Source organism: Sphingomonas sp. Marseille-Q8236, from assembly GCF_965112005.1.
Genome location: NZ_CBCOPO010000002.1, coordinates 857,117 through 913,216 on the forward strand (window position 1 = coordinate 857,117; position 56,100 = coordinate 913,216).

The 56,100-nt window shown below is 65.5% G+C and carries 54 protein-coding genes, 1 tRNA gene and 3 pseudogenes (2 of these 58 only partly in view); 36 read left to right on the forward strand and 22 right to left on the reverse strand.

Translation table 11 applies throughout. The annotated features are described in order from the left end of the window. The 3 genes from ACWPWT_RS16440 to ACWPWT_RS16450 all read left to right on the forward strand — a co-directional run. On the forward strand, positions 1-240 hold the 3' portion of the coding sequence (locus ACWPWT_RS16440; protein WP_261270588.1) for a Fur family transcriptional regulator. Its footprint begins 228 nt before the window's first position; only the last 240 of its 468 coding nucleotides appear in the window; its start codon lies off the left edge, out of view; the stop codon is at positions 238-240. Positions 241-524: 284 nt separating this feature from the next. Continuing rightward, positions 525-3,515, forward strand: coding sequence for a TonB-dependent receptor plug domain-containing protein (locus tag ACWPWT_RS16445; RefSeq protein ID WP_454280587.1), 2,991 nt, complete (start codon positions 525-527; stop codon positions 3,513-3,515). 14 nt (positions 3,516-3,529) lie between these two features. Further along, entirely contained in the window at positions 3,530-4,525 is a 996-nt protein-coding gene (locus ACWPWT_RS16450; protein ID WP_454280989.1) for a glycoside hydrolase family 43 protein, read from the forward strand. A gap of 57 nt (positions 4,526-4,582) precedes the next feature. Here the strand turns inward: ACWPWT_RS16450 and ACWPWT_RS16455 are convergent, their stop codons facing one another. Then, entirely contained in the window at positions 4,583-5,623 is a 1,041-nt protein-coding gene (locus ACWPWT_RS16455) for a LacI family DNA-binding transcriptional regulator (RefSeq protein ID WP_454280588.1), read from the reverse strand. A 146-nt stretch (positions 5,624-5,769) separates the two neighbouring features. On the opposite strand from ACWPWT_RS16455, the gene ACWPWT_RS16460 reads away from it, so the two are divergent. The 8 genes from ACWPWT_RS16460 to ACWPWT_RS16495 all read left to right on the forward strand — a co-directional run bounded on the left by ACWPWT_RS16460 (position 5,770) and on the right by ACWPWT_RS16495 (position 10,729). Beyond that, positions 5,770-7,011, forward strand: a complete 1,242-nt coding sequence (locus ACWPWT_RS16460; protein WP_454280589.1) for an MFS transporter — start codon at positions 5,770-5,772, stop codon at positions 7,009-7,011. Continuing rightward, positions 7,008-8,585, forward strand: coding sequence for a glycoside hydrolase family 43 protein (locus ACWPWT_RS16465; RefSeq protein ID WP_454280591.1), 1,578 nt, complete (start codon positions 7,008-7,010; stop codon positions 8,583-8,585). Before ACWPWT_RS16460 ends, ACWPWT_RS16465 begins: the two co-directional genes overlap by 4 nt. Before the next feature lie 88 nt (positions 8,586-8,673). Then, a complete protein-coding gene (locus ACWPWT_RS16470) occupies positions 8,674-9,165 on the forward strand; it encodes a nucleoside deaminase (protein WP_454280592.1) in 492 nt (163 codons plus the stop codon). Positions 9,166-9,223: 58 nt separating this feature from the next. Continuing rightward, a tRNA-Pro gene (locus ACWPWT_RS16475) sits at positions 9,224-9,300 on the forward strand. Between the two features lie 402 nt (positions 9,301-9,702). Beyond that, entirely contained in the window at positions 9,703-9,963 is a 261-nt protein-coding gene (locus ACWPWT_RS16480) for a hypothetical protein (protein ID WP_454280593.1), read from the forward strand. 153 nt (positions 9,964-10,116) lie between these two features. Further along, positions 10,117-10,257 carry a hypothetical protein gene (locus ACWPWT_RS16485; RefSeq protein WP_454280594.1) on the forward strand — a complete coding sequence of 47 codons (141 nt, stop codon included), beginning with the start codon at positions 10,117-10,119 and terminating at the stop codon, positions 10,255-10,257. Then, positions 10,254-10,445, forward strand: coding sequence for a hypothetical protein (locus tag ACWPWT_RS16490; RefSeq protein ID WP_454280595.1), 192 nt, complete (start codon positions 10,254-10,256; stop codon positions 10,443-10,445). The genes ACWPWT_RS16485 and ACWPWT_RS16490 overlap by 4 nt, the downstream gene beginning before the upstream one ends. Next, entirely contained in the window at positions 10,445-10,729 is a 285-nt protein-coding gene (locus ACWPWT_RS16495) for a hypothetical protein (RefSeq protein WP_454280596.1), read from the forward strand. Before ACWPWT_RS16490 ends, ACWPWT_RS16495 begins: the two co-directional genes overlap by 1 nt. Before the next feature lie 394 nt (positions 10,730-11,123). On the opposite strand, the gene ACWPWT_RS16500 is transcribed toward ACWPWT_RS16495, so the two are convergent. Genes ACWPWT_RS16500 through ACWPWT_RS16525 form a run of 6 tightly spaced genes read right to left on the reverse strand, consistent with a single transcriptional unit; the run spans position 11,124 to position 13,106 of the window. Continuing rightward, positions 11,124-11,276 carry a hypothetical protein gene (locus ACWPWT_RS16500; protein WP_454280597.1) on the reverse strand — a complete coding sequence of 51 codons (153 nt, stop codon included), beginning with the start codon at positions 11,274-11,276 and terminating at the stop codon, positions 11,124-11,126. Next, a complete protein-coding gene (locus ACWPWT_RS16505; RefSeq protein WP_454280598.1) occupies positions 11,273-11,497 on the reverse strand; it encodes a hypothetical protein in 225 nt (74 codons plus the stop codon). The genes ACWPWT_RS16500 and ACWPWT_RS16505 overlap by 4 nt, the downstream gene beginning before the upstream one ends. After that, on the reverse strand, positions 11,494-12,063 hold the full coding sequence (locus ACWPWT_RS16510) for a lysozyme (protein ID WP_454280599.1): 570 nt from the start codon (positions 12,061-12,063) through the stop codon (positions 11,494-11,496). The genes ACWPWT_RS16505 and ACWPWT_RS16510 overlap by 4 nt, the downstream gene beginning before the upstream one ends. Next, complete coding sequence (locus ACWPWT_RS16515; protein WP_454280600.1) at positions 12,060-12,533, reverse strand: hypothetical protein; 474 nt, start codon at positions 12,531-12,533, stop codon at positions 12,060-12,062. Before ACWPWT_RS16515 ends, ACWPWT_RS16510 begins: the two co-directional genes overlap by 4 nt. Then, the gene (locus tag ACWPWT_RS16520) at positions 12,526-12,801 is read right to left on the reverse strand and encodes a hypothetical protein (protein WP_454280601.1); all 276 of its coding nucleotides are present in this window, start codon (positions 12,799-12,801) and stop codon (positions 12,526-12,528) included. Before ACWPWT_RS16520 ends, ACWPWT_RS16515 begins: the two co-directional genes overlap by 8 nt. Further along, positions 12,798-13,106 (reverse strand): hypothetical protein, encoded by a 309-nt coding sequence (locus ACWPWT_RS16525; RefSeq protein ID WP_454280602.1) that lies wholly within the window; start codon positions 13,104-13,106, stop codon positions 12,798-12,800. The genes ACWPWT_RS16520 and ACWPWT_RS16525 overlap by 4 nt, the downstream gene beginning before the upstream one ends. 85 nt (positions 13,107-13,191) lie before the next feature. Between ACWPWT_RS16525 and ACWPWT_RS16530 the strand changes: the two genes are divergently transcribed. Continuing rightward, positions 13,192-14,321, forward strand: a protein-coding gene (locus ACWPWT_RS16530; protein ID WP_413243585.1) for an IS3 family transposase whose coding sequence is annotated in 2 segments (ribosomal slippage) — positions 13,192-13,447 and positions 13,447-14,321 — 1,131 coding nt in all. Because the reading frame shifts where the segments join, the coding sequence is not laid out codon by codon here. 37 nt (positions 14,322-14,358) lie between these two features. On the opposite strand, the gene ACWPWT_RS16535 is transcribed toward ACWPWT_RS16530, so the two are convergent. The 3 genes from ACWPWT_RS16535 to ACWPWT_RS16545 form a co-directional block, all read right to left on the reverse strand. After that, positions 14,359-14,538 (reverse strand): hypothetical protein, encoded by a 180-nt coding sequence (locus ACWPWT_RS16535; RefSeq protein WP_454280603.1) that lies wholly within the window; start codon positions 14,536-14,538, stop codon positions 14,359-14,361. A gap of 3 nt (positions 14,539-14,541) precedes the next feature. Continuing rightward, positions 14,542-14,742, reverse strand: coding sequence for a hypothetical protein (locus ACWPWT_RS16540; protein ID WP_454280604.1), 201 nt, complete (start codon positions 14,740-14,742; stop codon positions 14,542-14,544). Between the two features lie 234 nt (positions 14,743-14,976). Then, positions 14,977-15,912, reverse strand: a complete 936-nt coding sequence (locus ACWPWT_RS16545; RefSeq protein ID WP_454280605.1) for a hypothetical protein — start codon at positions 15,910-15,912, stop codon at positions 14,977-14,979. Between the two features lie 77 nt (positions 15,913-15,989). Between ACWPWT_RS16545 and ACWPWT_RS16550 the strand changes: the two are divergent. From ACWPWT_RS16550 to ACWPWT_RS16575, 6 genes and pseudogenes are all read left to right on the forward strand, one after another. Beyond that, positions 15,990-16,130: pseudogene (locus ACWPWT_RS16550) on the forward strand (transposase); the annotation flags it as partial. 86 nt (positions 16,131-16,216) lie between these two features. Continuing rightward, entirely contained in the window at positions 16,217-16,594 is a 378-nt protein-coding gene (gene tnpA, locus ACWPWT_RS16555; protein ID WP_171007704.1) for an IS66-like element accessory protein TnpA, read from the forward strand. Then, positions 16,591-16,938: an IS66 family insertion sequence element accessory protein TnpB gene (gene tnpB / locus ACWPWT_RS16560; protein ID WP_137788475.1), complete on the forward strand. Its 348-nt coding sequence runs from the start codon at positions 16,591-16,593 to the stop codon at positions 16,936-16,938. Before tnpA ends, tnpB begins: the two co-directional genes overlap by 4 nt. Before the next feature lie 111 nt (positions 16,939-17,049). Then, positions 17,050-18,483 carry an IS66 family transposase gene (tnpC, locus tag ACWPWT_RS16565; RefSeq protein ID WP_137788476.1) on the forward strand — a complete coding sequence of 478 codons (1,434 nt, stop codon included), beginning with the start codon at positions 17,050-17,052 and terminating at the stop codon, positions 18,481-18,483. Positions 18,484-18,509: 26 nt separating this feature from the next. Next, positions 18,510-19,546: pseudogene (locus tag ACWPWT_RS16570) on the forward strand (IS3 family transposase); the annotation flags it as partial. Positions 19,547-19,566: 20 nt separating this feature from the next. Next, complete coding sequence (locus ACWPWT_RS16575) at positions 19,567-19,698, forward strand: hypothetical protein (protein WP_454280606.1); 132 nt, start codon at positions 19,567-19,569, stop codon at positions 19,696-19,698. A gap of 72 nt (positions 19,699-19,770) precedes the next feature. Here the strand turns inward: ACWPWT_RS16575 and ACWPWT_RS16580 are convergent, their stop codons facing one another. From ACWPWT_RS16580 to ACWPWT_RS16595, 4 genes are all read right to left on the reverse strand, one after another. After that, complete coding sequence (locus ACWPWT_RS16580) at positions 19,771-20,178, reverse strand: aldo/keto reductase (protein WP_454280607.1); 408 nt, start codon at positions 20,176-20,178, stop codon at positions 19,771-19,773. A 190-nt stretch (positions 20,179-20,368) separates the two neighbouring features. After that, positions 20,369-21,097, reverse strand: coding sequence for an IS21-like element helper ATPase IstB (istB, locus tag ACWPWT_RS16585; RefSeq protein WP_062127353.1), 729 nt, complete (start codon positions 21,095-21,097; stop codon positions 20,369-20,371). Then, on the reverse strand, positions 21,084-22,595 hold the full coding sequence (gene istA, locus ACWPWT_RS16590) for an IS21 family transposase (protein WP_454278192.1): 1,512 nt from the start codon (positions 22,593-22,595) through the stop codon (positions 21,084-21,086). Before istA ends, istB begins: the two co-directional genes overlap by 14 nt. A 38-nt stretch (positions 22,596-22,633) precedes the next feature. Then, a complete protein-coding gene (locus tag ACWPWT_RS16595; protein WP_454280608.1) occupies positions 22,634-23,179 on the reverse strand; it encodes an aldo/keto reductase in 546 nt (181 codons plus the stop codon). Between the two features lie 282 nt (positions 23,180-23,461). Between ACWPWT_RS16595 and ACWPWT_RS16600 the strand changes: the two genes are divergently transcribed. The 5 genes from ACWPWT_RS16600 to ACWPWT_RS16620 all read left to right on the forward strand — a co-directional run bounded on the left by ACWPWT_RS16600 (position 23,462) and on the right by ACWPWT_RS16620 (position 27,274). Next, the gene (locus tag ACWPWT_RS16600) at positions 23,462-24,358 is read left to right on the forward strand and encodes an AraC family transcriptional regulator N-terminal domain-containing protein (RefSeq protein ID WP_454280609.1); all 897 of its coding nucleotides are present in this window, start codon (positions 23,462-23,464) and stop codon (positions 24,356-24,358) included. A gap of 40 nt (positions 24,359-24,398) precedes the next feature. Beyond that, positions 24,399-25,316, forward strand: a complete 918-nt coding sequence (locus ACWPWT_RS16605) for a bifunctional helix-turn-helix transcriptional regulator/GNAT family N-acetyltransferase (RefSeq protein ID WP_454280990.1) — start codon at positions 24,399-24,401, stop codon at positions 25,314-25,316. Next, positions 25,313-25,861 carry a GNAT family N-acetyltransferase gene (locus tag ACWPWT_RS16610; RefSeq protein WP_454280610.1) on the forward strand — a complete coding sequence of 183 codons (549 nt, stop codon included), beginning with the start codon at positions 25,313-25,315 and terminating at the stop codon, positions 25,859-25,861. The genes ACWPWT_RS16605 and ACWPWT_RS16610 overlap by 4 nt, the downstream gene beginning before the upstream one ends. A gap of 86 nt (positions 25,862-25,947) precedes the next feature. Next, on the forward strand, positions 25,948-26,400 hold the full coding sequence (locus tag ACWPWT_RS16615) for a carboxymuconolactone decarboxylase family protein (protein ID WP_454280611.1): 453 nt from the start codon (positions 25,948-25,950) through the stop codon (positions 26,398-26,400). Continuing rightward, a complete protein-coding gene (locus ACWPWT_RS16620; protein WP_454280612.1) occupies positions 26,393-27,274 on the forward strand; it encodes a sigma-70 family RNA polymerase sigma factor in 882 nt (293 codons plus the stop codon). The genes ACWPWT_RS16615 and ACWPWT_RS16620 overlap by 8 nt, the downstream gene beginning before the upstream one ends. Here the strand turns inward: ACWPWT_RS16620 and ACWPWT_RS16625 are convergent. Together ACWPWT_RS16625 and ACWPWT_RS16630 are read right to left on the reverse strand one after the other, a co-directional pair. Next, entirely contained in the window at positions 27,244-28,407 is a 1,164-nt protein-coding gene (locus tag ACWPWT_RS16625) for an MFS transporter (RefSeq protein ID WP_454280613.1), read from the reverse strand. The two genes, ACWPWT_RS16620 and ACWPWT_RS16625, sit on opposite strands and share 31 nt — an antisense overlap. A gap of 13 nt (positions 28,408-28,420) precedes the next feature. Beyond that, positions 28,421-29,455, reverse strand: a complete 1,035-nt coding sequence (locus ACWPWT_RS16630; RefSeq protein WP_454280614.1) for an aldo/keto reductase — start codon at positions 29,453-29,455, stop codon at positions 28,421-28,423. A 91-nt stretch (positions 29,456-29,546) separates the two neighbouring features. On the opposite strand from ACWPWT_RS16630, the gene ACWPWT_RS16635 reads away from it, so the two are divergent. After that, the gene (locus tag ACWPWT_RS16635) at positions 29,547-30,461 is read left to right on the forward strand and encodes a LysR family transcriptional regulator (protein WP_454280615.1); all 915 of its coding nucleotides are present in this window, start codon (positions 29,547-29,549) and stop codon (positions 30,459-30,461) included. On the opposite strand, the gene ACWPWT_RS16640 is transcribed toward ACWPWT_RS16635, so the two are convergent. After that, positions 30,458-31,888: an aminotransferase-like domain-containing protein gene (locus ACWPWT_RS16640; RefSeq protein ID WP_454280616.1), complete on the reverse strand. Its 1,431-nt coding sequence runs from the start codon at positions 31,886-31,888 to the stop codon at positions 30,458-30,460. The two genes, ACWPWT_RS16635 and ACWPWT_RS16640, sit on opposite strands and share 4 nt — an antisense overlap. Before the next feature lie 73 nt (positions 31,889-31,961). On the opposite strand from ACWPWT_RS16640, the gene ACWPWT_RS16645 reads away from it, so the two are divergent. From ACWPWT_RS16645 to ACWPWT_RS16655, 3 genes and pseudogenes are all read left to right on the forward strand, one after another. Continuing rightward, complete coding sequence (locus tag ACWPWT_RS16645) at positions 31,962-32,804, forward strand: PhzF family phenazine biosynthesis protein (protein ID WP_454280617.1); 843 nt, start codon at positions 31,962-31,964, stop codon at positions 32,802-32,804. Continuing rightward, entirely contained in the window at positions 32,804-33,409 is a 606-nt protein-coding gene (locus tag ACWPWT_RS16650; protein ID WP_454280618.1) for a DJ-1/PfpI family protein, read from the forward strand. The genes ACWPWT_RS16645 and ACWPWT_RS16650 overlap by 1 nt, the downstream gene beginning before the upstream one ends. Positions 33,410-33,836: 427 nt before the next feature. Further along, positions 33,837-34,541 (forward strand): annotated as a pseudogene (locus ACWPWT_RS16655) (glycosyltransferase family 87 protein); the annotation flags it as partial. Positions 34,542-34,670: 129 nt separating this feature from the next. Here ACWPWT_RS16655 and ACWPWT_RS16660 read toward each other — a convergent pair. From ACWPWT_RS16660 to ACWPWT_RS16670, 3 genes are all read right to left on the reverse strand, one after another. Continuing rightward, the gene (locus ACWPWT_RS16660; protein WP_454280619.1) at positions 34,671-35,939 is read right to left on the reverse strand and encodes a serine hydrolase domain-containing protein; all 1,269 of its coding nucleotides are present in this window, start codon (positions 35,937-35,939) and stop codon (positions 34,671-34,673) included. Then, entirely contained in the window at positions 35,936-38,185 is a 2,250-nt protein-coding gene (locus ACWPWT_RS16665; RefSeq protein ID WP_454280620.1) for a penicillin acylase family protein, read from the reverse strand. Before ACWPWT_RS16665 ends, ACWPWT_RS16660 begins: the two co-directional genes overlap by 4 nt. A 141-nt stretch (positions 38,186-38,326) precedes the next feature. Continuing rightward, the gene (locus ACWPWT_RS16670) at positions 38,327-41,275 is read right to left on the reverse strand and encodes a TonB-dependent receptor plug domain-containing protein (RefSeq protein ID WP_454280621.1); all 2,949 of its coding nucleotides are present in this window, start codon (positions 41,273-41,275) and stop codon (positions 38,327-38,329) included. Between the two features lie 274 nt (positions 41,276-41,549). On the opposite strand from ACWPWT_RS16670, the gene ACWPWT_RS16675 reads away from it, so the two are divergent. The 7 genes from ACWPWT_RS16675 (at position 41,550) to dacB (ending at position 51,112) form a co-directional block, all read left to right on the forward strand. Next, positions 41,550-43,886: a penicillin acylase family protein gene (locus tag ACWPWT_RS16675; RefSeq protein WP_454280622.1), complete on the forward strand. Its 2,337-nt coding sequence runs from the start codon at positions 41,550-41,552 to the stop codon at positions 43,884-43,886. Beyond that, positions 43,883-45,469 carry an N-acyl-D-amino-acid deacylase family protein gene (locus ACWPWT_RS16680; RefSeq protein WP_454280623.1) on the forward strand — a complete coding sequence of 529 codons (1,587 nt, stop codon included), beginning with the start codon at positions 43,883-43,885 and terminating at the stop codon, positions 45,467-45,469. Before ACWPWT_RS16675 ends, ACWPWT_RS16680 begins: the two co-directional genes overlap by 4 nt. Positions 45,470-45,540: 71 nt before the next feature. Beyond that, entirely contained in the window at positions 45,541-46,587 is a 1,047-nt protein-coding gene (gene dgcN, locus ACWPWT_RS16685) for an N-acetyltransferase DgcN (RefSeq protein ID WP_454280624.1), read from the forward strand. Continuing rightward, positions 46,545-47,543 (forward strand): N-acetyl-D-Glu racemase DgcA, encoded by a 999-nt coding sequence (gene dgcA, locus ACWPWT_RS16690; RefSeq protein WP_454280625.1) that lies wholly within the window; start codon positions 46,545-46,547, stop codon positions 47,541-47,543. The genes dgcN and dgcA overlap by 43 nt, the downstream gene beginning before the upstream one ends. Continuing rightward, positions 47,534-48,784 (forward strand): dicarboxylate/amino acid:cation symporter, encoded by a 1,251-nt coding sequence (locus ACWPWT_RS16695; RefSeq protein WP_454280626.1) that lies wholly within the window; start codon positions 47,534-47,536, stop codon positions 48,782-48,784. The genes dgcA and ACWPWT_RS16695 overlap by 10 nt, the downstream gene beginning before the upstream one ends. 25 nt (positions 48,785-48,809) lie before the next feature. Then, positions 48,810-49,694, forward strand: a complete 885-nt coding sequence (locus ACWPWT_RS16700) for a LysR family transcriptional regulator (RefSeq protein ID WP_454280627.1) — start codon at positions 48,810-48,812, stop codon at positions 49,692-49,694. Further along, positions 49,691-51,112, forward strand: coding sequence for a D-alanyl-D-alanine carboxypeptidase/D-alanyl-D-alanine endopeptidase (gene dacB / locus ACWPWT_RS16705; RefSeq protein ID WP_454280629.1), 1,422 nt, complete (start codon positions 49,691-49,693; stop codon positions 51,110-51,112). Before ACWPWT_RS16700 ends, dacB begins: the two co-directional genes overlap by 4 nt. A 228-nt stretch (positions 51,113-51,340) precedes the next feature. Here the strand turns inward: dacB and ACWPWT_RS16710 are convergent, their stop codons facing one another. After that, positions 51,341-52,405: a beta-N-acetylglucosaminidase domain-containing protein gene (locus tag ACWPWT_RS16710; RefSeq protein ID WP_454280630.1), complete on the reverse strand. Its 1,065-nt coding sequence runs from the start codon at positions 52,403-52,405 to the stop codon at positions 51,341-51,343. A gap of 25 nt (positions 52,406-52,430) precedes the next feature. Then, on the reverse strand, positions 52,431-53,570 hold the full coding sequence (locus ACWPWT_RS16715) for a serine hydrolase domain-containing protein (protein WP_454280631.1): 1,140 nt from the start codon (positions 53,568-53,570) through the stop codon (positions 52,431-52,433). 464 nt (positions 53,571-54,034) lie between these two features. Here ACWPWT_RS16715 and ACWPWT_RS16720 point away from each other — a divergent pair, with 464 nt between their 5' ends. Both ACWPWT_RS16720 and ACWPWT_RS16725 read left to right on the forward strand, forming a co-directional pair. Further along, positions 54,035-54,448 (forward strand): cupin domain-containing protein, encoded by a 414-nt coding sequence (locus tag ACWPWT_RS16720; protein WP_454280632.1) that lies wholly within the window; start codon positions 54,035-54,037, stop codon positions 54,446-54,448. 192 nt (positions 54,449-54,640) lie between these two features. Further along, on the forward strand, positions 54,641-56,100 hold the 5' portion of the coding sequence (locus tag ACWPWT_RS16725) for an AI-2E family transporter (RefSeq protein WP_454280633.1). 439 nt of this gene lie beyond the right edge of the window; 1,460 of the gene's 1,899 nt are visible here — the first part of the coding sequence; the start codon lies at positions 54,641-54,643; the stop codon falls past the right edge of the window.

The window sequence follows — 56,100 nt, forward strand, 5'->3', positions numbered from 1 at the left end:
TTCGTCGGTGCCAATCTTGCGCGCCGGGTCGAGAGCGCCAATGCCTATGTCGCCAATGCGCATCCAGACTGCATGCACGACTGCATCTTCCTGGTCTGCGACAAATGCGGGCAGACCACCCATATCGACGACGACCGGCTGACCGGTGCGGTGCGCGATGCGGCACGCGGGGCGGGGTTCAGCCCCGAGCGTCCGGTGATCGAGGTTCGGGGACGTTGCGCGGATTGCGCCGGAGATTAACCGGTTTTGGGGGACTCCGTCCCTCGGTTGATCGGGCCATATAGACTCTCCGTATTTGCGCACCGGCCTCCCGATGATCGCCGTCATCGTCACGGCGCTATATTTCACCCTTTGACGTAGCGATCGCTGGTCCCGCCCCATAGGCTCGATCCGGCGCATTTCGGCACGCCATCGCCGCGACACAAGTTTTGCAATCGACACAAGGCATTGACTTGCGCGCCGAAACGCGAAATGACGGTGGTAACGTTACCAGATAAAACGGGACGAAAAGGGAGAGGTTTGAGATGATGACGGGATCGCATAGCCGCACCGTGCGTCGGCGCACTCTTGGCGCGGCAAGCTTGGTGGTTCTGGCGGTGGCGACGGTCGCGACGCCGGCCTGGGCTCAGGTGCCACCGAACCAGGCGGCTCAGACCGATCAGGCGGCCACGCCGGGGGCATCGGTCGACACGGTTGCGCCGGACGACCAGGTCGGCGATACCAATGCGCGCGACATCATCGTCACGGGCTCGCGAATCACGACCGGTGGGTTCACTGCGCCGACCCCGACGACCGTGATCGGCGAGGAGCAGATCGCCGCCAATGCGCAACCGAACATCTTCACCACGGTCGCGCAGTTGCCCTCGCTTCAGGGCTCGACCGGCACCGCGACCAACACCTTCAGCACGTCGAGCGGTCAGCAGGGGCTTAGCTCCTTCTCGCTCCGGGGTGTGGGCGCGATCCGAACCCTGACGCTGCTCGATGGCCAGCGGGTGGTCGGCGCGAACGTCACCGGCGTTCCCGACATCAGCCTGTTTCCGCAACTGCTGATCAAGCGGGTCGACGTGGTCAATGGCGGTGCCTCGGCCTCCTATGGTTCGGACGCGGTCGGCGGCGTCGTCAACTTCATCACCGATACCCGGTTCAAGGGGATCAAGGGCAATGTCCAGGGTGGCCTGACCACCTATGGCGATGATGAACAAGTGCTGGTCCAGCTGGCGGGCGGTACCAGCCTGCTCAACGATAGCCTGCATGTGATCGCCAGCACCGAATATGCGCATGAGGAAGGCGTCGGGGGCGGTCAGTTCGGCATCGGCCTGGCGGGCGGGCGCGACTGGTTCCGCCAGTCCACGCTGATCAACCGCAACGTGTTGAACGACGGATCGCCGCAATATCTGTTCCGCGACTATGCGCAGGCGTACAACTACACCAAATATGGCCTGATCACCGCCGGGCCGCTTCAGGGCATCGCCTTTGACCAGTCGGGCAATCCGTTTCAGTTCCAGTATGGATCGAACGGCGTGCCCGTACGGGACGCGGCGGGCAATGTCAGCGGATGTCTCCCCGGTTTTTGCCAGGGTGGTGACCTGTCGGGTAATGTGGATGCGGGCCGCTCGTTGCAATCCAAGATTCAGCGCGTGAACGGCTATGGCCGGATCGGCTATGACTTCGCGCCCAACGGCGAGATTTACGGCACGATCAATATCGGCCAGGTCAAGACCAACAACCAGCCGGTCGGCGGGCAGAACCGCCCCAACCTGACCATCCAGTGCGCCAATCCTTATGTCCCCGCGCTGGTCAAGGCGGCTTGCGCCACGGCGGGCATCACCAATTTCCAATACGGCACCAGCAACGCCGCGCTGGGCAATACCCAGGTCTATACCGACCGTCGCCAGTACCGTTTCGTCGCGGGGGCCAAGGGGCGGGAACCGGTGCTCGGTTCCGACTGGTCCTACGACATGTATTACGAGCACGGCACCAACTATACGGATGTGGACGTCAGCAACATCATGCTGTCGCGCCGCTTCAACCAGGCGATCAACGCGACCACGCTGAACGGGGCGATCGTCTGCGCCGATGCGACTGCGCGCGCCAACGGGTGTCAGCCGCTCAATATCTTCGGCGGTAATCCGTCGGCCGCGGCAATGAGTTATATCATGCCGCAATACGGACCCTATCAGCGGACGCGCCAGACGCAGGACGTGATCAGCCTGAACTTCTCGGGCTCGCCCTTCTCGTCCTGGGCAGGACCGGTGTCGATCGCGTTCGGCGGCGAGTTCCGCCACGAATATTACCGCGTGCGGGCCGACCCATATGGCGCGGGCTTTGCGAATACGCCCGCCAACGCTGCCTATCCCGCCGACCCGGTCCTGCTGGCCGATGGCAACAACTGGTATGCGGGCAACTACAAGAATGGCAGCGGTGCCTATAGCGTGAAGGAGGCCTTTATCGAGGCCGACCTGCCGATCATCAACTCGGAGGCCGGCGGGCGCGCCAACATTAACGGCGCGGTGCGCGTTACCGATTACAGTACGTCGGGCACCGTGTGGGCCTGGAAGATCGGCGGCACCTGGGACCTGCCGGTCGACGGCCTGCGCATTCGCGGCGTGACCTCTCGCGACGTGCGCGCGCCCAATCTGTCGGAACTGTTCGCGGCGCCGGTCACGACCACGCTGCCGGGCTTTTTCGACCCCTTCAACAACGTCAACGTGCTGGCGCTTCAGAATACCATCGGCAACGTCAACCTGACGCCCGAAATCGCGCGCAACACGACGCTGGGCATCGCCTTCTCCAACTCGCAGGCGATCCCGGGGCTCAGCCTGTCGGTCGACTATTACAAGATCAAGATCACCGACGTCATCTCCAGCCTGGGCGCGCAGGACATCGTCAACCTGTGCTATCTGAACATCGCGCCGGAGACCTGCGGTGTGTTCAACCTGAACAACCCCAATGGGCCAAATTATATCAACGTCCAGTCTTTCAACCTGGCGTCGATCCTGACCGATGGTTTCGACATCGAGGCGAGCTATCGCTGGCGCAATCCGCTGGGCCTGCCGGGCAGCCTGACGCTGCGGGCGCTGGCGACCAATATCCGGCGCTTCATCACCGATACCGGCCTGCCCAATACGATCCCCAACGACACGGCGGGCGTGAATATCGGCAGCACGCCGAAGTGGAAGTGGCTGGCGGTGCAGACCTATGCCACCGACGACTGGTCATTGCTGCTGCAGGAGCGCTGGTTCAGCGACGGCAAGCTGGGCAATCAATATATCGAATGCACCACCGGCTGCCCCGCCTCGACCGCCAATCGGCCGACGATCGACAATAATTTCATCCCCGGCGCCTTCTATTTCGACGTGGGCGGCACCTATAACGTGACCAAGGCGGTAACCGCTTATTTCAAGGTCGATAATGTGTTCAATCGCGATCCGGCGCGGTCGCCCTATTTCGTGAACCCGGCGCTCTATGACGTGCTCGGTCGCGTGTATCGGGCCGGCGTGCGGTTCAACTTTTGAGGGGGGATGTGGTGATGATGGAACGGATGATCGGAGCGGTGCTGCTGGCCGCCTTGCCGGTGGTGGGCATGGCGGCGGATACGCCCTCCGCCGTGCCGGGATCGAATCCGATCATCCGCGACGCGTTCACCGCCGACCCCGCGCCCCTGGTCGTGGGGGACCGGCTGTACCTCTATGTCGGGCATGACGAGGCGCAGCGGGACGAGATGTTCAACATGAAGGAATGGCTGGTCTATTCGACCACCGACATGCGGAACTGGACGCGGCACGGGCCCATCATGAACGTGCGTGATTTCAAATGGGCGAAGAAGGACGCCTGGGCCAGCCAGACCATCCACAAGAACGGCAAATACTGGTTCTACGCCGCGGTCGAGCATGACGACAGTCATCCGGGCAAGGCGATCGCGGTCGCCGTGTCCGACACGCCGACAGGCCCCTTTGTCGATGCCAAGGGCTCCGCGCTGATCACCAACGAGATGACGCCCAAGGGGACGCATAGCTGGGAAGACATCGACCCGACCGTATTGACCGATGATGACGGCACGACATGGATCGCCTGGGGCAACCGGCAATGCTATATCGCCAAGCTGAAGCCCAATATGATCGAGATCGACGGCCCGATCACCGAGATCACGCCGCCGCACTTCGAGGAGGGGCCCTGGCTCCACAAGCGGGGGAAGCTTTATTACCTGACCTATGCCTCGCTCGATCGGACGACGCAGCGTGACGAGCATATCTCCTACGCCACCGCGCCATCGCTGAAAGGGCCATGGACCTATCGTGGGCTATTGACCGGATCGGGCAAGTACAGCTTCACCATCCATCCCGGCATCGCCGACTTCAAAGGCAAGTCCTACCTGTTTTTGCATAACGCCAATCTCGCGATCGGCGATCAGAGCGGGGCTATCGGGCGGCGCGCAGTGACGGTGGAACGGCTCCATTATAATCCGGATGGAACGATGAAGCCGGTGGTTCAGAGCGAAGCCGGTGTGACGGCCTCGGCGCGCTAGGTCGTGGACAACATCTTCGCGCTCCGCCCCGGCCCGTGTCGGGGGCGGACTGATCGTTCAAGGCCGGGGCGGGGCGGTGGAGTCGCGTTCGATCAACTGATGGTCCAGCACGGTCACGCGGTGCCGGCCTTCGGAAGCCGGAACGCTGCCGCGAATTTCCTGGATCAGCATATGCAACGCCACCGTCGCCAATTGCCGGACCGGCTGGTGAATGGTGGTAAGCGGCGGCCACAATGTCGTCGCAGCGGTGCTGTCGTCGAATCCAGCCACGGTCAGATCGCCCGGCACGTCCAGGTGGCGGCGGTGCGCGACCGAGACGACCGCCGCCGCCATATCGTCGTTGCTGGCGAAGATGGCGGTCGGCGGCCTTTCGCTGCCCAGCAGTTCCTCGCCCGCGCGCAGACCGGAGGCATAGCTATAATCGCCCTGGACGACCTGCGTCTCCAGCCCGTCCTCCTCGGCGATGGCTCGCCGGAAACCGGTGAGACGCTCGATACTGGCGGTCTGGTCGGGATTGCCATGGACGAAGCCGATGCGCCGGTGTCCCAACCCGATCAGATGGCGTGTCATGTCATAGGCGGCACGGGCATTGTCGATCCACACGCAGATGGCATCAGGCGCGACGCCGCCGACGACGGCCAGCGGCAAACCGGCCTCGCGGATGATCTCGCGCACGAAGCTCGATTCGCCCAGCGGCGGCGCCAGGATCAGCCCGGCGATCCGCTGTGCGATCAGCCCCTGGATTGCTTCGCGCGTCGGCGGACGGCCCTGTTCGCCCTTCAACAGGAAAAGCTGTGCCGCGCGGGTCGAGGCTTCCTCGAACACGCCGACCAGCAACTCGCTCATGAAGGCGGCGCTAGGGTTGGAATAGATGACGCCGATCCGAATTTCGCGCGACGTCACCAGGCTGCGCGCCATCAGATTGGGCGTGTAGTTGAGTTGGGCGATCACGTCGCGGACATGCGCACGAACCTCGTCGCGCACGCCCGCGTCGCCGTTGATGACGCGCGACACGGTCATGGGCGAGACACCGGCCTGTTTGGCCACGTCGATGATCGTCACGCCGCGCGGGCGTCCTTTGCTACGCGTCAAGGGCATCCTGTCCTGTCGTCGGCGCTTGCACCGCGCCAATGCATGCGGATAGCGGCGGGATCGGACGGGGTGAAGGGGCAAAGCCAGCGGTTGCATGGATCGACGTGCGATGCATCGCGGACAATGACGCCAGGGATGGGCGGGGATCGGATATGAAGCGCTTTCCCTATATCCGCTGGACGATCATCGGTCTGTTCGTCGCGGCAATGGTCATCAACTATCTGACGCGAAGCATTCTGGGCGTCGCTGCGCCCGCGATCATGACCGAGCAGCATATCTCGTCCGCGCAATATAGCTGGATCACCGGCGCCTTTCAGTTCGGCATCATGTTCCAGCCGGTGGCGGGCTATCTGCTCGACCTGTTCGGACTGAAGTTCGGGTTCAGCCTGTTCGTCGCGGTTTGGTCGCTGATCACGTTGGGGCATGGCTTTGCGAATGGCTGGCTGGGCTTTGCCGGGCTTCGCGGCGCGCTGGGGCTGGTCGAGGGATCGGCGCAACCCGCGGGCATGAAGGTGGTCGCCGAATGGTTTCCGGCGCGTGAGCGTGGCGTGGCGGGCGGTATCTACCAGATCGGGGCGTCGTTCGGCGCGGTCTTCGCGCCGCCGCTGGTCGCCTGGGCGGTGTTTCACCATAGCTGGCGTGCGGCCTTCTTCGTCGCGGGCGGGTTGGGGCTGCTCTGGGTAGTTGCCTGGCTGTTTTGGTACGCACCGCCTGCCCGGCACCGCTCGCTTTCCGAAGGCGAACGCCAGTTGATCGTCGAGGGGCAGGAGGCGTCGCTGGCGAAGCATCGCCGCCGCCCGCCGCTGGGCGAACTGCTTCGCCGTCGCAACCTGTGGGCGATCGCGGCGGCGCGGTTCCTGGCCGATCCGGTCTGGGGGATGCTGTCGCTCTGGATGCCGCTCTATCTCGTTCAGGCGCGGCATTTCGATCTGACGCAGATCGCTCTGTTCGCCTGGCTGCCCTTTCTGGCAGCCGATCTCGGTTGCCTGTTCGGCCCCGCCGTGGTGGCCTTTCTCCAACGGCGCGGGATCAATCTGATCGATGCGCGGCGAGGGGCCTTCACGCTCGGGGCGGTGCTGATGACGGGCATGATGTTCGTGGGCAGCGTGAACAGCCCCGTCGCCGCCGTCGCGCTCCTGTGCCTGGGCGGGTTCGCGCATCAGACTCTGTCGGTTACCGTCATCACCTTGTGCTCAGACCTGTTCCCGCAGGATCAGGTGGCGACTGCGACCGGCGTGTCGGGAACGGCGGCCAATCTGGGCGTGCTGCTCTTCACGCTGACGCTCGGTTCGCTGGTCGATCAGGTCGGCTACCAACCCTTTTTCATCCTGCTCGGCCTGCTCGATCTGGCAGGTGCGGCCCTCCTCTGGACCCTGGTGCGAAAACCCGCATGACGATCAACAATCCCATTTTGCGTGGCTTCAACCCCGACCCCTCGATCGTGCGGGTGGGCGAGGATTACTATATCGCGACCTCCACCTTCGAATGGTATCCCGGCGTCCAGATCCATCACAGCCGCGACCTGGCGAACTGGACGCTGGTCGCGCGTCCGCTGAACCGGGCCGCGCAACTCGACATGCGCGGCGATCCCGATGGCTGCGGCGTCTGGGCCCCCGACCTCAGCTACAAGGACGGACGGTTCCACCTGATCTTCACCGATGTGAAACGCTATGGCCGCACCACCGTCGATGGCGCGCGCGGAGCATCTTTGCGCGATTTCCACAATTACTGGGTGTCGTGCGACCGGATCGACGGCGAATGGAGTGATGCCGTACATCTTAACAGCAGCGGTTTCGACCCCGCGCTGTTCCACGATGACGATGGGCGGAGCTGGTTGCTCAACATGCTGTGGGACCACCGCCCGGACCGCAAGCGCTTTGCCGGGATCGTCATCCAGCAGATCGACCTGTCGACCGGCCGGTTGCTGGGTACGCGTCGCTGCATCTTCGAAGGCACCGAACTCGGCTTTACCGAGGGGCCGCACCTCTACAAGCGGGACGGCTGGTATCATCTATTGGTGGCGGAGGGGGGGACGGAGCGGGCCCACGCGGTGGTGATGGCCCGGTCGCGCCATCTGTTCGGCCCCTATGAGCCTCATCCGGATGGCCCCGTCCTAACCGCGCGCCACGACCCGTCCGCGCCGCTGCAACGCACCGGCCATGGCGATCTGGTCGAGACGCCAGAGGGTGAGACCTGGATGGCCTATCTCTGCGGGCGGCCGCTGCCGGTCAGCGACCGGTGCGTGCTGGGCCGCGAAACGGCGATCCGGCGGATGCGCTGGGGCGAGGACGGCTGGTTGCGCTGTGCCGAGCCGGACGCAAAAGCAGGCCCCGTTCCGGCGGAGGACGAACGCGATATGTTCGATGGGCCGATATTGCCCGCCGCGTTCCAATGGCTTCGTACTCCTCGGTCGGAGCGACTGTTCAACCTGACCGAACGGCCGGGCCATTTGCGGCTCTACGGTCGCGATACGATCGGCAGCCATTTCGAGCAGGCGTTGGTCGCGCGCCGTCCGACCGCATTCCGCTATGATGCGACGACCTTGGTGGAGTTCGAGCCGGAGCATTTCCAGCAGGCGGCTGGGCTCGTCTGCTATTATAACAGCACCAAATTCCATTATCTGCACATCACCGCCGACGATGTGGGCCAAAGACTGGTCCAGGTGCTGTCCGTCCTGCCGACGGGCGACGGGCAGAGTTTGCTCAGCGCGCCGATCGCCGCGCCGGACGGGCCTATCGAACTGCATGCCGCCGTCGATCACGAGACGCTGCGCTTCGCCTTTCGCGCGGTGGGGGAGGGGGATTGGCAGTGGCTGGCCGAGACCTTCGATGCCGGCCTGTTGTCGGACGAGGCGACGCTGGCCGGCCTGCCCAATTTCACGGGCAGCTTTGTCGGGATGGCCTGTCAGGATATGGCGGGGACGGGGCGCCATGCCGACTTCCGTTATTTCCACTATCGAGAGGTTTGATCTTTGTCCCTGCCGTGAAGCGTTTAGGGCTTTGGGGAAACCGCCTGACGAAGCGGGAGCATAAGCGTCGATTCGGCGTTCGGTGCCTATGACTTCCGAAGACGAACATTGGATGCGGATGGCGATCGATGTCGCGCGTTCGAAGGGCTCCGACCCATCCACCTCGCCACTTGGATCGGTGATCGTGCTGGACGGTCGCGTTCTGGCCGCCGAGCGGAACCAGACGCACGAACTGCCCGACGCCACCGCCCATGCCGAAATGATGGCGATCCGCCGTGCCTGCGAAGGGGAGGGGGAAATGGAGTTGCGCGGCGCGACGCTCTACTCGACGTTGCAGCCCTGCGGCATGTGCACCATGGCGTCGATCTGGTCGAAGGTCGGCCGCGTTGTCTATGGAGCCGGACGCGAGGACGTCCACGACATGTATTTCGAGGCGCGGCATGTCGATACGCTGAGCTTCATCGCCGACGCCTATCGCGATGACATCGTGATCGAGGGCGGATGCCTGCGTGAAGAATGCGCCGGGCTCTATTACCCGCCCGATGCCGACCTGCCCATCGAAGAGCAGGCGAACCTGTGATCGGACTGAAATAGCCCTTGCGTCCGGCCGCCCGCTTCCCCTAAGGGCAACCGCCTGTCGGGGAGTGGCGCAGTCTGGTAGCGCGCCTGCTTTGGGAGCAGGATGTCGCAGGTTCGAATCCTGTCTCCCCGACCAGAATGGCTGTTTTCCGCCATTCTTGCGCTGACAAAAGCGTCGCCAGCCATCTGAAACCGGAACAGACCGGAGACAGGTGGAAATCATGGGAAATCGAAACCACGGAATAGTCCCGGAGCGGGTTGGCGATGGCCTCCCCGAGTCGGTCGCATGACCACGCTTAATGCTAAGCCGTCATGGCTGGAGGACCGGCGCGATCCGGAAACGCAGCTGCCGACGACGCTCTATCCGTTCGGCATCCATCACGAGTTGGTTGCTGGCAGCTCGACCTTGAGGATGACATGGGCCTGCCGATCACGGCGGTCAGCACGCATCCGGATATATGGTCCGCCTTCCGCGCCATGAACGAATTAAGCTGCTGTCCAGAGTGCGATGCTTGGTATCCAGAAGAGGATGACGACCATGACTGACGTGAAGGTCGAGCAGTGCGACATAAATGAGGCTGAGGAATTTCGCGACATCCTCGATAGCGCCGATGCTGAATACCCCAGCTATGCCATCAATGTGCTCGCTGAAATCCTCGCCCGCCACCGCCAAGCCGCCGAGAAGGCGCAACAGGAGCGGGATGCGGGGATTGCGGAGAACTATCCGTCAAACGAGTGGCACGTCATCCCGATCGTGCGAGGCATCGCCACCGCCATCAGGAGCCAGGGCCATGAATAAGGGCATTTCATGCTTCCATAGTTGGACACCATGGGAGCGTGTGTTGGCAAAGGAGACATTCTCGGTTCGGTATTGCCGTATGTGCGGCGCTCGAAGGACGCAGCGGTATCGCGGGATAATTCGCGCCCGCGCGCATGGGGGAGGGGAGGGGTGATGCGCCTGTACTGGTGGGTGCTGCCGAAGTGGGTCTACCTGACATGGCATCCTAAGCGCCACGCATCGAAAGATTACCGAGCATTGATCGCGGCGGCCGTTCGACGGGCCAATCTGCGGATGGAAAGGAAATACGCATGACCGATAACCCGCTGGTCGAGGCTGTGGCGCGGGCTGTGGCCAAGGTCGATCACAATGGGCGGGTGGCTGAGGAAGGATACTGGTCCAACCCAGACACGGGTAGCTTCCATTATCGTAACGCCGCCACCGCCGCCCTCCGCGCGATCGAGGACGCGGGGTATAAGGTGGTGAAGAAGGAGGAGGGGTGATGCCGTATCAGGTCATGCAGTTCATGTGCGGTACTGATCGACCGCAGGGATACGTCCTTGTCGGCACCGATGAGCATCAAGGAACAAGCGAGCCGATCAGCGTGTCTGAAATGGAGCGCGAAGCTACCGCTGGCGCGCGCCTTGCTCGATTCCTCGATTCCCGTTTTTTGCGGGCTCATGGCGAGCGGATCGCCCGCGATATGGGAATACCTGCGGAGGTTGAGGGTAACACCGTAGCGCCACCCTCTGCAAAGCCCGATGCCGAAGCAGAGCGGGGGGCCTGAATGGGGTGCTGCTGTGGGAGGGTCCGTTACCGCTTGAGGCTGGTTATGCCCACGGTCGGCATCTAATCCCCGTCACTTCCCGCCTACCACGGCCAGCAGCGGGCCACGACTTATCCGGAGTTTCACCGGCCCGGGCCAACCGTGGATGGGCTTTTGCTCAACCGTGGATGAAACCGTTCTTCTCGGGTCGTCGTCACCACTTCCGGGCAAGCTGTTAAGCCTTCACCGGCGCGAAACAGCACTTTACACGACTCGACCAGAAATGCTAGCGGGGATGTGTCGCTGCGAGGCCAAAAGCGCTAATCGACACGGTGATATAGGCGGGCTAGGTAGTGCTTCACCGATCCTAGGTATGTCCTTCGGGACCTGAGCCAGTACATGCCCCTCGCAGCGATTATTCCGGCTCAGGCTTAGTCGTAGCCGCTACAATCACTGGCACGACCTTCTTCGCCAGACCGGGGAACAGCACCGTCCCCACGATGATCGCCGCCTGCGGGTTCTCCTTCACCACGCGCACGATGGATTTCAGGGCTTTGCTGAGGTTCATTTGGGTTGCTCCGTGTTGGGGCCAAGCTGCTGGCCCATTCGATCGATGGTGCGGGACTGGCGGGCTTCCTTGATCGCGTTGACGATCGCCATCAGCAGCGCGGACCATGCAGCGGCCCCGGCCGCGTCATTGCTGCGGATCGATAGGCCGGCCAGCACGCCCGCGATAACGGCAATGAGCGCGTAGAGGCCCACCTCCAGGCGAGTTTGCTCCGAGTTCATGCCTTACCCCCATACAGCGCAGCCTCGGCAGCCCGGCGACGGGTCAGCCCGGGCATGACCTTGCCAGCAGCCTTGTTCCACTTGGCGAACTCCGCTTGGGCGCCGGTATAGTCGCCAGCATTGTGCCTCTTGAGCAGCGTCGAGCTACCGAGATTGCCGAGGCCGACGTTGAACGAGAACGACACCAGCGCGTCGAACTGCGCCTGCGTAGTCTTCGGAGCGAGCTTGTTCACCCCCGCCTCGAACCGCGCCAGGTCCTCGCTCAGCAGCTTGTCCGACTGATCCTTGGTGATCGTCAGATCCTTGTGCACGTCAGCCCCGGTATGGCCCACGCCGATCGTCCACGGATCGCCCCCAGTGCCGGGATCTGGATACGCGGTTAGACGCTCACCCTCAAAATCACGGATTAGGTTGCGGCCGGTGGCAGAGGTCTTGCGAGCGTCCATTCTCTGTATCCCGAATGCATCGGCCAGCGCGTCAATCACCTGGATATGGCTGGACAGGAATTTGCGGTCGGGCGCGAATGGCCGGATCGCGTCGAATAGGGCTGTGCGGCTGTCGGTCATTCTCCCACTCCCTTCACATTCGCGAGCCGCGACAGGGCCTTGCTGTATGGGTCGTCACCACCGATGGCGGACGCGGCCAAGCCGATCAGTTCACGGCTTTGCGCGATCGCCGGGTGCCCCTCAGGCAGAGCGTTGGTGGCTGTGATCGCAGCGTTCATCAGGAACGACACAGCTTGCCCCATACGGGTCACGCGATCCTCAAGCGCATCGATCCGTGCGGCTACGTTTGCCGCCTCTACTGCTTCGGATGCTTTTTCGGCCGCCTTCTCAGCCGCTATCGCTGCCCGTTCTTGAAGATCGATGTCTGCATCCTGACGCCGCTTGCTGAGCCAGCGATCAAGCCATTCCGGGCCCTTCTTGATGACGAGACCGAGCGCGATGAAGCACTGGATTATGACGGCCGCCCAGCCAGCGTAAGCGCCCGGCGTCCACGCCTTCACGACCTCGACGGGAATCGGGCCATCAGCCACGTTGCGCACTCCGGGCAACGATCAGCATAGCAATGCCGCCTGCGGTCGCGAAGATGTAGCAGAAGGCCAGCGCCGCCCATTCATCAGGCGTATACTGCGACACGCAGGCAAAGCAGACCCGGTTAAACGCCAGCCACCAGACGACCGCCAATATCTTCTGACTTGGACTCGCGCCGCCGGTCCAGACAGCCCGCTTCATAGGCCGGAACAGGGCTGCCAGAACCACGATCCAGACGATCGCGTTAATCGCGCGCAGTGCTTCGATCACGGCCGATCCTCCTGGCGTACGAGACGACCACGAATATGAGATGATAGGCGGCTGCCAGCGCCCCCAGGACAGCCAACCAGCGCATAAATGATCCAGCCCCCCATTGCGGCGAGCTGTGCCCACCCGGTGTATGTCAGTGCCCACCAATATTCATATTGAGCCCACGCCTTGCCGTCCGAAGCTCCATAGGCAGCATGGCAGCAGGCCTGAGCCGCGTAGATGACGATGATAGCCATCTGCCAACGGCTGTAGGTTATACCCAGGATGCCGAGTGCGGACACATAATCGACCGTCAGGAACAGCATCCAAGGTGACGTCCTCCCTATTTTTTCATCCAAGCTGAGTGAGAGTTTTCCGGCCCTTTGAAGCCTGCGGGCAAGGAGCTGGGACATGAAGAAGTCGAGATACACGGAAGAGCAGATTGCGTTTGCGCTGAAGCAGGCGGAGACGGGCACGCCGGTGGCGGAGGTCATCCGCCGTATGGGCGTATCGGAGCAGACCTTTTATCGCTGGAAGAAGGTGTATGGCGGGCTGGGCGTCGGCGAGCTGCGGCGGGTCAAGCAACTCGAGGACGAGAACCGCAAGCTGAAGCAGCTCGTCGCGGATCTGAGCCTGGACAAGCATATCCTGCAGGATGTCCTAGCAAAAAAGCTCTGACGCCTGGGCGACGGCGCGAGATCGTCGCGTACGTCCAGGCGTCCCACGGCGTCAGCGAGCGGCGCAGTTGCCTCGCGCTCGGCGTCGACCGCTCATCGGTGCGCTACGTGTCGCACAAGCCGGACCAGGCGCCGCTGCGGCTGCGCATCCACGATCTGGCGGCAGCACGGGTGCGCTATGGCTATTTTCGGATCTACATCCTGCTGCGCAGGGAGGGCTGGCTGGTGAATCACAAGCGGGTTTACCGGCTATATCGGGAGGATGGATTGAGCCTTCGGCTCAAGCGTCCCCGTCGCAACGTCAGCGCGGCGAACCGCGAACGCCAGCCTGCGGCCTCGGCGCCCAACGAGATGTGGTCGATGGACTTTGTCTCGGATGCCTTGTTCGATGGCCGGCGGCTGCGGGCACTGACGGTGGTCGATGCGTTCACCCGCGAGGCGCTGGCGATCGACGTCGATCAGGGCATCAAGGGCGAGCAGGTTGTCGCGGCGGTGACGCGGATCGCGTCAGTACGTGGTGCACCGAAGACCATTCGGGTGGACAATGGCCCGGAGTTCATCTCGAAGGCGCTCGACCGATGGGCGTATGAGAACGGCGTCACGCTCGATTTCTCGCGGCCGGGCAAACCGACCGACAACGCCTTCGTCGAGAGCTTCAACGGCCGGCTTCGCGACGAGTGCCTGAACAGCCACTGGTTCCTGTCGCTGGCGGACGCTCGTGCCAAGATCGAGGCCTGGCGGCGGGACTATAACGAGAGCCGTCCTCACACGGCGCTTGGCTGGCTCACGCCAGCCGAATATGCTGCATCCGTCGGGGTTAACCCCGACGGATGCAAACCGGAAACTCGCATCATGCCCGGATGAGAAACCGGGGGACCGTCATGCAAACCGGAAACTCGCATCATGCCCGGATGAGAAACCGGGGGACCGTCAAAGGAAACTGCTCGCCCGTCAGCGTGATCATGCCGACTTCAATCAGCCAGTTGACCAGCAGGATACCCGCCGTCCCAGCCATGCGCCCATCGTTGCGGATCATGCCGACCAGCAACAAGGCGAGCAGCGTGGCAAAGAACGGCAGCATCGATCAGCCGCCCTTCTTGGGAGGTGGGGGCGGAGCAGGGGAGGTCGGACCGCTATCCAAAGCCGACACCGCTGGCTCTTCCAGCGTCACCGGATCATCCTGGCACTCGTCCCTGAACCGATCGCGCAGGCGTTCACGCTCCGCCTCGTCCGTCTCGGTTGTAATCTGCTCCGCCAGATGCTGGCAGTGCTGCGGGTGATCCATCACTTATCTCCTGCCGGATTAGCGTCCGGCTGCGCGTCACTCAGGCGGGTGAAACTTTCGCCCGTACTGTGTAGTGATCATAGACCGCAGGCGACCCGCTCAGGTCAGTCAATGCGCTCTGCTCATCGGGATACTGCGCAGCCAAAGCTCGGTTACTGGCCCATTCATAAGAGTTTGCGGAACCTCGGAAATAATAGGTATGCGCGCGCGCAATCAGTGCAGTGAGAATGACCATTATGCCGCCACCTGATAATCGCCGGAGAGTACGAGATCACCCGTGGCGGTGAGCGCCAGCGCCGCCCCCGTCGAAGCGTTGAAAAAGGTGATGATGGTGCCCGAGATAAGTGCGTAGGCAGGCACACCAAAGGTGTTGCCCGCATACGCGATCCGCGCCGCAGTGTTCGACCCGACCGCAGGAAGCGGCAGGTCATAAATGAACATCGGGCCGGACCCGCCTTGCGCCGTCCACGTGATACGCATCTCGAAGAAAACGCGGTTGCCCTCGCGCCACCATTTGCCGGTGTTGGTGGTGTACGTGCCGACACCCGTTACCGTCTGACCGCCCACGAGCGGCACAAACGTCTTATCGTTCGGTACCACTAACCCGGTGGAGTCGTTGATGAAGCCCTCGATGATATACCGATGGCCCGCCCGATCGTTGAGCGACAGGCTTCCGGTATGCTTGCCGCCTTCAAGCTTGACCAGGACAGTCGCGAAGCTGTCCGAACGGCTGTTAGGCCCGAGCATGGTGGTCCCCGGCCCCAGGAACTCGCACCCCTGATACTTAATCATAGAATACATGTTCAGGTTGCTGTACGTTTCAGTCGGCTGGAAGGTAATCATCTGGGTCGCAGTAATCGTCAGCGCACGTACCGACTGGAAGTTTGCGTAGCTTTCCGACCACAGCAGCGTTCCGCGCGCCGTGTTGGGATAGATATACCCCGAACTGATTTCCGTGGTGTTCACGCTCCCGGCGGCAAACTGAATGCCCATGCCCCAGCAGCCGTCGATCTTCCCGTTCTGGCACCCCCAATGCAGATAGCCTTGCGACCAGATGCAGCCGCGCATCACCATCAGACCGCCCGACCCCTCGAATGAAATCGCGCAGGTGTTGCTATCGGTAGCGCTGATAATCCGCACCGTCACATCAGTCGGATAAGTATCATTCATCCCGTTCCAATTGATGAGCTGCCCCCTTCTGAGTGGTCCATCGACTATGACAGTCTGGACCAAGGAAGGGACAACGAATGCCTGCGAAGAAGCACAAGCCGGAGGAGATCATCGGCAAGCTGCGTGAGGTGGAGATCGTGCTGGGCCAGGGCGGCACGACCGCGGAGGCATGCCGGCGGATCGCGGTCAGCGAGCAGACCTACTATCGCTGGCGCAAGGGTAAGCGTCCGGTGTTCCCCGCCTTGCTGACGAGGTGATGCGCAAGCCACAGGTGCGGCACTGTGGCAGGCACCGGTGCGGCATTATGGCGACGCGAATTATCGAGATGGTTGGGGCAGAGCCGCGGCGACGGTTCAGCGACGATGACAAGGCGCGGATCGTGTCGGAGGCGATGATGCCGGGGGCGAGCGTGCTGGACGTGGCACGGCGTCACCGGGTGTGCACGTCGCTGGTGTACCGCTGGCGACGCACGCTGCTGCGCGACGGGGTCGCAAGCGAAGCTTTGCCCTTGCCGGGCGCGGCGTTCGTGCCGGTCGAGGTGGCGAACGTGCCCATGGCGCCGCAGCCGGAGCCGCTCGGACCGGGTGTGGTGGAGGTGGTCGGCCCGGCCGGGCAGCGCATCCGCCTGGCACCTCCCATCGACGCGCGGGTGCTGAAGGCCGTGCTGGCCGGGTTCGCTTGATCGGGCCGCCGAGCGGCGTCCGGGTGTATCTGGCGGCCGGGGTCACGGACATGCGCAAGGGTTTCGACGGACTGGCGGCGCTGGTGCAGCAGCGGCTGCGCCAGGATCCGTTCGGGGGTGCGGTGTACGCCTTCCGGGGCAGGCGCGGCGATCTGGTCAAGCTGCTGTGGTGGGATGGTCAGGGCCTCGTCCTCCATGCCAAGCGTCTGGAGCGTGGTCGGTTCACCTGGCCGACGACCGCGGACGGCGTCGCAGTGCTGACCCCGGCGCAGTTGTCGATGCTGCTCGAAGGGGTGGACTGGCGGCATCCGATCCGGTCCTCGCAGCCGACCCTGGCCTGGTAAAAAGCACGGTTTCCTGCGGCTTTCGCGTGTATCGGCACGACTGTTCTGGTATAAGCAGGCGTGTCGCCCGATGCCGCCTCGCTGCCCGACGATATCGCCCTCCTGAAGGCCATGCTCATTGCTGTCGGCGCCGAGCTGGAGCAGTTGCGGATGCAGGTCGCGCGGCTGCGGCGCATGGCCTTCGGCCGTTCGTCGGAGAAATTGACGCATCAGGCTGACCAGCTGGAACTAGGGTTGGAGGAACGCGAGGCGGAAGCCGCCACGGCGGCGATGCCGGTGGCCACCCGGAGACGGGAGACCGCCAAGCCGTATCGACAGCCGCTGCCCGACCATTTGCCCCGCACCGAGGTCGTGCATGACGCACCGTGCGTATGCCCCGACTGCGGTGGTGCCATGCGGCGTATGGGTGAGGACGTCACGGAGCAGCTCGACTATGTGCCCGCCTCATTCCGGGTCGTGCGCCACGTCCGGCCGCGGCTGAGCTGTCGGTCATGCGAGCGCATCGTGCAGGCGCCGCTGCCGTCCATGCCCATCGAGCGGGGTCGGCCCGGTGCCGGGCTGCTCGCACATGTGCTGGTGTCCAAATACGCCGACCATCTGCCGCTCTATCGCCAGTCGGGCATCTACGCGCGCCAGGGCGTCGACCTTGCCCGCTCCACCCTCGCCGACTGGGTCGGGCGCTCGGCCGCGCTCCTCGACCCGCTGGTCGACGCGCTCGAGCGCCACGTCATGGGTGGCGTAACCCTCCACGCCGACGACACGCCCGTGCCGGTTCTGGCCCCCGGCGCCGGTCGCACCAGGACGGGCCGGCTGTGGACCTATGTGCGCGACGAGCGCGGGGCTGGCGGCGAGGCCCCGCCTGCCGTGCTGTTTCGCTACGCGCCCGACCGCAAGGGCGAACGCCCCGTCGCGCACTTGCGAACATTCCAGGGCGATCTGCACGCCGATGGCTATGCCGGGTTCGACAGGCTCTATGGCGAGCGCATCGCAGAGGTAGCCTGTTGGGCGCATGTCAGGCGCAAGTTCTTCGACGTCCATGCCGCAACCGGCTCCGCCACGGCCCGCGAGGCGCTGGACCATATCGCCAGCCTCTATGCGGTCGAACAGGACGTGCGCGGTCGGCCCCCGGACGAGCGACGACACGTACGCCAGACCAGAGCTGGACCGCTGCTCGATGCGTTCCGTCAGTGGCTCGACGCGACCGGACCGAAGCTGTCCCGACGCTCCGACCTCGCGGTCGCCATCCGCTATGCGCTCGCCCGCTGGACGGCGCTTACCCGCTATGCGGACGATGGCCGCCTTGAGATCGACAACAATGCCGCCGAGCGCTCGTTGCGCGGTATTGCCGTCGGTCGCAAGAACTGGCTGTTCGCCGGCTCCGACCAGGGCGGCCACCGCGCCGCCGGCATCTACAGCCTTGTGGAAACCGCCAGGCTCAACGACGTCGACCCCGAGGCATGGCTGACCGACACCATCAGCCGCATCGCCGACCATCCAGCCCGCCAGATCAATGAACTGCTGCCGTGGAACTACCGTCCCGCCTGACGCGACGCCTTCACCGGACGCTTACGCGCAAGGAATATGGTGGCCTGAAGACGGATCAGGCGCGTCGGATGAAGGATCTGGAGAAGGAGAACGCCCGGCTGCGGCGTGCGATTTCGGATCTAACGCTGGACAAGCTCATCCTGCAGGAGGCGGCGAAGGGAAACTTCTGAGCCCCGCACGGCGCCGGCGCTGCATCGACCAGGTCCGGGAGGTGGTGGCCGTGTCCGAGCGGCGCGTGTGCCGCGTGCTTGGCCAGCACCGGTCAACGCAGCGCAAAGTGCCGTGCGGGGCAGATGATGAGCAGGCGCTCACCGACGACGTCGTCGCGGTGGCAAAGCAGTATGGGCGCTACGGTTACCGTCGGGTAACCGCACTGCTGCATGCGGCGGGCTGGTCGGTGAACCACAAGCGGGTCGAGCGGATCTGGCGGCGCGAGGGGCTGAAAGTGCCGCAGCGCCAACCGAAACGCGGTCGGCTCTGGCTCAATGACGGCTCCTGCATCCGGCTTCGACCAGAGTATCCGGGGCATGTCTGGGCCTATGATTTCGTCGAGGAGCGTACCCACGATGGGCGCAAGTTCCGCATCCTGACCATCATCGACGAGGCCAGTCGCGAGTGCCTGGCACTGGTCGTGTCACGTCAGCTGCGCCACGAAGACGTGCTGGCCGCGTTGGCCGACCTGTTCATCGAACGCGGTCCGCCAGCGCACATCAGGTCGGACAACGGCAGCGAGTTCATCGCCACCGCCGTCCAGACCTGGCTCGGCCAGATCGGCGTGAAGACGCTCTACATCGCCCCGGGCTCGCCATGGGAGAACGGCTATAACGAGAGCTTCAACGGGTCGCTTCGCGACGAACTGCTCAATGGCGAGATTTTCTACAGCCTCGCGGAGGCCAGGGTGCTGATCGAGGCGTGGCGCCGTCACTACAACACCGTCCGGCCGCACAGCAGCCTGGGCTACCGCCCGCCGGCCCCGGAAGCGGTGACACCGCCATTACCGGCCTCCGGTTCCGCTTCGCTCCACCTACGCCCGGCAATGGCGGCGGAGACGACAATGCACTAACTAACAAGCCGGACCACCCGGTGGGGGCTGCTCAGGCAGCCCAACTGCACGGCGTGCCTTATGACTATGAGATCGCGGCGCGTCAGGCGGAGGCATTCGGCTTTCCGGCCTTTGCCCATGCCGCCCGGACGGGCCGTATCCTGCCTGGGTGATCCGCTGCCTTATTGGCCGAAAGGTCCGACGCGCCGGGACAGTCGAGAGCCATCCCGCCGAACCGGCGACTGTCAGGCGCGATAGCCGCCTTGGCGCTCGAGCATCCAGCCGGGATATTCTGCCGGCAGCTTGGTCACCGCATCAAGCGCGGCGAGATCATCCGCGTCGAGCGACACCTCGGTCGCGGCGATATTGTCGGTGAGCTGATCGACCCGCTTGGCCCCGACGATCACGCTCGTAACCACCGGTTGGTGGAGCAGCCAGGCAAGCGCGACCTGCGCGACGGTGCAGCCCTTCGCCTCGGCGATGCGGCGCATCTCGGGGATCACCACCGAACCACGGGTGCGATCGACCGGCGGAAAGTCGAAATTCGCGCGCCGCCCGTCCGCCGCCTGGCCCTCGCCGTCATATTTGCCCGACAGATACCCGCCGGCCAGCGGGCTCCACACCATCAGCCCGATCTTCTCCGAACGCAGCATCGGTACGATCTCGCGTTTGTCAATCGGCGTCCAAAAAGGACCCCCTATCGGCGTCCAAAAGGGACCCCCTTCGTCGAGCAGCGTAACGGGTATGACGGGCGCACTGTTCGTGCTGGTTGCGGCGTAGGGCGGGCGTAGCCCGACCGGAGGCGCAACCAGCACGAAGCGTTCTCTGCCGGTGCCCCAGGCTTCAGCTTCGATGTTTGAAGCGCCAGCTGTCGTTGCCGGTTTCGACGATGTCGCAATGGTGGGTAATGCGGTCGAGCAGCGCGGTGGTCATCTTGGGGTCGCCAAAGACGGTCGGCCACTCACCAAAGGCCAGGTTGGTGGTGACGATGACCGAGGTCTTCTCGTAGAGCTTGCTGACGAGGTGGAAGAGCAGTTGACCGCCCGAGCGTGCAAACGGCAGGTAGCCAAGCTCGTCGAGCACCACGAGATCGAGGCGCGAAAGCTGGGCCGCCAGCGTGCCGGCCTTGCCGAGGCGCGTTTCCTCCTCGAGCCGGTTCACCAGGTCCACTGTGTTGAAGTAGCGTCCGCGGGCGCCGGCTCGTACCACATTGGCAGTGATGGCGGTGGCGAGATGCGTCTTGCCGGTACCCGTTCCACCGACCAGCACGACGTTGCGTTGGCCCGGAAGAAACGAGCCGCTGTACAGCGAGCGCACCAGTCCCTCGTTGATGGGAGTGTCGCCGAAGACGAAGGCGTCGAGGTCCTTCACCGCGGGTAACCTGGCGGCCGACATCCGGTAACGGACCGAGGCTGCATGGCGGTGCGTCGCCTCGGCACGCAGCAGGTCGGTCAGGACCTCCATGGTCGTGCGCTTGCGCTGGAGACCGGTAGTGACCGCCTCGTCGAAGGCGCCAGCCATGCCCTTCAGCCCCAACTCGGCCATGGCCGTCATCATCTCATGCCGCTGCATGGAGACCTCGCAGGCTGTCATAGCGGTTGCAGTCGGCACGGGGCGGATGGCGCAGCGCCAGATCTTCTGGCGTGACAATAGTCAGCGGTCGCGGCGGTTCGCGCCGGCGGGCCAGGATGTTGACGATGACGTCGTCGCTGGCGACGCCGGCCAGCAATGCTTCGCGCACGGCCACTTCTACCGCCTCCAGCCCGTCGTCGAGCACCGCTGCCAGCACCCGCACGAACCGCCGGTCGGCATCGTCGCCGGTGCCAAGCTTGCGCCGCAGTCGTGCCAGCGCAGGCGGCAACTCCCAGCCCTGGAACGGTGCGCCGTTGCGCAGGGCACCCGGCTTGGTCACCAGCACCGGCAGATAGTGCCACGGGTCGTAGATGGTCCGGTCGCGGCCGAAGAACCGGGGATGGTCGGCGACGACTTCACCGTCGCAGCGCACGACGATGCGGTCGGCATAGGCGCGGACCTGAACGGCACGTCGCACCACCCTGGCAGAAACGGAGTAGCGATTGCGGTCGAAGCTGATGAGGCATGTGCCGCTTACCGCATGCTCGCTCTCATGAAAGCCGTCGAAGGGTGCGACAACAGGCTGGAGCACGCTGCGCTCGGCAGCCCAGGCCTGAGCAACCGTCAGTTCCTTCTGCTCGGGATGCTGGTGCAACTCTGCCCAGCGCCGACACTCGGCCTCCAGCCAACCGTTCAGCTCCTCGAGGCTGGTAAATCGCAGGCGTGGCTGGAAGAAGCGGCCGCGTGCGGTTTGCACCTGGTTCTCGACCTGACCTTTCTCCCAGCCCGACGCCGGCGAGCAGGCGGTCGGCTCGACCATGTAATGGTTGGCCATGACCAGGAAGCGCCGGTTGAAGACACGCTCCTTGCCCGTGAACACGCTCGTGACCGCCGTCTTCATGTTGTCGTAGATGCCGCGCGTCGGCACACCTCCGAAGAAGGCAAACGCCCGCGCATGCGCGTCGAACAGCATCTCCTGTGTCTCGCGGGGATAGGCTCGCACATACATTGCCCGCGACGCGCATAGCCGGACATGCGCGACCTTTACCCGCATCGGCTTGCCCGAAATCTCCACGTCCTCGTGGCTCCAGTCGAACTGGTAAGCCTCGCCCGGCCGGAACAGCAGCGGGATGAACGCCGGCGCATTCATCACATCGCGACGTCGCGCCCGGCGCCAGCGGGCCGCATAACGCCGCACCGCGTCGTACGAGCCGTCGAACCCCTCGCGCAGCAGCAGGTCGTGGATGCGCGTGAGGCGCAGCTTCTCGCGCCGCGGCCGTGCCTCATCTTCCTCCAGCAACGCATCCAGTCGCGCCTGAAATGGCCCCAGCTTCGGCAGCGGCTGTACCTCCCGCCGATACCCCATGTCCGCTTCCGGCGCCCGGATCGCCTTGCGCACCACCTTGCGCGACAGGTGCAGGTCCCGCGCTATCGCCTTGATGGCCTTCCCCGACGCGTGCTCGCGCCGGATCCTCAACACCGTCTCCAATACCAGCATCCCGATCTCGCCGCCTGACACACCGCCAAGCGAACAGCCTAGACCAACGGGATGAGGGGTCCCTTTTCGACGCCGATCACCCCGCTACCGGGGTCCCTTTTCCACGCCGATCCACACTCGCGTTCCAGGTCGCGGCCGACCAAAGTGTAATAGGCCTGGAGCGAGAGGATCGGCGCGAGCCGCCGCGCCGCCGCGATGCCGACCGCCTTCACTACCTGCCACGCCGCCCAGTTGGACAGGCCCAGATAGCGGACGTGACCGTGACGGACGAGCGTGTCGAGCGCCTCCAGCGTCTCCTCGATCGGCGTGGCGGGATCGATGCCATGGATCTGATAGAGGTCGATATGGTCGAGGCCGAGCCGCTGGAGGCTCTGCTTGCACTGGCTGAGGATATGGCCGCGCGAGGCGCCCCGCGCATTGGGACCATCACCCATCGGCCCCAGCACCTTGGTCGCGATCACGACATCGTCGCGGGCGACGCCGAGGTTCTTGAGCGACTGGCCCAGGATGCGCTCGCTCTCGCCGCCCGCATAGACATTGGCGGTGTCGATGAAGTTGATGCCGGCATCGAGCGCGGTCTTCACGAGCGCGTCCGCCTAGTCCTGGCGGAGCTGGCCGATCTGGCCCCAGATGCCCTCACTGCCGCCGAAGGTCATGGTGCCGAGGCAGAGTTCGGACACGAACAGGCCGCTATGGCCGAGCTGGCGCATACGCATGGAAAGATACTCCTGTTGGAATGGATGAGCCGGAGATACGCTGCGAACGCTGGGCGCCGCGACGTCGATCCGATCAAAGTCCTGCCCGATCCTATCAAAGTGATGCACGCGCCGGTGCATTCGGTGCCTGGCGAAGCTACCATGCCAGGCATGACGACGCTGTCCGACCTTGCCCAACTGATCGAGCGCCATTGGTTCGTCCATGGTCGCGAAACGCCGATCCCGGGCCTGCTCATCACCCGCGCGGAGGAGCCGACCGGCATCATCCGCTCGGTCGATCGGCCGTCCTTCTGTCTCGTCGTGCAGGGCGCGAAGATGTCGATGCTGGGGCCGACGCCCTATCACTATTCCGAGGGGCAATGCCTGCTCGCCTCGGTCGACCTGCCGGTCACGTCACGCATCGTGCGGGCGAGTGCCGACGCTCCCTATCTGGCGCTGTCGCTGGCGATCGAGCCGGTGACGGTGGCCGAATTGGTGGCGGAGCAGGTGAGCGTGCCGGGCCCGGCCGCCGCCTTCAACGCGCTGGCGACGAGCGACCACGACCCGGCGTTGCGCGATCCTCTAAGACGTCTGCTCGAACTGCTCGACCATCCGGCCGACCAGGCGGTGCTCGCCCCGCTGATCCGGCGCGAGATCGTCTGGCGGCTGCTCGGAGGCGCGCTGGGATCGGCGCTGCGCCAGATGGGACTCGTCGACACCCATGCCGCGCGGATCGGCCGCGCGACGGCGTTCATCCGCGACCATTATGCCGAGACGCTGCGCGTGGCCGACCTAGCGGCCCTGGCGGGCATGAGCGTCCCCGGCTTCCACCGCCACTTCAAGGCGGTGACGACGATGACGCCGGTGCAGTTCCAGAAGCAGGTCCGCTTGCAGGAAGCACGCCGCCGCCTGGTCGCCGCCGAGGAGGTCGCGCGGGTCGGCTTCGCGATCGGTTACGAAAGCCTGTCGCAGTTCAGCCGCGACTATCGCCGCCTGTTCGGGGCGCCGCCGGGGCGGGATGCGGCGGCGATGCGCGCGCAACTGGTGGCAGAGCCTGCACTGCCCTGATACTTGACTTCGTCAAGTAAACTGATCCAGCATGGCGGACATGGAAGATGCAGACGTCACCGCCATCCGCCGGTTCAACCGCTTCTACACCCAGACGATCGGCGCGCTCGATGCACGGTTCCTGGGCACTGAGGCGAGCCTGCCCGAAGCCCGTTTGCTGTTCGAGATCGCCACGCGCGAGCCGGTTACCGCCAGCGTGTTGCAGGACGCGCTGGGCACGGACGCGGGCTATCTCAGCCGCCTGGTCGCACGCTTCGAGAAGCGCGGCTGGATCGTGCGCGTGCGCCGCGACAATGACGCCCGTGCGCGTGACCTGCGGCTGACCGAGGCGGGACGTGAGGCCTTCGGCACGCTCGACCACCGCCAGAGCCATGCCGTCGGCGATCTGCTCGGCACGGTGGAAGGGCAGGGGCGGCGCGATCTGGTCGAGGCACTGACGCGTGCGAGACTGATGCTCGATCCCGCATCGGGTGGGCCGTTCGTCATCCGGCCCTTCCGTACCGGCGAGCCAGCGCTGATCGCGGCGCGCCAGTCGCTCCTCTATGCCGAAAGCCATGGCTGGGGTCGCGAACTGGAGGTGATCGAAAGCGAGGTGACCGCGGCGTTCCTGCGCGACTTCAATCCCGAGCGCGAGCAATGCTGGGTCGCCGAGATCGACGGGGTGATGGCGGGCGCGGTGTTCGTCACCGACGAGGGCGACGATATCGCCCGGCTGCGGCTGCTGCATGTCGAGCCCTTCGCCCGCCGCCGGGGCATCGGCGATACGCTGGTAGGCGCTTGCGTCACCTTCGCACGGGAAACGGGCTATCGCGCGGTGACGCTATGGACCCACACCGTGCTGGAGTCCGCGCGCCGCCTCTATGCCGCGCACGGTTTCGCGTGCGTCGAGACGGCGATGCATGAGCGATTCGGCGTTCCACTTCAGGGCGAGACCTGGCGGCTGGAGTTGGCGGCGTGACCGGCGTCCTGACAATCCGCCTTGCAACCGAAGTTGACCTCGGGGCACTGCGCGATCTGATGACGTTGTCGATCGATCGCGGCCAGACGGCGGTGCTGACACCGGCACAGATCGTCGCCAGCCGCTCGGTGATGGGACTCGACACGCAATTGGTGCGCGACGGCACGTACTTCGTCGTCGAGAGCCATGGCGTGCCGGTCGGCTGCGGCGGATGGAGCCGCCGTGCGACGCTCTATGGCGGCGACCATAGCACCGAGTTGCGCGACCCGGCGTTGCTCGATCCGGCGAAGGACGCCGCGCGCATCCGCGCCATGTACACGCACCCGGACCATGTCCGGCGCGGGATCGGCCGGATGATCCTCGACCGCTGCGAGCAAGCAGCACGGGCGGAGGGTTTCGCCGCCGTCGAACTGATGGGCACGGCGGGCGGCGTACCGCTCTACGCAGCCTGCGGTTACGAGCCGGTTGAGCGCTCCGATACCCATGTCGATGGCGTCGTCGTACCGCTGACCCGGATGCGGAAGCGGCTACGCGATCTAGCGTAGCGGGGCAGCGGGCGAAAATCCTGGACCGGCATGTCACGTTGGTCCCCGCTGTCTCGTCATGGTGTCGGAACCCAAGGAGACCGACCATGACACCCCGTATCGCCAACCCACACGCTCTGGCCCCGGAAGCGATCAAGGCCATGATGGCGCTGGAGCAAAGCTTCACCAAAAGCGGCCTCGACCACACGCTGCTCGAACTGGTGAAATTCCGCGTGTGGCAGATCAACGGCTGCGCCTTCTGCCTGCATATGCATGCGACCGATCTGCGCCGTCATGGTGAAAGCGAGATGCACCTGTACATGCTAAGCGCATGGCGGGAATCGACGCTCTATTCGGATCGCGAGCGGGCCGCACTTGGCTGGGCGGAGGCGTTGACGCAGCTGCCCGAGACGGGGGCGCCCGATGCGGACTATGATGCGCTCAAGGCGGCATTTTCCGATGCGGAGCAAGTGTGGCTGACCATGGCGATCGGGGCGATCAACACCTGGAACCGCCTCCAGGTGGCTTTCCGCGTGGCGCATCCGATGGACGATGCCTGACGCCGCGCTGTTCGAGGCGGAGCGGCCGCGGCTCGTCCGGCTGGCCTATCGCATGACCGGCTCGCTCGCCGAAGCGGAGGATCTGGTGCAGGACGCCTGGTTGCGCTGGTCGCGGGTGGAAGAGGTCGAGGCACCCGCCGCATGGCTGACGCGTGTCGTCACGCGGCTCTGCCTCGATCACCTGAAGTCGGCACGGGTGCGGCGGGAGACCTATGTCGGCACATGGTTGCCCGAGCCGCTGCTCGGCACGACCGATCCGGACGAGGTTGCCGACGATCTGACCGTCACGCTCATGCTGGCCATGGAGCGACTGTCGCCGTTGGAACGGGCCGCCTTCCTGCTCCACGATGTGTTCGACGTCGCGTTGCTCGAGGTGGCCAGGACGCTCGACCGCGCGCCCGCAACGGTGCGGCAACTCGCCTCCCGCGCCCGGCGGCATGTCGCGGAGGCGCGGCCGCGCTATCCGGTCGATGCGCAGGAAGCCGCCCGGATCACTCGCGCCTTTTTCGCGGCTGCGCGGGACGGCGACGCGCGTGTCTTGTCGGACCTGCTGGCAGAGGACGTCGCCATCCATTCCGATGGCGGCGGGCGCGTCCTCGCGTTCCACAACATCATCCGGGGTCTGGCAAAGGCGCAGCGCTTGTTCATGGGGCTACGTCGCAAATACCCCGACGCGCCCGTCGAAGTGATCCGCTTTGCCACGATCGACGGGCTGCCCGGCTATGTCAGTCGTGGGGGCGGCGGCGTGCTCCAGACTACCGCGCTCGACATCCGTGACGGCCGGATCGCGGCGATCTACATCGTCCGCAATCCGGACAAGCTGGCCCATGTCGTGGCCGCTCTTCAGGCCGGGCAGGCCGCCGCATGGGGCTGACGCCGGAGCGCCAGCAGCATCACGAGCGCGGCCGCTGCCATCGCCGCGCCCGCCAGCGCCACCATGGGCAGTCCCAGGCCAACACCGATCACGCCGCCGCCCAGTGCCGCGCCGATCGCGTTGCCGAGATTAAACGCACCGATATTCATTGCGGAAGCGAGGTTCGGCGCGTCGGAGGCCGCATCCATCACCCGCATCTGCAAGGGCGGGACGATCGCGAAGCTGGCGATGCCCCAGACCAGGATCGCGATGGCGGCGGGCCATGGCCATTGCATCACGCCCGCAAACACGATGAGCACCGTGGCCAGCACCGCGAAGCTGCCGATCAGCGTCCGCTCGATCGACCGATCGGCCAGCCGGCCGCCGAGCGTGTTCCCGATCGTCAGACCGATGCCGTAGAGCATCAGCATCGCCGTCACGAAGCCGGTCGACGCGTGCGTCTCCTCACGTAGGATCGGGACGATATAGGTGAAGACGGTGAACATGGCACTCGCCCCGACCACCGTCAGCGCCAGCGCCATCACCACCGGCCCGCGCGTCAACACGCGCAGTTCGGCGCGCATGTCGCCGCCGTCGGCAGCGGGCAGCGGCGGCAGCGCGAGACGCAGCGACAGCATCGCGATCGCGCCGACGCCCGCGATCCCGGCAAAGGCGGTGCGCCAGCCGATCGCTTCGCTGACCCAGGTCGCCGCCGGCACGCCGCCGATCGTGGCGACGGTCAGCCCGGTGAACATCGCCGCCACCGCGCCCGCGCGCTTGTCCGGCGGCACGAGGCTGGCGGCGACCACCGATCCGACGCCGAAGAACGCGCCATGGTTGAACGAAGTGACGACCCGCGCCGCCATCAACATCCAATAGCCGCCCGCCATCGCTGACAGTGCATTGCCGAGCGTGAAGATGCCCATCAAAGCGATCAGCAGCGTCCGCCGGTCGATCCGCCCGGTAGTGAGCGTCATCAGCGGTGCGCCGATCAGCACGCCCATCGCATAGGCGCTGACCAGCAGCCCGGCGGCGGGGATCGACACCTGCAGGTCGCCCGCGATCACCGGCAACATGCCCATCGGCGCGAACTCGGTCACGCCGATGCCGAAGGCGCTGACCGCCAGTGCGAGCAATCCGAGGTTGAATTTCATGATCCTGGCTCCCTCAAACCATCGGCGGCGCGAGGCGGGCGAAACCCTCCTGCTGCCGGTAGGGGGTGTGCGGATAGGGCGGCAGCACGTCGCTCGCCGCATCAAGCGCGGCCACCTGCCCGGGCGTCAGCGCCCAGCCGACCGCGCCGAGATTGTCGCGCAATTGCGCCTCGTCGCGCGCGCCGATGATGACCGACGACACGGTCGGTCGCCGCAGCAGCCAGTTGATCGCGATCTGGGGTACCGTCTTGCCCGTTTCGGCCGCCACCGCCTCCAGCGCATCGACGACGCGGTAGAGATGGTCGTCCGAGACCGGCGGCGCGAACTGCGCGGTTTCGTGCAACCGGCTGCCTGCCGGGATCGGCCGTCCGCGCCCGATCTTGCCGGTCAGCCGACCCCAGCCGAGCGGGCTCCAGACCAGCGCGCCGACGCCCTGGTCCGCCGCCAGCGGCATCAGATCCCATTCGTACGCACGGCCGATCAGCGAGTAATAGACCTGGTGCGCAACGAGGCGCGGCCAGCCGTGACGATCGGCCAGCGCTTGCGCCTTCATGATCTGCCAGCCGGGATAGTTGGAGACGCCGGCATAGCGCACCTTGCCGTCGGCGATCAGCCGGTCGAGCGTGCCCATCACCTCCTCGGTCGGCGTTGACGCGTCTAAGGCGTGAAGCTGGAGCAGGTCGATCCGGTCGGTGTCGAGCCGCCGCAACGCCGCCTCGACCGCGCCGATCAGCCGCGCCCGCGACGCGCCCCAATCCTGCGGGCCGTCACCCATCGGCAGGCCGGTCTTGGTCGAGAGGAGGACGGCATCGCGCCGCCCCTTGATCGCTTCGCCCAGCACCTGTTCCGACGCGCCATCCGAATAGACGTCGGCGGTGTCGAACAGCGTCACGCCCGCGTCGAGGCAGATGTCGACCAGCCGCCGCGCCTCTGTGGCGTCGCTTGTGCCCCACGCGCTGAACAGCGGTCCCTTGCCGCCGAAGGTCCCCGCGCCGAACGACAGGGCCGGAACGCGCAGGCCGGACGATCCTAGTTGCCGATATTCCATGACACCTCCTTTGCGAATGTCATTGTCAGCCGCATAGATGAACGGTGACGCAGCGCGGCGGAACCGCCCGCCAATGCAAAGGATCTATGCCTTGGACGCAAAGGTAGCTGGCAATGACGATCGCGCCCGGTCGCTCGCCTTGTTCGCGAGCGTGGTGGAGGAAGGCAGCTTCTCCGCCGCCGGTCGCACGCTCGGGCTGACGCCATCAGCCGTGGCGCGGGCGATCGACCGGATCGAGGCGCGGCTGGGCGTCCGGCTGCTGCTCCGCTCCACCCGCGCGCTGACGCTGACCGCCGAGGGGCAGGCCTATCTGCTCGCAGCGCGGCGAATCCTCGCCGATCTCGACGATGCCGAGCAGCAGATCGCCGACCAGGGCGCACCGCGCGGACGGCTGCGGATCAGTGCGGCTCTGGCGCATGGCCGGTTGTGTGTCGTCCCCCTGCTCGGCGACTTTGCGCGGGCTTATCCGAACATCCTGATCGACGTGTCGCTGACGGATACACTGGTCGACATTGCTGGCGGGCAGGCAGATGTCGCCATCCGCTTCGGGCCGTTGGCCGACAGTGGACTTACCGCCCGCAAATTGTCCGAGGGACGGCGGGTGATCGTCGCGTCGCCGGACTATCTGGCGCGGGCTGGCACGCCCCGGGTTCCGGAGGATCTGCACGGGCATAATTGCCTCAACTTCAGTTTTCGTCGGGCCGAGCCAACCTGGCCGTTCCGCCGCGACGGCAGGGATTTCTGGCTATCCGTGGAAGGCGGCATCGTCGCCAATAACGGCGAGACGCTCGGCCATCTTGCGGCCGCCGGGGTTGGTATCACTCGGGTCGGGCGATTCAGCGTCGCGGCGGAGATCGCGGACGGGCGGCTCGTGCCGGTGCTAGAGGACTATAACCCGGGCGACGTCGAGCTTATCCACGCCGTCTTCGTTGGCGGTTCTACCATGCCCGCCCGTGTGCGGGTTTTCGTCGACTTTCTGGCCGAGCGGCTAGCCAATCACGTCTAGCAGCAGGCGGGCAAGTCTGATCGCAAAAAAGCGGAGAGCCGATCATCATCGCTCGTCGTGACGTTGAACCGCATGTGATCGCGCCACCTGCCGCTGGTGCTGAACACCGGCCCTGGTGCGAGCACAATGCCTTGGGCGATGGCGCGGCGGGCTAGATCGACGGCGTCGGCGCCATCCGGCAATCGCGCCCAGAGGAAGATGCCCGCCGCCGGATCTGTCCACCGCTCGATCCCGATAGCCCGCAGGCGTTTCGCGACACGGGCCGTCGCTCGGGCCAGCCGAGTACGAACGCCGTCGACGTGACGCCGATAGCTGCCATCGGTCAGCACCGCGTGGAGCAGGTTGGCGGCGAGCGGACTGCCCGCCATCGACGTTGCGATGCGTAGGTCGGCCAACCCTTCGATCCAGTCGGGTCGCGCCGCGATATGGCCGCAGCGCACCGCCGCCGACAGCGATTTCGAGAAGCTGCCAATGCGGATCGTCCGGTCAAGCCCGTCGAAAGCCGCCAGACGCGGTGACGGCGTGTGCTCGAAGTCGGCGAAGATATCGTCCTCGATGATCACCATGTCATGCGCTTCGGCAATCTTGAGTAGCCGATGCGCGGCGGCGGCGGCGAGTGATGCGCCAGTCGGGTTATGGACGCCTGAATTCGTCAGATAGAAGCGCGGCCGATGAGTCGCAGCGGCCTCGGCGAAGGCGGTGACGTCGGGCCCGGTCGGTGTCATCGGCACGCCCACGACCTTGGCGCGGTGCGCCCGCAGAAGCGCCAGGAAGTTGAAATAGCACGGGTCGTCGACCAGCACGGTATCGCCCGGTTGAAGCAGGAAGCGGCACACGAGATCGAGCGCATGGGTGCCGCTGTCAGTCAGCAGGATTTGGTCGGGGCCAGCTTCGATACCCTGGTCCGCCATCCGCCTCGCCAGCAACGCCCGGAGCGGGGGCGAACCCAAAGGCGAAGCATAACCTGCCAGCGTGCCGTCATCGTCCGATCGCGCGGCCCCACGCATCGCCTTGCGCAGTGCGTCGCCCGCCAGCCAGTCATCGGGCAGCCAGCCGCATCCCGGCATCAATTCATGGCGCCGCTCGCCCAGCGACTGGCGCAGCATCCAGAGTGGATCGACCTCGCGCTCCTTCGTACTCGCCAGCCGATCCAACGCCAGCGGGGCCAAGGGGGCGGCGACATAGAAGCCCGATCCCGGTCGCGACCGGATCACCCCCTCGGCGGCGAGGCGATCATAGGCTTCCACCACCGTCGAGCGCGCAACGCCGCTCCTCTCGGCCATCGCGCGGATCGACGGCAGCCGGGCGCCCGGCGTCAGCGTGCGGGCGTCGATCCGGTCGCGGATCGCGCGGACAACCATGCCGGTGCGGGTTTCCTCGGAGACGGTCGCCATCGTACTGCTAATCTCACCAATACAGTTCGGCATGATTGTACTGATGTGTATCTGTCAGCGCCAGTCGCTCCGCGATAGGACCAGTCATCATCAACAGGAGATGCCCGTGACCCGCCCCTTTCGCCTCGTCGATGTATTCGGCACCGATCCGCTGACCGGCAACCCGCTGGCCGTCATCGCCGATGCCGATGACCTGACGACGGATGAGATGCAGGCGATCGCAAGCTGGCTGAACTTTTCGGAGACGACGTTCCTGCTGCCTCCGACCGATCCATCGGCCGACTATCGCGTGCGTATTTTCACCATGGCGCACGAACTGCCCTTCGCCGGGCACCCGACCTTGGGGAGCGCGCATGCATGGGCCGAAGCGGGCGGACAGCCGAAGCAGAACGGCGTGATCGTGCAGGAATGCGGCGTGGGACTGGTGACGATCCGGCGCGACGGCGATCGGCTTGCCTTTGCCGCCCCGCCGCTGCTGCGCGGGGGGACGCCAACCGAGGCGGAGATCGCACAGGTCGCGGAGTTGCTGCGGATCGACCGTGGAGCGATCGTCGATGCCGCCTGGGCGGACAATGGCCCAGGCTGGATCGCGGTCATGCTGGAATCGGCGGAGGCGGTGCTGGCGGTCGAGCCGGCGCGGCATCACCCCGAGCATATCGACATCGGCATCGTCGGCCCGCACTCGCCCGGCAGCGAGGTCGCGTTCGAACTGCGCGCGCTCTTCACCGACGCGCATGGCGGGCTGATTGAGGACCCGGTGACCGGCAGCCTCAACGCCTCGGTCGGTCAGTGGCTGTTCGCCAGCGGTCGGGCCAGCGGCAGCTATGTCGCCGCGCAGGGCACGCGCCTCGGGCGGAGCGGGCGCATCCATGTTTCGCAGGACGAGGCCGGGCAGGTCTGGGTCGCCGGGGCGACGCGGACGCTGTTCTCCGGGCGGACGCAAGGGTGATGCAGGTTGCTCTCCTCACCTTCGATGGCTTCAACGAACTGGATTCGTTCGTCGCCGCCGCGATCATCAACCGGCTGCGCCCGCATGGGTGGGCTGCGCATATTACGGCGCCGACCGAGACGGTGACGTCGTTGAACGGCGTCACGGTCCATCGTCAACGGCCGCTCGAATTCCTCAAGGAGGCGGATGCGGTGCTGATCGGCAGCGGCATCCGTACGCGGGAAATCGCCGACGATCCGGCGATGCTGGCCCGGCTTAGTCTCGATCCAACGCGGCAGTTGATCGCGGCGCAATGTTCAGGGACGCTGCTGCTGGCCAAGCTCGGCCTGATTGGCGATCTGCCCGCCTGCACCGACCTCACCACCAAGCCATGGGTGGTGGAGGCCGGTGTCACCGTTATCGACGCCCCGTTCGCCGCTCATGGCAATGTCGCGACGGCGGGCGGTTGTCTTGCCGCGCCCTATCTCGCCGCATGGCTGATCGCGCGCGGAGGCGAGCCCGAACTGGCGCGCGAGGCACTTCGTTACGTCGCGCCGGTGGGCGAGAAGGCGCGCTTCGTCGACCATGCCATGGCGATCGTCGCGGGCGAGTTGGCGTTCGGCTGATCCACCCACCTTTCAATCCATAGAATACGGCGCGGGCGTGAAGCGTGCAGGATGCAGGCTGGCCCGCCCTTTCGGGGATTTGACCGAACTGCGCGTCGCGGTGCCCGAACCTTCCTGTGTTGGTTCATACGCCATACGCTTTAACGATAAAATAAGCGGGCAGGGGGCAGGGTTACTTATGCGCGCCCGCCTGCTCAAAATTCTCAGGGAGGCGCCCTGGTTCGGACCGGAGCGGGCGCGGGGCTATCGGCTCATTTTCGCGCTGATAGGGCTGACGTCCGGCGTTAGCTGGGTTCTGCTCGGACACCACGGCCTCAATCCTTTTGGCAAACCACCTGGGACCGACTTTCTTGCTTTCTGGTCGGCGGCTCGATTGGCCCTGACGGGGACGCCGGAGGCCGCGTGGGACCTCGCCAGCATTGGAGCGATGGAGCGGATCTCGGTGCCAACCGATCCGGGCCTATCCTCCTTCCTCTATCCGCCGCCGTTCCTGCTCGTTTGCCTCCCTTTCGGGATGCTCCCCTATGTCGGAGCGTTGGCGTTTTGGCTGGTCCTGACGGGTAGGCTCTATCTGTCGGCAGTACGGCTATGGCTCGCCCCGCATCGCGGCATGCTGATGACCATTGCCGCCTTTCCGGCCGTGTGGATCAACCTGGGCCATGGTCAGAACGGCTTTCTCACCGGTGCCCTGCTGGGTAGCGGATTATGGCTGGCGGGGCGGCGGCCATGGCTGGCGGGATTGTTGCTCGGTGCGCTGGTCATCAAGCCGCAACTGGCGTTGGCGCTGCCGGTGGTCATGATGGCAGGGGCACAGTGGCGGGTGATCGGCGGTGCGCTGATAACGTTTGGCGCACTGTGTCTGACGGCGACGGTCGCGTTCGGGCCGGAAACATGGGACGCCTTCGTCAAAGCCGCGCCGATAGGTCATGCCATTCTGGAACAGGGACTTGTCGATCCCGCCAAGATGGTCAGCCTCTACGCTGCCCTGCGCGTCTTGCATGGACCCGTCTGGCTTGCCTTTGCCGGGCAGATGGCAGGTGCGATCGGGGCCGTGCTATTGCTAGCGTTCGTCACGCGGATTGCGAGGGTGTCGCGCGAAGCAGCGGGCGCGTTGGCGGTTGTCACGACGTTGCTGATGAGCCCGTTCCTCCTCGATTATGATCTGACGCTTGGTGCGATTCCGGTCGCGTGGCTGTTCTCCCAAGGCCTGCGGCGAGGATTCGGGCCATGGGACAAGATTGTTTTGGCGTCCGCCTATACGTTACCGCTGATCGCACGGCCGGTTGCCATGACGACGGGGGTGCCGATTGCGCCGCTGGTCCTTTGGGCTCTGGCAATCCGCGTCGCTTGCGCTGCCCTTCAGGATGGCGGACAGCAAAGCGGTGTGGATCGCGATCCGGGCGTCGGTGATCCGCTTATTGTTCCGGCTGGGGTTCACCCGGTTGGTCAGCAGGATGATGAACGCATCGCGGGATCGATCGATGTAGATGGACGTCCCGGTAAAGCCGGTGTGCATCAGCGCTTCGGGCGAGGCGAGGGGGCCGGCAAAGCCGCCTGACGCGTCCGGCATGTCCCATCCCAGTGCGCGTGAACTGCCCGGCGGGACAGACTGGCGCGTGGTGAAAGCGGCCAGGCTGCTCGGCGTCACGATCTGTCGGCCCGCATGACGGCCTTGATCGAGATAGAGTTGGGCCAGCCTTGCTAGATCGCGCGCGGTGGAGAACAGCCCGGCATGGCCCGCCACGCCGCCGAGCATGTACGCATTCTCGTCATGCACTTCGCCCCGCACCAGCCTGTGACGCCAGACATCATCCTGTTCCGTCGGCGGAATACGCGCGATCCGACTGGCTGGCGGGTTATAGCCGGTGTCGTTCATGCCGAGCGGCCGAAAGACCGCGTCATGCACGAAGCGGTCGAGCGGCTGTTCGGTGATGTGTTCGATGATCTCGCCCAGCAGGATCAGATTCTCATCGCGATACTGATAATGCGTGCCCGGCTCCCAGGCGACCGGCATATGGTCGATCAGCGCGAGCAACTCTTGTCGGTTGCGGCCGTGCTGCCAGAGGAGGTCGGAGGTGAACAGGCCGGAGCTATGGCTGAGCAGATGGCGTATCGTGATCCGCTCATGCCCTGGGGTTCCGGCAAAGGCGGGAAGATAGTCGATCACCGGGCGGTCGAGATCGAGCAAGCCTCGACCATGGAGTATCTCCGCCGCCGTCGTCGTCCCGACCACCTTGGTAAGCGACGCGAGGTCGAAAATGGCGTCGCGGGGCATGGGCGGGGCATTGGCAGCGGAGGACATCCAGCCGAAGCTCCTAAGCGCGACCAGCCGCCCATGCAGGCCTACCGCGACCACCGCTCCGGGGAACGCCTTGCCCACCCAGGCCTGCACTTCGTCGAGCGCGGCGTCCAGGCGCGGCCCGTGCGCAGCAGCGGCGGCAACGGGAGAGGGTAGGGCCGGCGCGGTCGAAGCCGTGAGCCCGACAGCCAGAACGACGTTCCGCATCAGCCGGTTGCCAGCAATTCTCATGGTCGCAGCTCCGTGACCTGGCAGATATGGGCGTCCACGGCCTGCCGACTAAAGGGAAAGCGCCGCGCCTGTCCCGCGACCCAGGCCGCATAGCTGTCGCGATAATGGGGCGAGCGGGGGTCGAGGGGCTGGCCGGGAAGGGCAAGGACGAGCGAATCATCCCACTGGCCGACATCGCAGACGATCAGAAAACTGGCTCCGTGGCTGACATGGCAATCGCGCGCCGCGACATAACCCCGTGCCATCACGGTGAAGGCATCCCCGCCCGATTGTCCGGCCTCAATGGCAGGGACCATGGCGGCGATCGGCGGCAGGGTGGCGAGAGGGTGGCTCAGGACGACGCGGTGCGCGTCACCCCAGCGCCACCCGGCCGGGTCGGTACCGAACCTCCGCGTCGCGGCTTCCCATCCCTTGGCGAGCGCGGCGGCGAGTATCGCATCGCGCGCCGTCTCTGGATCGGGGCCGAAGCGCGCGTCGGGTTGGGCCAGCAAGGCGAGCATCGGTCGGGGATCGACCGAGGTGACAAGGTCCCGTGCCGTATCCGGCACGATCGCTGCCAGGAATATCTTGCCCAGTTCGATCCAGACCATCTCGAACAGAGCGGCCTCTGCGCTGTCCGCCCCCAGTCGACCGTCCCAGCCGCGTAACATCGCGGCGGCGAGCATTGCGGGGCCCGCCAGCCGCTCAGGCAACAACGCCAAGAACGCGCACGCCGGCAGCGACAGATCGTCATGTTGCAGGGCGACGCTATCGGCTGGACCGTGCTGACCCGGCTTTCCGAGAACCTCGGCAATGCGCGCGTATCGATAAGGCGCGTTCCAGATGAAGCTGCTCACGCGCTTGCCAGGGGCCCAGTCGTCGGGAAGATTGAACTGGTTGGCCGATGCGAACCAGCCGGCTGCCGGATTGAGGACGGACGGCATGTCCGATGTCGGCACGATGCCTTGCCAGTCATAGCGGCCGTCACCCGGCACCGGCAGCAGTCCGTCGTGATGGGCGCGGATCGGCACATGGCCCAGCATGCGCCAGCCGGTATTGCCGTCGCGGTCGGCGTAATGGAGGTTGGTCGGAGCGACATGGAGCAGCGCGGCCTGGGCGAGCTCTTCCCAATTTTTCGCCAGATTGAGCGCGATGATCGCGAAGCTCATATTGGCGCCCGGACGTAGCGACACCGACGCCATTGCCGTCGCGCGCCCTAGCGCGGGATCGTGCGAAAGCACGGGGCCATGCGCGGCATGGCGGATCGTGATGTGCGTATCGGGCGCGTCCTTCACCCTGATCGTCTCGGTGACGCTCTCGAACCGTTTCCATCGGCCTTGATGGCGATAGGCTTCGGGATCGTCGGGTTTCAATTCCAGGACGAACAGGTCTTCCTGATCGATATGCGAATTGGTCCGGCCGAACGCATAATGGTCGCTATGGCCCTGCATGATGCCGGGCATGCCCGGGCTTCCGGCACCGATCACGTCGAAGCCGGGTGCGGTCAGATGGGCGAGGTGGCGTGGTGAGAAGCCACCAATGGCGAGATGGGGGTCGTTGGCGAGGATCGGCCGACCGGTGGCGGAACGCTCGGCGGAAATCGTCCAGGCATTGCTGCCATGCGCGTCCCGGTCGAGCCGATCATGTATCGGTTCATATTGGGCCAGCACCGCGTCGCTCCACGGAAGCGGGCCGTCCGTCTTGCCAAGGATGCCCAGATCGGCCTCCGACACCGCCGCCAGGTCGAGGCCCTCCGGAATCGATGGCCGCCAGTCCCAGGCGAGTGGCTGGACCAGCTGGTCGAGGTCGAGCATCCCGCGCGCCGCTAGCTGCGCTCGCCGTATCTCGTCATCGGGCCTGCCCATATCGCCGCTGCGGATGCGCACCAGATCGGCGATGTCCCAACGGAGTGGGGTCAGCCCCAACGCTTCATATTCGCGGGGCAGCCGCGCCGGATCGGCCTCGATCTCGGCGATCCAGGCGTTGATCCCGGCGACATAGGAGCGGGCACAGGCGACGACCTCCGCTGGAAGCGCATCCAGTTCCGCCGCGATGTCGCCCCGGAAGTGGAGCAGGCGGGCCGCGTGATCATGGGGAACGAAGCGCGGCCCGAATACCTCCGCCAGCCGACCGAGATCGCGGCGGAACTGCAGGTCGATCTGGAACAGCCGGTCGCGCGCGACGACATAGCCTTGTCCGAAAAAGGCGTCCGGTATCGATTCAGCCCGAATATGCGGCACGCCCCATTCGTCGTCTGCAATCGTCACCGGTCCGCTGGCACCCACGAGCTTTACCTTTCTTGCGGCCAGCCTTTGTACGCCGATCGCCAAGCCAGCGCCGCGGCACCCGATCGGGGCGACGACGGATCACCCACGATTATGTGGCGGTGCCACATCCATTGGCCTGGCTCATCGCGTCTGGAACCGGATGCCGACCCGAAAGGCTCGGCCGAGCAGATCCGAATAGGTGCTGTTCGCCGCAAGTCCGGTTTCGGGCAGCAGGATGGGATCGCGGTCGAGCAGATTGGTGACGTTGACGAACAACTCGCCGCGCGCCCCGCCGCCGGTTCGGATCTTGGCGGTCAGGTTCAGGTCGAGATACATGGCCCCCGAGATTGAGTTGTTGTCGATCGTCGGGAATTGCGAGACGGTCGCGGCCGGTCGCCCGGTGGGGCAATTGCCGTTGCATACGATGTAATTGTTGCCATAGGTGCCGCTGCTGACACCCCGTGCCGTCCCGGTCACGGAGAAATGGTCGTTGTCATAGCCCAGATTGACGCGATAGATCCACTTGGGCGGGCTGGTGCCACTCAACTGACCGACGATGTCGACTGGCACGACATTGGGCACGCCGCTGTCGGTGATATTGTGGATATAGCGGGTTGCCAGGCCGTGGAGCGTCACTTCACCGGGCGCGCGCTGGAAAATCTGATCGAGCGACACGCGATAGCTGGCATCGAAGTCGATGCCGCGTACCCATTGCCGTGCGAAGTTGAAGGGGCTGGCACGGAAGTACAACTCGCGGTCGCCCGTCGGATCGGGGCCATAGGCGGCGCAGAACTGGGTGCGCCCTTCGTAGCAGCGGTTGATGATGTCCTGCGCGAAGAATTGCCCGATCGCGTCCTTCATTTTGATGTTGAAGCCATCGACCGAGGCCGAGAAGCCGGGCAGGAACCGGGGCTGGAGCACGACGCCGACGGACACCGAATCGGCCTTTTCGGGACGCAGATTGGGGTTGCCGGTCGTCAGCTCGCGGAAGGTCACGGTGGTACGCCCCGTCGCGGGATCGGTCAGCGTGTTGGTCCGCGACGTGCCCGACTGGTAGAGTTCGCTCAGATTGGGCGCACGTATGTCGCGCGAGCGGGTGGCGCGGAAGCGGATATCGGGAATTGGTTGCCAGGTCGCACCAACTTTCCATGTCGTGACATAGCCGGAGGTGGAATAGTCGGTGCCACGTACCGCGCCGTTGAACTCCAGCCCCAGGCCCAGCGGCACCACCGTTTCGAGATAGGCTTCCTTGACGTGGTAACTGCCGAAGGTGGGTAGGAAATTGCCGACGGACCAGCCGGTCTGGAACTGGCTGGGTACGAAGCCCGACACCGATTCCCGACGATACTCGCCGCCCACCGCCACGCTGACTTCGCCTGCCCAGGTCGCGAACGGCGTCAGGGAAAGATTGGCACCCGCGACCGTCTGCTTCAGCGTCTGGTCGCGATAGGGATCACCCAGCACATAGTCGATCGCCGCCGCATTGGCGACGCCGATACCCAGCCGGTTGAGCGGGACGCAACCATTGGTCGGCGCGGTCAGCGAGGATCGGCACACGACCGTCCCCGCCGGTACGCCCAACGCATTGCCCGCTGGCGCGGCGACCACATCGGTGGCGGCCGCCATGTTCGCCGTATTCATGATGTCGCGCAATTGCTCGTGCGCGTTCGTCTCGCCATATTGGCCGTAGATGTTCCAGACGGCTTTCCGGCCGAACGCCTGGAAATCGCCCTCCGCACCGATCGCATAGCGCTGCACGTCGCGGCTGCTGTTGTTCTTGCGATAGGGCAGGTCGACCGCCGTGCTGCCGACCGTTACGGACGTGACGGCGGCGCGCTCCGCCGCGGTGATGAGCCCGGAGGAGACCGCATTGGCGAGCGCGGCCTGGAGATAGGGATTGGCGGCGGTGAGGGTGATGGCGGTGGTCGATTGCGGCCCCGCGTTGAACAGGGTCTTCTGCCAGTTGTACGACGCTTCGCCGAACAGCGTCACGCCATTCGCGATCTCGTAGCTGAGCCGGCCGAACACGCCCCGTCGGTCGTCATCGGCGTCCAGGCCGATATTGCGGCCCTGATCGTTGATCCGCCAGTCCCCGCCATTGGTCAGCGAGGGCGCCGTCGTTCCCCCCAGCGCGGGGAAGGTCAGCGCACCATATTGGAACTGGTTCGCCGACCCTCCCTGGCCGAAATAGATGCCGCGCAGTCGGTTCGCCACGCCGCCGCTGGAATTCAGAATGATCCCGCCTGGGGTGGTGTTGGCAACGCCGACCGGCTGGCGGATCAGATATTGCGGCTGGCCATTGGTATTCGTGTAATTGGGGTTGGTCATGCGAACCACGCCGCGGGCGTTCCACTCGCGGTCCACCTGGAATATGCCGTCGCGATGCGCCCATTCGCCGCTCAACAGGATATGGCCGCGATCGTCATGGCCAAAGGCCGTACCAGCGGCGACGCTGAACGAGTAATTGGCCCCGTCGCCGCGTTCGGTAATGCCATTGTCGGCGGAGAGCTTGATGCCCTGATACTTTTTGTCGAGCACGAAGTTGACGACGCCGGCGACGGCGTCCGAGCCATAGGCGGCGGAGGCGCCGCCGGTGACGATCTCGACGCTCTTTACCAGCGCCTGAGGAAAGGTGTTGATATCGACCAGCCCGGTGACGCTTGATCCGACGGTTCGACGGCCATCGAGCAACACGAGGGTCCGGATTTCACCCAGCCCCCGCAGGTTGAGTGCGTTGATCCCCGCAATCCCCGAACTGATCGCCAGTCGCGAGTTGGACGGGCGCGTTGACCCGGCGAGCGCGGGCAATTGGTTGACGAAGTCGGCCAGATTATTGGTGGGCGATGTGTTGAGGATGTCTTCCTGCGTCGCCACGGTCAGCGGCGTGGGGGACTGGAAGCCGTTGCGCACGATCCGCGTGCCGGTGACCATGATGTCGTCCGGGGCGATGTCCTCGGCATCACTCTGCGCCTGATGCGTATCCCCGATCGCGGGGGCCGTCTGCGCGAGCGCTGGGGCCGCCAACGCCATAGACAAGGCAGTCAGCCCGGCGCCGGTCTGCATCAGCCGTCGCCATGATCCGTTGGTCATCTACAATCCCCCTATTCACGATCTCTCGAGCGAAATCCTCCTGCGGCCGGTCATGGTCTTGTCGCTGATCCGTGCGGCGGAGATGGTGCAGGTGACGTATGACCAGGGTCAAGGGCTCAGGGGCTAACGATCGTTCGGTCAGCCATAGCCTGAGATTATGGTGCCATTGCGTGCCCTCCGCGTCGCCCTATGCTTCGGCTCCGGCCACCCCATTGACCAGTGCGCCGCCGACATTGCGTCGACGCATCATGGGATGGCCTGACAAGGGGAAACCATGGTCTCTCGCCGTACATTCCTGCTCGGCGCCGCGGCGTTCGGCGCGCTTGCGCCCTGGCGTGGATCGGCCCGGTCATCGACCGCGACGACCCATGCGAGGGTTCGCGGGTTGTCGCAGCCGATCGAGATCATCGACGACCGCTGGGGCGTGCCCCATATTCGCGCAGCGACCAAGGCGGACGCCTTTTTCGGCCAGGGTTATGTCGTGGCACGCGACCGGCTGTTCCAGATCGATTTTGCGCACCGGCGGGAAATGGGGCGGATGGCCGAAGCATTCGGCGCGGATTTTGCGGATCATGACGCCGCGGCGCGGCTATTCCACTATCGCGGCGACCTCGATGCAGAACTCGCGCGGGTGCCACATGCGGTGCTGGAATGCGTCCGGGGCTATGTCGCAGGGATCAATGCGCGGATCGCAGAGGTCGAGCGCGATGCGACCCTGTTGCCACTCGAATATCGCATCCTGGGCGTCGTGCCGCTTCGCTGGGACGTCCGCGATCTTGTGCTGGCGCGAGGGGGCGGAATGGGCAATGTGGACGATGAGATACGCCGTGCCCAATTGGCCGCGCTGGGATTGCTCGATCTCGACAGACTGGTTTCACCGCTCCGACCGACCATTCCGCTTAGCGTGCCGGAGGGCCTCGACCCGGCGCAGGTCGGCGAAGCGGATCTGGGCGTGCTGGGGCTTGGCCCACTACCTTTCGGGCGGGAAACCCCGACGCAAGACCCGGATGAATGGTTGAACGCCGCCAATGCCGGTTCCAATGCCTGGACGGTGGCAGGCAGTCGGACCGTGACGGGGCGACCGATCCTGGCCAACGACCCGCATCTCGGCATCGGCGGGTTCGGGCCGCGCCATGTGGCGCATCTTACCGCGCCGGGACTGGACGTGATCGGGGGCGGGGCGCCGGGGCTGCCAGGCATCATGCAGGGGCATACCGATCGCTTCGCCTTCGGCCGCACCAATTTCCATATCGATCAGGAGGATCTGTTCGTCCTCGAACTCGATCCGTCCGATCCCGAACGCTATCGGCATGACGGCCGCTGGAAGCGGTTCGCGGCGGTCGAAGTCGCGATCCCCGTCAAGGACGCGGGCCCGCACCGTGTGCGTCTGCGCTATGCCGTCCAGGGCCCGGTCATCTCCCATGACCCGACGCGATCGCGTGCGACCGTGCTGGCGTCGGTGGAGATGCAGCCCGGCGGGTCGGGCGCCTTCGCGATGGTGGCGATCAACCTCGCGCAGGATTGGGAAAGCCTGCGCGAGGCATTCAAGCTGCACCCGTCGCCGACCAATTTTCACTATGCCGATGTGCGTGGCCATCATGGATGGCAGGCGATCGGCTTCTGGCCGCAGCGCAAGCGCGGTCATGGTCTGCTGCCGGTACCGGGCGATGGCCGCTACGACTGGACGGGGATGCGGGACTTTCGGGCCTTGCCCGGTGCCTATGATCCGCCGTCCGGGTGGTTCGCCTCTGCCAATCAGGACAATCTGCCATCCGGCTGGCCCGTCGAGCGAAGCCCCGCCTTCTCGTTCCGCAGCCCGGCGCGCTACGATCGGATTGCCGATGTGCTGACGAAGCAGGCTCGGCACAGCATCGCGGATAGCGTCGCGTTGCAGCATGATACGCTGTCGCTGCCCGCGCAACGCTTTCAGGCGATGCTGCCCCGCCAGCCCTCGCCGGGCGCCACCGCCGCCGTCGCGATGCTGGCACGCTGGGACGCGCGCATCGAGGGTGGGAGCGGCGCGGCGGCGCTGTACCAAATCGTGCTGCGCGATCTGAACGCCAAGATGACCGCCGCGCTGGTGCCGGAGCGTGCCCGCGGCCTGATCCCGGCGATCGAGCTGCCCGAACTCCTGCGCGTCGCCGCCGACCGGCCCGACCTGATCGATGCGGCGCTTGCCGATGGCTGGTCGGAAGCGGTCAAGCTGCTCGGCAGCGATCCGGCGGCTTGGCGCTGGGATCGGCTCCACCGCGTCCGGATCGCCCATCCGCTCGCGCGCATCCCGGCCATCGCCGCTGCTTTTCCCCCGATCGAGGTGGGCGGTTCGGGCGGGGACGGCTTTACGGTGATGGCGCGTTGGCTGGGCAATGGACCCGATTGGCGGGTTGGCGGCGGCGCCAGTTATCTCCAGGTGATCGATGTCGGCGACTGGGATCGCTCGGTCATGCTCAATCTGCCGGGTCAGTCCAACGACCCGCGCTCTCTCCATCGCGACGATCAGGCCGGGCCGTGGATCGCGGGAAAGATGCTGCCCATGCCGTTCAGCCGGGCGGCGGTCGATGCCGCTGCGGCGGCCACCACCCATTTACGCCCGGAAAGGACCCCCCGATGAAGCGTCTTGTCCCGATCGCCCTTGTCTGGTGGGTCGCCACCGCCGCGAGCGAACCGCCAGCCGATGCCGTCATCCGTGGCGGCACCGTCTATACCGGAGCGGAAGCGCCCCCCTTTGTCGGTGACGTCGAACTGCGCGGCGACCATATCGTCTATGTCGGGCCCACGCGTGGCGCGCGGGGTAGAGAGGTGATCGACGCGCGGGGGATGATCGTCGCACCGGGCCTGATCGACGCGCACACCCATCCCGACAGCTATATCCGCTCGCCCGATCCCAATGCGCGTCTGAACCTCCCATGGTTGACGCAGGGCGTCTCGACGGTGGTGATCGGCGTCGATGGTTATGGCACGTTCGAGGTCGCGAAGGATGCGCATTCGCTGGAGGCCAGCGGGATCGGCACCAACATCGTGCCGTTCGTGGGCTTCGGCGCGATCCGCACGCAGGTACTGGGCGAGGATGCGCGCGCGCCGACACCGGCCGAACTGGCGGAGGAAAAGCGCCTCGCCGCCAAGGGGATGTGCGAGGGCGCCTATGGCCTGTCGACCGGGCTGTTCTACACGCCGCAAAGCTTCGCACGCACCGACGAAGTGGCGGCGGTGGCGGGGGAAGCGGGCATGCGTGGCGGGATGTACGACACGCACCAGCGTGACGAATCCAACTATTCGATCGGTCTTCTCGGCTCCACCCGCGAGGCGATCGAGATCGGCCGCCGTGCGGGCACGCCGGTTCATTTCGCGCATCTGAAGGCGCTGGGAGTCGATGTGCAGGGGCAGGCCCCGGCGCTGATCGCGACGATCGAGGCGGCGCGGCGCGCGGGGCAGGTCGTCACGGCCGATCAATATCCCTGGCTGGCTTCGGGATCGAGCGTCGACGCAGCCCTGGTGCCGGGCTGGGCGATGGATGGCGGCTATGCGAAGCTGCTCGCACGGTTCGACGACGCCGCGACGCTTGCGCGGATCAAGACGGAGATGGCGGAGAATCTGCGGCGGCGCGGTGGCCCGGATTCACTGTTGTTGACGGCACAGGGGCAGCCCTGGACCGGCAGGACGCTGGCACAGATGGCGACGCAATGGGGGCTCACCCCGGTCGATGCGGCTATCCGCATCGTGCGTACCCCCAACGCGACCGGTACCGGTCCGGCGGGGACCGACGTCGCGAGCTTCAACATGGCGGAACGCGATGTCGACCTGATCATGAAGCAGCCTTGGGTCGTCACGTCGTCGGACGGCTCGGACGGGCATCCCCGCCAATATGCGACTTTTCCCCGGCTATACCGAACCTATGTCGTCGAGCGTAAGGTGATCACCCTCGCCGATTTCATCCGTCGCTCGACCGGGGCGACCGCCGACATGTATCGCATAGCGCGACGCGGCTATCTGCGTACCGGCTATTATGCCGATGTCTTGGTGCTGGACCCCAAAAGCTATGCGCCGCGCGCCGATTATCTGCATCCGCGCGAAACCAGCGTCGGAGTGGTGGCGCTCTTCGTCAACGGCAGGCGCGCGCTGACCGATGGTGCGGCGACGGGTGTCGCTGCGGGGCGGGCGCTGCTCCGTCCCCGGCCAGCCGGCTGCGACCAATAGCCGGACGTTATAGGTGGTGATGCGAGCGCGATTGGCGGCGCTCGTCACCGCGCTTCTATCATGGCGACATCATGACCATTCCGGCACCCTACCTCCTTTATCTCGGTCATTCCGATGACGAGATCGGCCTGAAGACCTCGCGTGGCCTGGCCACCTTTCGCGGCGACGATTGCGTCGGGGAATGGCGGCATGACGATTGCCCCTTCACGCTCGGTTTGCCTCGCATGGATGCCATGGCGGCGCGGGCGGCGGGCGCTCATACGCTGGTGCTGGGTATCGCCAATCCGGGCGGGCGCTTTCCGCAATGGATGATCGGCGATGCGCTCGCCGCGATCCGCGCTGGCTTGAACGTCGCCTGCGGCCTGCATGAGCGTTTGCGCGACGTACCGGAACTGGTCGCGGCGGCGGAAGCGGCGGGGGTCGCACTGTTCGACGTCAGGGATGCGCCCGCGACGCTGCCGGTGGGCAATGGGCGCAGGCGTCCGGGCAATAGGCTGCTGACCGTCGGCACCGACTGTTCGGTGGGCAAGATGTACGCCACGCTATGCCTGCGCGACGGCTTGCGCGCGCGTGGCGTCACCGCCGATTTCCGCGCGACCGGCCAGACCGGCATCCTGATCGCGGGAGAGGGCGTGCCGCTCGACGCCGTGGTGGCCGACTTTATCGCCGGTGCGATCGAGACGTTGGCGCCGGGGCGCGACGATGAAGGCTGGGATTTGATCGAAGGGCAGGGCTCGCTGTTGCACCCGGCCTTTGCGGGCGTATCCACGGGCCTGCTCCATGGTGCACAACCGGCGGCCCTCCTGTTGTGCCACGATCCGCTGCGTCCGCATATGCGCGGGTTGCCGCACTTTCCGATGCCCGGTCTGGCCGAGTGCCTGGAGGCGAATATCCGTGTCGCACGATTGACCAGCCCGTCAGTGCGTGCGGTTGGGGTGGCGCTCAACACCGCCAGGTTTGATGAGGTGACGGCCCGCCGGATGTGCCGCGAGACCGAGGATGCTCTGGGGCTGCCCTGCACCGATCCCTATCGCTTCGGATCGGATGCGATCATGGACCTTCTGCTGGAGACAAGATGCGCCGCGTCCTCGCCGCTCGTCACGACCGCTTCCCGCTGAGTTCGCCGTTCCGCATCGCGCGGGGTGTGAAGACCGCCGCCGATGTCGTGTCGGTGACGATCACGGATGGGTGCGTTCGGGGGTGGGGAGAGGGAGTCCCCTATGCCCGTTACGGCGAGACGATCGAAGGCGCGATCGCTGAGATCGAGGCGGTACGGGGGGTGATCGAGGGCGGCGGGACGCGTGCGGACCTAGCCGCCGCGATGCCCGCCGGTGCCGCACGCAACGCGGTGGATTGCGCGCTCTGGGATCTGGAGGCGCGGCTTTTGGGTACCAGCGTCGCGGCGTTGGCGGGGGTCCCCCCAGCTGCCGCGCTGCCTTCTGCGATCACGATCGGCATCGATACGCCAGACGCAATGGCCGCCATTGCGAAGAAGGTTGCGCAGGTGCCGCTGCTGAAAATCAAGGTAAACCGCGAGGATGCGGCCGGTCAGATTGCCGCCGTGCGCGCCGCCGCGCCCGCGCCCCGGCTGATCGTCGACCCCAATGAAAGTTGGCGGCTGGAGGACATCGTCGAACTTTTGCCCCTGCTACGCGCCCAGCGGGTCGACCTGCTCGAACAACCCGTGCCCGCCGATGCGGACGATGGGCTGGCCGACTTGACCGGGGCCTTCCCCATCTGTGCCGACGAAGCCTTGCACACCCGCGCCGATCTCGATCGGCTGGCGGGGCGGTACAGCCATGTCAACGTCAAGCTCGACAAGACGGGCGGCTTGACCGAAGCATTGGCGCTTGCGGCGGCGGCGCGGGAACGGGGGTTCGGACTGATGGTGGGGTGCATGGTGTGTTCGTCGCTGGGGATCGCACCGGCGATGTTGGTGGCGAACGGCGCGGCGTTCGTCGATCTCGACGGGCCGCTGTGGCTGGCACAGGATCGTGCAGGCGGCGTCCGGGATGACGGCGGCATATTGGCGCCGCCGAACCCCGGCTTTTGGGGAACGCCCGCTTGCGCCTGATTCGGGGCTGGTTCGCCATTCCTCTTTGGCAACGGGTGGTGGGAGGATTGGTCCTGGGCGTCGTCATCGGGCTGTTCTGGCCCGAAGGGGCGGGTGCGATCCGACTGGTTGGCGAGCTGTTCGTTCGGCTCATTAAGATGCTGGTGGTACCGGTCGTGCTGGTGACCATCGCGGCGGGGATCGCGACCCTGGGCGATCCGAGTCGGCTGGGATCGATCGGGGTGCGCACCGTGGGACTGTTCGCCGCGACCACGCTGGTCGCCGTGTCGATCGGCATGGCGGCGGGGCTGATATTGCGGCCGGGCGTCGCCATGCCGCTCGGCGATGTCGTTCCGCATCCGTTGGGGCCTGCGGTCACCCCGGCCGAGCAATTGCTGTCGATCGTGCCGCTCAACATGCTGGAGGCGCTCGTCCGGGGCGATATGCTCGCGATCATCTTCGTGGCCATATTGCTGGGAACGGGGACTATCCTGGCGGGAGAGGCGGGGCGGCCGGTCGTCGCGCAGTTGCAGGGCCTTTCGGCCGTTCTTTTGCAGGTCGTTCGCGTCGTAATGGAGGTGACGCCCTTCGGCGTGCTCGCGTTGATCGCCCAGGCGGTGGCGGTGAACGGCACGGGTGTGTTCGTCCATGTCGGCTGGCTGGCGTTGGCCGTGGTGCTCGCCTCATTGGTCCAGATGCTGGTAATCCATGCCGCGCTGATCCGCTTTGTCGCCCGTCTGCCGGTGGTTCGATTCTTCCGGGGCATCGTCGATGCGCTGGTCGTCGCCTTTTCGACCGCATCGTCCTCGGCGACGCTGCCCGTCGCGCTGCGGGTCGCACAGGACAATCTGGGCGTTGGCCGCGCGGTGGCCTCCACCGTCCTTCCACTGGGCGCGTCGATCGGCAAGGACGGCACCGCCATGTATGTCGGACTACTCGGCCAGTTCGCATTGCAGGCGCTCGGCATCGTCCCCGACGTGACGATGCTGGTTACGATGCTGCTGACCGGCGCGCTGGCGGCGTTCGGAACCGCACCGGTGCCGTCCGCCTCGCTGTTCATGCTGGCGGCCATGTTGTCGGCGGTGGGGGTGAGTACCGAACAGACCGCACTGGTGATCGGGCTTGTCCTGCCGTTCGACCGGTTGCTCGACATGACGCGGACCGTGCCGTCCGCCTCGGCCAACCTGGCAGTCACGACGATCGTCGCGCGCAGCGAGGGTGCGCTGGATACGGCGCGCTTCCGCGCGCCGGTGGTCGAATAGGTCGGCAGGCGCTAGGCTCCGTGCCATGAACCTGCGTCATATCGAAATCTTCCACGCGGTGTATGTCAACGGCTCGGTATCGGCCGCCGCCCGGGCGCTCAACGTGTCGCAGCCCTCGGTGTCGAAGACGCTTCGCCATGCCGAGAGCCTTTTGGGGTTCGACTTGTTCCAGCGATCCAATGGCCGATTGCTGCCGACTGAGGACGCGCATGCGCTGTTCGCGGACGTCGCCGACATTCAGGACCGGGTCCGGGCCTTGCGTGAGGCGGGACGCAACTTGCGCGTGGGTGCCGGAACGACCCTGCGCATCTCGGCCCTGCCCAGCCTGGGCCTCGGCGTTCTCCCCGATGCGGTCGCACGCTTCCTGAAGCGCCGGCCTGAGGTCCACTTCGATCTTCAGACGGTTCATCACGACGATCTGCTTCGCAAATTGTACGAGCGCGAAAGCGATATCGCGATCGCCAGCGAGCCGCCGCGGGGCGTCGCCCTGTCGCGAAGCTGGCTGGGTGAGGGGGAACTGGTCGTGCTGTACCGCGAACAGACCATGCCCGACGCCCCTGCACGGATCGACCTGTCGCAACTGGTCGGGCAACCGATCATCTCGATGAAGGGCAGCGGGCCGATCGGCAAACTACTCGGCGACGAGCTCGATCGGCAAGGCCTGGTTCTGGACGAGGTGGTGGCGGCGCGCACCTTCTATATCGCGGCGGCGCTCGTGCAGGCGGGGGTCGGCATGGCGATCGTCGACAATTTCACGGCGGCTGCGGCGATGGGACGGGGGTTGTCGATGCGCCCCCTGCGGCCCTCGGTGACGTTCGACGTTCACGCCATCCACTTGCTCGATCGACCACCATCGATGCTGGCCGCCGAGTTCCTGACCCTCCTGAGCGAAGAGATTGAGCGCAGATGATCTGGACGGCGCTGCTGCTCCTGGCGAGCCAGGCCCATACCCTGCCTGCGCCTCCACCCGCCGTCGTGGAGGCACTGGCCAAGGCTCCGGAGGGTACGCGGATCGGGCTGCTCGTGGTCGATTCCAATGGACAGGAGATCGTCGCGCTACGGCCCGACGAACGCTTCCTCCCCGCATCCAACACGAAGCTGTTCACCACCGCTGCTGCCCTTGCGACGCTCGAAACCCATGATCCTGATAGGGCTGGCGGAGCGACGGTTCGCCTGGAAGGGCGCGAAAGGCCTGCCGTAATCCTGTCGGGCCATGGCGATGCCCGGCTATCCTCCGCGAAAGATTGCCGGGTGGATTGCCTGGTTACCCTGGCGACGGTGGTCGCCTCGCAGACGAAGATAGTGGGCGACGTCGTCGGCGACGACACGGCCTTTCCCGACGAACGCTGGCCGCAGGGCATGAGCTGGAACAACATGGACAGTGCCTATGGCACCGGCATTTCGGCACTGACGCTGGATGACAATGTCGTAAAGATTACCGTGACGCCGGCAGGGCCCGGTGCGCCGCCGGTGGTGACGGGCGACGGCTATTATCGGATCGACAACGCGGCGACGACCGGCGCTAGCGGTAGCGCGCGGACGCTTTGGGTCGAGCGAATGCCGGGTGACGATCGCCTGCGCCTCTCCGGTAGTCTTGCGGCCGGGAGCGACCCTGTCACCCTGTCGCTCGGGCTCGACGACCCGGCGCACCATGCCGCATGGCGTTTCGCCCAGCTTCTGCGCGCGGCGGGGGTGAAGGTGACGGGGCAGATTGCTGTGCGGCATCGGCCGCCCGCTCGCGCCGACGATCCTGCCGCTCGGGGAACGGCTGTCATTGCCAAGGCCCCTGAGCCCGCGGTGCTGGCCCGGCTGATCCCAGGGCCTTTGTCCGAGGATGTGGCGCGGACGAACAAGCTGAGCCAGAACCTGCATGGCGAGCTGCTGCTCCGGCGATTGGCAGCGAGCGGTTCGGTCGCCGATGGCCATGCCGTGGTCGAGGCGATGCTTGCCCGCGCGGGCGTCGCGAGAGCCGCCTATGACTTCGCCGATGGGGCGGGCATGTCGAATTATAACCGCGTCACGCCGCGCGCGACGGTGGCCTTGTTGCGCTGGGCCACGGCACAGCCCTGGGGCGAGGGGTGGCGTGCGACCTTGCCGGTCGCCGCCACCGATGGAACGCTGGCGCATCGCTTCGTGGGCACGTCCCTGGCGGGCAGGCTATCGGCAAAGACCGGCACGTTGAACGCGGCCAATGCGCTGTCGGGCTATATGACGGCGGCGAGCGGGCGGACGTTGATCTTCGCGGCCTATGCCAATGACATGCCTGCGGATGCGAGCGCGGCGGCAGCGATCGATGCGGCGTTGGTGGCGATCGCGGCTGCCCATTGAGTCGATCAAAACAGACGGGCGAGTGCGTTCGACGCGAGCATTGGGAGCGACCCCGGCGGTGTCGGGATGGCATAGCTGGGCAAGGTCCATGCAACGCTCCCGGCAGTGACGATGAACTGGCGGCGGTCGATCGTCGCCGATCCTCCTCGATCGGGTCGAACGCGGTCGCCCCGTGTCGCCACATCCGCATTTCCTCCCAAGTCGACATGCGTCATTTCCGTTCTCCCGCTATTGCGTCTGCACCTCTTCCAGCGTCGTGCGAAAGTGACCGTCCAGCCATGCGGTGATCTCCCGCGCCGCCGAATGGTCGATCGCACCGTAGCGTTCTCGCAATTCGGCATGGCGTGCCCCCAGATTGTCGAGCCCGGTGTCCTGCAACGGCAGGATGTCGCGGTGCAGGATGGTGGCGAAGTCCCCACCGAGCACCACCGTAGCCGCGTCGAGAAACGCTTGCCCATAGGCGTAGCGAGCGCCCTGACGGTAGCTGGCGGCAAGCGTGAGCGCGGGGATGCAGGACAGCAGCGGTTGCGAGGCGGGGTTGATCGCATGACCGCTGACATGGTGACGGATCGCGGCGGGGCGTCCGGTAAAGCCGCGCAGATGGAGATGTTGCGACATACGCACGCCGTCATTGACCGGATAATTGTCCCACAGACACACTTTGCGGCCCAGCTCGTCCTGCACGCGCTGTAGATGGGCGACACCGATCTCTCGCGACACCACCTCCTCGCCGGTCCAATAGACTTGAACATGACGATCCAAGTGGCGGCCAAGGTCGGGCAGATAGGAGGGCGGTCGCCGCCCCCAGGCGCGTTCCAGGATCGGATCGTCCGAATAGAAGCTGGGGCAGAAGAATATCCGGCTCGCGCGGCTGTTGTTTGCGCAGAAGTCCACGAGTTCCGCCTGGGCGCGCGCCAGATCCGGCAATTCGGCGGGCAGATCGTCGAACAGAATGGCGAGATCGTCGATACCCAGCGTGTCCAGATGCGCGAGCTTGCGGCGTAACGCACCGCGAGCCGCCTCGTCAAAGGGATGGGTGCTGCCGACCGGGGTCAGCGCGACGCCGAAGCAGACGCCGAGCGCCCGGCACCGGGCGGCGAAGGCGGAGAGTGCTGCGACCTGTTCCGGCGGGTGCGGCTCCATCCATCGACGGCGCAGAAACGGATCCGCCTTGGGGCCGTAATGGTAGAAGCGATAGCCCGCGCCCGCGAGGGTTTGCAACACGGTGGTGCGATCGACCCAGCTCCATGGCTTGCCGAAAAGACCTTCGATCATACCCAAATTCACGGCCATGGTTGCCCCCTTGCCAAGCTCACGATCATTGGGCGGTCTCCGTGACGGCGGCCCGGAGCACCGTTTCCCGCAAGGCATCGAGCGCCGGGTTTGGCTGGCCGTCGGGCCGGTGGAGGCGATTGGTCAGCAGGACCGCGGTCAATCCCAGCTTTGGGGAGAAGGCAAACCAGGTGCCGGTAAAACCCGAATGCCCGAGAAAGGGCGCGGGGATGCCGGCGAGCTGCGTCCGGTGAAAGCCAAGCGCCTGATCGGGATCGAAGGGTGTCTGCTCGAACGCGGCGATGGACTCTGGCGGAGCCATGCGCCAATGGCCGTAGCAGCCGCCGTTGATCAAAAGCTGTGCGTAGCGAGCCAGGTCGGTCGCGGTCGAGAACAGCCCTGCATGACCCGCGACACCGCCCCAGCCGAGCGCTGCATTCGCGTCGTTCGCCTCGCCGACCAGAAACTTCGAGCGATAGCCCGAAAAGGGTTGGGCGGGAGGATAAGGTGCGGCGGGATAGGGTTTGCCCGTCTCCGCCATCTGCTTTTGATACGCATCCCCCTGTGAGGTCCCTGCGGCGCGATGGCGCAGTGCGGGTGGCGGCAGGAACCCCGTGTCCGCCATGCCAAGCGGGTGATAGAGCCGCTCGTGGACATAGCGGTCCAGCGGCATCCCTGTGACCCGCGCGACGACCTCGCCGAGGATCATGAAGCCAAGATCGGAATAGGCGAAGCGCGAACCGATCGGATAGCGTAGTGGGAGAGCCACGAGATAGGGCAGGGCGCGTCTCGATGGCGCAGTGTGCAGCCACGTCGGTTGCCATTCCCATAGCCCGGCGCGGTGCGTGAGTAGCTGCCGTATCGTGATCTCCGCCTTGTCCGTATCTCGGAAGGCAGGCAGCACCATGCCCAGCCGGTCATCGAGCGACAGTTGGCCGCTCCCGACGAGGTGAATGATCGCGGCGGTGGTCGCCTCCACCTTGGTGACCGACGCCATATCGAAGGGCGTGTCCGTGGTCATCGGTCGGGGCACCGCGAGCGGTTCCGCTGCACCGTTCCCTGTGGTGGTCAGCGTCTGCGCGTGTCCGAACGCGACGAGGTGCACGACGTCGCCGTGGTGCGCGATCAACACCACGGCACCGGCATACAGCGTCCCGACGCCGCCGCGGACGGCCGCGTCGATCATGGCGAAACGCCGATCGTCTTTGGGGAATGGCTGGTCGCGTAGCACAGGGCAGGCGGGCGGTGGCGTCTGTGCCGCCCAGCCCGGCGGAGTGCAGAGCAATGCCGTAAGAGCCGCCAGGCAGCCGAGCGCCGGCAAGCGTCGCGAACGCCTGCATATCAAGCCCCGGATCGTCACGCCCTTCATCGGCGAAGCCATAGCATGGCCCGGGCTTGCAACCCATTCCGCGATGGGGAGCAGCTATAACGATGGGTCATGGGCCGAGCGATTATGAGGCAACCGCCGCCCCGCGCCCCTGTTGCCGTGGGGGCTTTCGGATGCCAGAAGAGCTGACTCAATCGGGGGAGGGTAAGATGCGGGTTTCCTTTGCGAAAATTGCGATCAGTACGTCTTTGGCGCTTTTCGCGGGCGGGGTGTCGTCACCTGTCGCGATGGCGCAGGCGGCCGGTGGATCGACCACATCCCCAATGGTCGACAAGAGTGACAATCTGGCGAGCGCGATGGAGGTTCGGGCGCAGACGGCCGCGATGCTCGCCGAGATGAAGCCGGGACAGGGTTTCGCATGGCTTCCACTTCTTCGCGACGGCCCGCGCGTCGTCGCCATCGAGATATGGAAGAAACCGGGGCGCCCGGCGGTGCATCCGTCAAACGCCGAATATGCCATCGTGCTGGAGGGCGCGGGTACGTTGGTATCGGGCGGGAGATTGATCGCCCCGGTTACGAGTCAGGAAGACTTGGTCGAAGGCGATCGGATCGAGGGCGGTGTGACGCGCCCGCTCCGCCCTGGCGATGTGCTGCTCCTTCCCGCAGGCGTGCCGCACTGGTTCGGCGTGACGGGTGACCGACTGGTGCTTCTCGGTACGAAATTTTCGACCAAATGACAGTTGCGATCCCCTCATTTGAATGAGGGAGCAGACCGGGCCTGACTACTCGCCAGGGGCGGCTTGTTCAGGGCGCGGATCGACCCGCCCATCGCGCTCCATCCGATGATGCCAACATATGTCCATAACCCCGATATGATCGTGGACCGAAGTCGGTCAGCGTGAGTTTGCCCTTTTTCGAAGGGAAAGCGAATGGATGATGGGATGGGGCGGCCAGCGTCGGCAACTGGCGTGGCAGCGGCCAAGGTGCCGGGACGAGACGGTTTGCTCGGGCTCGCCGTAGCGGTGGTGGTGATCGCCGGGCTCTTTCTCGCCAAGGATGTGCTGATCCCCATTACATTGGCGGTTCTACTGTCCTTCGTCCTGTCGCCGATCGTCCTGTTGCTGCGGCGTTTTCGGTTGCCGAAGGGCCTGGCGATCTTCGTGGCGGTGTTGTGCGCGCTGGGCGTGCTTGGCGGCATCGGCACGCTGGTCGGCACCCAGGCCGCGTCCTTGTCGGATAGGGCGCCAGGCTATGTCACGGCCGTCCAATCCAAGATCGACGGCGCGACCGGTTTTCTGACTAGGCGATTGCCGTTCCTTGGCCCCGACACGCCCCCCCCGGTCGTAATTGCGGACCCCAATGCCGAGCGTGGCACGCGAGCCCACCCCTTGAACGTCCGGGTCGTCGAGAAGCAGACCCCTGTTCTTGAGGAGATCGGCGGCTATCTGGGCCCCGTCGTCGCTCCGTTCGAGACATTCGTTATTGTGCTGGTCGTCGCGATCTTCATTCTACTCCAAAAGGAGGATTTGCGCGATCGCCTGATCCGTCTGTTTGGTTCGTCCGATCTTCATCGCACGACGGCGGCCATGGACGATGCCGGGGCACGGCTCAGCCGCTACTTTCTGTCGCAACTCGCGGTGAATGCCAGTTTCGGTCTGACCGTCGGAATGGGCCTGTGGCTTATCGGGCTGCCAGTCCCTGCATTATGGGGCATATTGGCGGGGGTGTTGCGCTTCGTGCCCTATATCGGCGCGTTGCTGGGCGCGGCATTGCCCCTGCTGGTGGCCGCCGGAGCCGATCCGGGCTGGTCGACGGTCTGGATGGTGGCGGCGCTGTTCCTCATCCTGGAGCCGTTGATCGGCTATGTCATAGAGCCATTGCTGTATGGCCATTCGACGGGGCTTTCGCCGCTGTCGGTCGTGCTGGCGGCGGTCTTCTGGACATGGATCTGGGGGCCGGTGGGCCTTGTCCTGTCGATGCCGTTGACGCTTCTGCTGGTCGTGCTGGGGCGGCATATCCCAAGCCTGGAGTTTCTGGACGTGCTGCTCGGTGATCGGCCGGCGCTGACCCCGGTCGAAAGCTTTTACCAGCGTATGTTGGCGGAGGATCCCGACGAGGCGCTGGAACAGGCAGAGAGCCAACTCGCCGCGCGGTCGCTGACCGCCTATTATGACGAGGTGGCGCTGGCCGCCTTGAAACTGGCCGCCGCAGATGTCGAGCGGGGGGCGATCACACGGGAGCGCGCGGGGCGGGTCGTCCATTCGATGCTCGTGCTGGTCGATGAACTCAGGCTGCAGGAGGATACCGCTAGCCCTGCAAAAGCACGCGAAGGCCTGCTGAAGCCGCTTCCCGACAATAGGGTCGGGTTCGCGGAAACGGCGCCGGTCAC

Coding starts and splice junctions, on each gene's coding strand:
- ACWPWT_RS16445 (WP_454280587.1), top strand. CDS start 525: ATGATGACGGGATCGCATAGCCGCACCGTGCGTCGGCGCACTCTTGGC.
- ACWPWT_RS16450 (WP_454280989.1), top strand. CDS start 3,530: ATGATGGAACGGATGATCGGAGCGGTGCTGCTGGCCGCCTTGCCGGTG.
- ACWPWT_RS16455 (WP_454280588.1), bottom strand. CDS start 5,623: ATGCCCTTGACGCGTAGCAAAGGACGCCCGCGCGGCGTGACGATCATC.
- ACWPWT_RS16460 (WP_454280589.1), top strand. CDS start 5,770: ATGAAGCGCTTTCCCTATATCCGCTGGACGATCATCGGTCTGTTCGTC.
- ACWPWT_RS16465 (WP_454280591.1), top strand. CDS start 7,008: ATGACGATCAACAATCCCATTTTGCGTGGCTTCAACCCCGACCCCTCG.
- ACWPWT_RS16470 (WP_454280592.1), top strand. CDS start 8,674: ATGACTTCCGAAGACGAACATTGGATGCGGATGGCGATCGATGTCGCG.
- ACWPWT_RS16480 (WP_454280593.1), top strand. CDS start 9,703: ATGACTGACGTGAAGGTCGAGCAGTGCGACATAAATGAGGCTGAGGAA.
- ACWPWT_RS16485 (WP_454280594.1), top strand. CDS start 10,117: ATGCGCCTGTACTGGTGGGTGCTGCCGAAGTGGGTCTACCTGACATGG.
- ACWPWT_RS16490 (WP_454280595.1), top strand. CDS start 10,254: ATGACCGATAACCCGCTGGTCGAGGCTGTGGCGCGGGCTGTGGCCAAG.
- ACWPWT_RS16495 (WP_454280596.1), top strand. CDS start 10,445: ATGCCGTATCAGGTCATGCAGTTCATGTGCGGTACTGATCGACCGCAG.
- ACWPWT_RS16500 (WP_454280597.1), bottom strand. CDS start 11,276: ATGAACCTCAGCAAAGCCCTGAAATCCATCGTGCGCGTGGTGAAGGAG.
- ACWPWT_RS16505 (WP_454280598.1), bottom strand. CDS start 11,497: ATGAACTCGGAGCAAACTCGCCTGGAGGTGGGCCTCTACGCGCTCATT.
- ACWPWT_RS16510 (WP_454280599.1), bottom strand. CDS start 12,063: ATGACCGACAGCCGCACAGCCCTATTCGACGCGATCCGGCCATTCGCG.
- ACWPWT_RS16525 (WP_454280602.1), bottom strand. CDS start 13,106: ATGCTGTTCCTGACGGTCGATTATGTGTCCGCACTCGGCATCCTGGGT.
- ACWPWT_RS16535 (WP_454280603.1), bottom strand. CDS start 14,538: ATGCTGCCGTTCTTTGCCACGCTGCTCGCCTTGTTGCTGGTCGGCATG.
- ACWPWT_RS16540 (WP_454280604.1), bottom strand. CDS start 14,742: ATGGATCACCCGCAGCACTGCCAGCATCTGGCGGAGCAGATTACAACC.
- ACWPWT_RS16545 (WP_454280605.1), bottom strand. CDS start 15,912: ATGAATGATACTTATCCGACTGATGTGACGGTGCGGATTATCAGCGCT.
- tnpA (WP_171007704.1), top strand. CDS start 16,217: ATGGCGACGCGAATTATCGAGATGGTTGGGGCAGAGCCGCGGCGACGG.
- tnpC (WP_137788476.1), top strand. CDS start 17,050: ATGCTCATTGCTGTCGGCGCCGAGCTGGAGCAGTTGCGGATGCAGGTC.
- ACWPWT_RS16580 (WP_454280607.1), bottom strand. CDS start 20,178: ATGCTGCGTTCGGAGAAGATCGGGCTGATGGTGTGGAGCCCGCTGGCC.
- istB (WP_062127353.1), bottom strand. CDS start 21,097: ATGCAGCGGCATGAGATGATGACGGCCATGGCCGAGTTGGGGCTGAAG.
- istA (WP_454278192.1), bottom strand. CDS start 22,595: ATGCTGGTATTGGAGACGGTGTTGAGGATCCGGCGCGAGCACGCGTCG.
- ACWPWT_RS16600 (WP_454280609.1), top strand. CDS start 23,462: ATGACGACGCTGTCCGACCTTGCCCAACTGATCGAGCGCCATTGGTTC.
- ACWPWT_RS16605 (WP_454280990.1), top strand. CDS start 24,399: ATGGAAGATGCAGACGTCACCGCCATCCGCCGGTTCAACCGCTTCTAC.
- ACWPWT_RS16615 (WP_454280611.1), top strand. CDS start 25,948: ATGACACCCCGTATCGCCAACCCACACGCTCTGGCCCCGGAAGCGATC.
- ACWPWT_RS16620 (WP_454280612.1), top strand. CDS start 26,393: ATGCCTGACGCCGCGCTGTTCGAGGCGGAGCGGCCGCGGCTCGTCCGG.
- ACWPWT_RS16625 (WP_454280613.1), bottom strand. CDS start 28,407: ATGAAATTCAACCTCGGATTGCTCGCACTGGCGGTCAGCGCCTTCGGC.
- ACWPWT_RS16630 (WP_454280614.1), bottom strand. CDS start 29,455: ATGGAATATCGGCAACTAGGATCGTCCGGCCTGCGCGTTCCGGCCCTG.
- ACWPWT_RS16640 (WP_454280616.1), bottom strand. CDS start 31,888: ATGCCGAACTGTATTGGTGAGATTAGCAGTACGATGGCGACCGTCTCC.
- ACWPWT_RS16650 (WP_454280618.1), top strand. CDS start 32,804: ATGCAGGTTGCTCTCCTCACCTTCGATGGCTTCAACGAACTGGATTCG.
- ACWPWT_RS16660 (WP_454280619.1), bottom strand. CDS start 35,939: ATGAGAATTGCTGGCAACCGGCTGATGCGGAACGTCGTTCTGGCTGTC.
- ACWPWT_RS16670 (WP_454280621.1), bottom strand. CDS start 41,275: ATGACCAACGGATCATGGCGACGGCTGATGCAGACCGGCGCCGGGCTG.
- ACWPWT_RS16675 (WP_454280622.1), top strand. CDS start 41,550: ATGGTCTCTCGCCGTACATTCCTGCTCGGCGCCGCGGCGTTCGGCGCG.
- ACWPWT_RS16680 (WP_454280623.1), top strand. CDS start 43,883: ATGAAGCGTCTTGTCCCGATCGCCCTTGTCTGGTGGGTCGCCACCGCC.
- dgcN (WP_454280624.1), top strand. CDS start 45,541: ATGACCATTCCGGCACCCTACCTCCTTTATCTCGGTCATTCCGATGAC.
- dgcA (WP_454280625.1), top strand. CDS start 46,545: ATGCGCCGCGTCCTCGCCGCTCGTCACGACCGCTTCCCGCTGAGTTCG.
- ACWPWT_RS16700 (WP_454280627.1), top strand. CDS start 48,810: ATGAACCTGCGTCATATCGAAATCTTCCACGCGGTGTATGTCAACGGC.
- dacB (WP_454280629.1), top strand. CDS start 49,691: ATGATCTGGACGGCGCTGCTGCTCCTGGCGAGCCAGGCCCATACCCTG.
- ACWPWT_RS16710 (WP_454280630.1), bottom strand. CDS start 52,405: ATGGCCGTGAATTTGGGTATGATCGAAGGTCTTTTCGGCAAGCCATGG.
- ACWPWT_RS16715 (WP_454280631.1), bottom strand. CDS start 53,570: ATGATCGACGCGGCCGTCCGCGGCGGCGTCGGGACGCTGTATGCCGGT.
- ACWPWT_RS16720 (WP_454280632.1), top strand. CDS start 54,035: ATGGTCGACAAGAGTGACAATCTGGCGAGCGCGATGGAGGTTCGGGCG.